This window comes from Salibacterium aidingense DSM 18341, from assembly GCF_000429685.1.
GTDB lineage: Bacteria > Bacillota > Bacilli > Bacillales > Marinococcaceae > Salibacterium > Salibacterium aidingense.
Map to the genome: position 1 here is coordinate 1 of NZ_AUCI01000018.1, position 57,671 is coordinate 57,671.

The window sequence follows — 57,671 nt, forward strand, 5'->3', positions numbered from 1 at the left end:
AAATATCAAAAGGAGGTACATATTATGATTGGATTAATCATCAAAATCTTTATTTGCCCCATCACAGTGTTGATTTCGTCTTTCATTTTTCCAAATGTGAACTTTGAAAATTTATGGCAGCCTATTATTGTAGGGCTAATTCTCGCTGTATGTGCCCACGTCCTGGAGATTTTCATCCTAAAAGAAGGTACATTTTGGTTTAGTAGCATTGTTGATTTTATTGCTGCATCTATTATCGTGTACGTCGTTTCTTTGTTTTTTACAACAGCTACCGTCACCATTTTCGGAGCATTCCTCACTGGTTTACTCCTTTCAATCACAGAACTCGCTCAACACAATTGGCTTATTAAGAGCGGGAAAACAGAGAAGTCCCCTACTTAGGACCACCTCAAAGGTGGTTTTTTTAATGCTTCTTTGCACAATATCCAACCATACCTAGGCAATCGCTCACACAAAACAGGACTGCTTAGTCATAAATTGTGACTAGCGACAATAAGGAGGTGAAGATATGAGTGCAGGTTATGGATATGGGTCTGGATTTGCATTGATCGTTGTCCTGTTTATCCTATTAATCATTGTTGGTTCATCTGGTTTCTTCGGTGGATACGGTGGTGGTTACGGATATTAGGAGCATATCCCTATTCTCCTTTTCTAAAGGGCGGACCTAATGTCCGTCCTTTTTGAACATATGAACATAGGTCTTCTTTTTCACATAATCCGTCCTATTTGTCTCAGTCGGACTCTCTTGTAGAGGAACAACTTATTAAACACCGGGCATTTAGGCAATGCTGGTTGTTGAGAGATTTGCTTTCAGGTCGTATTATATTCAGAAACTGCCCTCATTTTCCATTACCACCATCTGCAGTCCAATAACGGTAAACAACGTTCCTTGCACCAGATTCATCCGCCGCGAAACTTTGGGGTTATTTTGAAGAATACGGCCGGCTTGGTGTGCGAGAAGACTGACTACGGAGAAAATAATAAAAGCCTGCAATAAAAACAGCACACCGAGGAGGAGCATCTGCAACGTGACCGGTCCGCTGGAAGTATTGGTGAACTGCGGCAGCAGCGCCAGGAAAAACAGCGACACTTTGGGATTTAATAGATTCATGAGGATTCCTTTTTTGTACAGGCCTGCATACGGCAGGTCTGTTTTTTCCTGGTTGGTCAACGAAGCGGTCTCGCGGTTTCGAAAAGCCTGCCAGGCCAGGTAAAGCAAATAGAGGGCTCCGGCGTATTTGACGATGGAAAAAGCGAGCGAAGATTGATAGATGACCGCAGAAATGCCGACGGCGGCCGCCGTAATATGTACAAGAAGGCCGGTGCAGAGACCGCAGGCGGTGACGATGCCTGCCTTGGCGCTGCGGGCGATGCTCTGGGCAGTGACAAACAGAATGTCCGGCCCGGGGGCGAGGGTTAATGCAACGGCCGTACCCAAAAAGGCAGTTAAAACAACAAAATCCATATATATCCCTTCTTTTCTTTTACTGGTTTTCCGACTGTTTCTCTTATCGTACCATACCTCCTGTTTGAAAAGCCCGTACCGAGATGCAGTGCGGTTCTCCCTTATCATGTGATTCTCGCTCTTTTCCTTGATCAGATCACGTCCCCGTCCCCATTCTTTCTATATGGATTTCCTATCGAAGACCTACGTTTATCATATGAATAAAAAGAAAACGGTTTCAAAAACACTGGGATGACAGGGTTCTGTGTCCCCGTTCCTGAAGGAGCGGGCATTTCTTTAGTGCTTAAAAGCATTTCAGCTTTAAATGAAATTCTTGTGCGGGCAGAGGAATCCCTCTACCATTACAGGCAGTATCATTCATTTATTTTGCATAGAAGGAGGTTTTATCAGAAATGGTGAAACCGAGGAAACAGATGGCAGAGGTGGCGATGTATTCCCCGGGAAAGCCGGTCGAGGAACTGCAGCGTGAGCTCGGTTTGTCTCATGTCATTAAAATGGCATCAAATGAAAACCCGTACGGTTCTTCGCCAAAGGCTCGGGACGCCATGGTAGAAGAAATGAAGAATATTCATTATTATCCGGAGGTTACAGCACCTGTGCTTGCAGAAAAGTTAAGCCGTCATCTCGGGGCACCGGCGGACACTTTTATTTTTGGAAACGGGTCGGATGAAATTATCCGGATGCTTACCAGAACGTACGTGAATCCCGGGGATGAAGCGGTAATGGCGAAGGTTACTTTCCCGCGGTATAAAACAAATGTCATCATAGAGGGTGGAATCCCGGTGGAGGTGGCAATGAAGGAAGGGACGCATGATCTGACGGCGATGAGAGAGGCCTTGACTCCCCGCACCAAAATGATTTTTGTGTGTAATCCAAATAATCCGACAGGAACAATTATAGGGAAAGAGGAACTGCTTCACTTTTTAGAAAGTGTGCCTTCCGATGTGCTTGTTGTCCTGGATGAGGCGTACTATGAGTACGTCCATACCGATGATTATCTGGAATCATTGGATTATCTCGATCGTTTTGAAAACCTTATTGTGCTGCGTACGTTTTCAAAAGTTTACGGAATGGCTTCGGTGCGTGTGGGCTACGGCATTACACAGCCTGCTGTGGTGCAGGAACTGCTAAAAGGGAAGGAGCCTTTTAATGTAAACCGTCTGGCCCAGGCCGGCGCTGTGGCAGCACTCGATGACGATGATTTTTTGCGGGACACGAAGAGGAAGAATGAACACGGGCGGCTTTATTTAGAATCGGCCTTTCAGAAAATGGGGTTGTCTTCTTTTCCAACCCATACTAACTTCATTATGGTCGATGTAAAACAGGAAGCAGAAAAAATCCACCACCGTCTGCTGGAGCAGGGAATTATTATCCGCCCCGGCCACGTCATGGGGTATCCGACGATGATCCGGGTCACGATTGGAAAGAAAGAAGAAAATGAGAAGTTTATTCAGGCCCTTGAGAACGTATTGAAAAAACAAGGACAATAAGATAGAGAATTTTTCTTCACCACAGTTTTGTATGCGCTTTCAAAAAATAAAGCAGGGGGTTTTTAAATGGAGGCAAAAAAAGCAACGCTAACGGGGTCACTTGTCGTATTGTGTTTAATTATTGCTATTTTAGGGATCAGCATCCTTCATTTTGGGGTAGCTCCGCATATCCCAATTGTTTTAGCCGCTATCGTTGTTTCGCTTTACGGTCTGAAACTGAAACATGACTGGAAAACGCTGGAACAGGCAATGGTCAAAGGTATTTCTTATGGTATACCTGCCATCTTAATTCTGAGTTTAATAGGGGTGTTGATTGGGGTCTGGGCCCTGAATGGAACCGTACCTACCATTACATTTTATGGACTTCACGTCTTGTCGCCGAGTCTCTTCCTAGTTTCGGCCGTTATTATTACAGCCGTCGTGGCCATTATGACGGGAAGCTCTCTGAGTGCGATGGCAACGATTGGTGTTTCCCTGATGGGGGTAGCCTACGGTATGGGGATTTCTCCCGAGATGACAGCCGGGGCGATCGTAAGCGGGGCTATTTTTGGGGATAAATTATCTCCCCTTTCGGATACGACCAACTTAACGGCTGCGACGGCCAAAGTCGATGTGTTTGAACATATTCGTCATATGTTATGGACGACTGTCCCCGCCTTAATTATTACTCTCTTCATTTTTGGAATCATTGGTGTTTCAAATAGTCAGGGCGGGGCTGATACGTCGCAGGTAGATGAGATGATTAACACGCTGCAGTCAGAGTTTATGATTAGCTGGGTTACCCTGCTTTCCCCGCTTTTAATTATTGGCCTGGCCGTTCGGCGTGTAAAACCGCTGCCGTCTCTTGCTATGGGACTGATTGTTGCGGTGCTGACTACCTTTTACACGAACCCGGGAGCAAATTTCGGGGATATTATGAACGCAGCTCACGGCGGCTACACCGCAGAAACCGGGGTGGAATCGATTGACAGCCTGCTGTCTCTTGGTGGTCTGGAAAGCATGCTCTTTGGAGTCTCACTGATTATTGTGGCCCTTGCTTTCGGCGGTGTCTTCCGCGGTGTCGGCATTGCCCACACGTTAATTGACAGCCTGAAAGGCATTCTCCACAAAAGAGGGCACGTTATCAGTTCGACCGTTGTTTCCTGCTTTGGAGTGAACTTTATCATTGGCGAACAGTACCTGTCGATTATTCTGCCGGGCCAGATGCTCGAAGACTCGTACCGAAACACGAACCTTCATCCGAAAAACCTGTCCCGGACCTTGGAAGACGCCGGATCGATCCTGCATCCCCTCATTCCATGGGGCGTAATCGGGGCTTTTGTGATGACGACTCTGGATGTCGGCATGGGTTATATTTTCTTTACCTTCATTAGTTTAGTCACCCCGTTTATTACCCTGTTGTATGCCTACACCGGCTGGACGCTGACGCCGCTGGATCAGGATAAAGAAAGTATCGTGAATGCAGACGAGGCAGACGAAGCAAACTCCGAGTCGAAAGCGTTGTAGATGCTGATGACAATACGTAAAGCAGCGCAGACAGAAGCGCGGGCGATTGCAGAACTTCATGTGGCAGGCTGGAAGCAGACCTATCAAGGTATTTTCCCAGAAAACGTGCTGGCCGCCCTTGATGTAAAAGAACGGGAAACATGGTGGCGGCATATTCTCGAGAGGCCGCGGACACTGACCGATGTAGTCCTTTCGGAATACGGAGAAGTCGTAGGCGTGGTCAGCGGCGGTCCGCTCCGGGGTACCTCCATTGCCGGATACGATGGGGAACTATATGCGATTTACCTGGCGCCGGAAGTTCAGGGGATGGGACTTGGAAGAAAACTCTTTTTGTCCATGGCGAGGCAATTATATGAGCATCATTTTTCGTCAATGGTCATATGGCTGGCGAGGAAAAACAGTGCCCGTTATTTTTATGAGAAATTCGGCCCGGTGGAAGTTGCAAGGACAATAAATCAATACGGTGTGGAAGATGCCGCTTATGGATATAACCTGAAAGACTTATTGGATAGGGACAAACAAGATAAGGGATGGTGAGGACACATGATGCTTGATCAATTTCCAATGCAGCAAATCATAAATGAAGAAGGAAACGTCAACCCGGAGGTCCAGACAGACCTCTCTATCGAACAGATAAAACGCTTTTATTATTTGATGCTGCGGGCACGGATGCTCGATAAAAAATCCGTTAATCTGCAGCGGCAGGGACGAATTGGAACGTATGTCCAGTATGAAGGGCAGGAAGCCGCCCAGGTTGGCAGCGCGGCGGCTCTCGAGGAAGGGGACTGGATGTTTCCAACGTACCGGGATCACGCCGCGACGCTGACATTTGGTCATTCGATGCGCAATCTCCTGCTGAACTGGCGGGGGCGTTTAGAAGGAGGACTTCCGCCGGAAGGGGTGAATATTTTTCCTCCGGCTATTCCAATTGCTTCGCAGCTTCCACACGCAGCAGGGACAGCCTGGGCCGAGAAAAAACGAGGAACAGACCGGGTGTCCCTGGTTTACTTTGGAGACGGGGCGACGTCAGAAGGTGATTTCCACGAAGGATTGAATTTCGCCAGTGTGTTTCAAGTACCGGCTGTATTTTTTAATCAGAATAACGGCTATGCCATCAGCGTGCCGATGAAAAAACAGATGCATGCCAAAACGATCGCCCAGAAAGGACTCGGCTATGATATGGAATGTGCCCGAGTGGACGGCAATGATGTGGCTGCGGTTTACACGGCAGTAAAAGAAGCCGTTCAGCGGGCGCGCAGCGGCGGGGGTCCCACTTTGCTGGAGGCAGTGACCTGGCGGTACGGGGCCCATACGACGGCGGATGACCCGACCAAGTACCGGGATCAATCCGAAAGTGATAAACGAAGGGAAACGACCGATCCCCTGTTACGGCTCGAGCGGTATTTGAAACTAGAAGAAGCCTGGACCGATGCCTGGGCATCTTCTCTGGAGGAGGAAATTAACGACGAGATCGAAAAAGCAATCGAAGAAATGGAGAATTATCCGGAAGCTGATATCAGCCAGCTTTTTGATCACGTATATGACGTACCGACCTGGACCGTACAGGAGCAGATTGAGGAACATTTGGCTGTGAAAGGGAGGAAGGCCTGATGACAACCACCGTGCAGACAAAAAGTATGACGATGATTCAAGGGATCAATGACGCGCTGCGGATCATGCTGGAAGAAGATGAAAATGTTCTTGTGCTGGGCCAGGACGTCGGGGTGAACGGCGGCGTATTTCGTGCCACAGAAGGGTTATATAACCAGTTTGGAAGCGAACGGGTCATTGATACCCCGCTGGCGGAATCGGGAATTATCGGTACCTCCATTGGAATGGCAGCCAATGGTTTCCGCCCCATTGCGGAAATGCAGTTTCTCGGTTTCATTTATCCGGCTTTTAATCAAATCATGACTCATGCCACAAGGATCCGGCAGCGTTCGATGGGGCGATACACGGCTCCGATGGTTATTCGTGCTCCATTTGGAGCAGGAGTCCGGGCGCCGGAGATTCATTCGGACAGCGTCGAAGCTTTATTTACCCATATGCCCGGCCTCAAGGTGGTCGTACCTGCCAACGCTTATGACGCGAAAGGCCTGTTAATCGCGAGCATCGAAGATCCGGATCCGGTTCTTTTTCTCGAGCCGATGCGCTGTTACCGTTCTTCCCGAACCGACGTACCGGAAGAAAAATATACCATAAAACTTGGCAAAGCTGCAGTGCGCAAAGAAGGAGAAGATATTTCTGTTTTTACGTGGGGGGCCATGACGATCGAAACGATGAAAGCAGTCGAAGAAATTGAAAAAGAAGAAAACGCCTCGTGCGAGGTGATCGATTTGCGTACGCTGTACCCGATGGATAAAGAAGCGATAGCGGCCTCGGTACAGAAAACAGGCCGGGCTCTTATCATACATGAAGCCCCGGCTTCCGGGGGAGTGAGCAGTGAAGTAATGGCAGTCATTAATGATACTTCCTTCTTATACCTGCGTTCGCCGGTAGAACGGGTCTGCGGTTTTGACACCCCGGTTCCGGTCTATTCCCTGGAAAATGAGTACATCCCAAGTCCTGAAAAAATTAAACACGCCATCCGACGCTGCATCAATTTTTAACGGAAAGGAGACCTCACTATGTTTGAAGTAAAACTTCATGATATCGGCGAAGGCATGCATGAAGCGGAAATACTGAATTATTTTGTGAAACCGGGCGATACCGTTAAAAATGATGAACCACTGGTGGAAATTCAGACGGATAAAATGAGTGCCGAAATTCCATCGCCCCGCTCGGGAAAGATACAAGAACTGAAAGCAGCGGCTGGCGATGTCGTGGAAGTCGGAGACACGATTCTCGTACTGGAGGACGGGAATTCCAGTACTGTTCCACATGCAGCTTCGGAAAAAGCGGTCCCAGCCAGAACGGCACCTGCCGCGGGGAAATCAAAAACAGAAACAGCTGCCGCTGTGATGTCCCCGCCCCAAAAAAAGCGGGTTATTGCAGCACCTCATACGAGAAGAATTGCCAGGGAACAGAGCGTCGATATCGAACAGATTAAAGGAAGCGGCAAAAACGGACGTGTGCTGGATGAAGACATTTATGCGATGGTCCGCCATGGCGGAAAGGAGAGCGCAAGCCCGGAGAGACCTCAACAAGATGAAATGCCGGTTTCTGAAAGTACTAGCTTTTTTACCCTGCCGTCGGTCAGCTACCGTTGCGAAGTAGATGTAACGGAGGTGCAGAAGCGCCGGCAGGTATTGAAAGATCACGAAACCAATGTATCCGTAACGGCGTTTGTGATCAAAGCGCTGCAGACGGCCTGGTCGCGACGTTCCTTCTACCAGTCGGAAAGTTGTCATATCGGTCTTGTGACAGAAATAGACAGCGGCTTTACTGTGCCGGTGCTGCAAGACGTACAGAACCTTCCGTTATCCGGTATTGACAGTGGACGCAGGAACGCATCCCCTGAGCCGGCGGATATAGAACCGGTATTGGCTGTGACCAATACGGATCCGGAAGAGGATATCCTGGTTCCGATGGGATATACAAAGGTTCCGACCGCTGCCCTGCATCCGATTAACAAAAAAGCCCGGATAGAAGACGGAGAATTGTCGGTGCGCGAGATAATGGAGATTGCTCTGACGATTGATACACGAAAGATATCTCCACAAGCAGCGGGAAGCTTGCTCCGGGACGCGGCCCGCATGATCGAAAATCCGGACTTGATGATGGCGGAAATGGTATGATCCGAAAAAATAGTCTCTGCCCGCGGAAAAATGAGGTGAAACCATGCTAGAATCACTGCCGAAAGGAACAATTCGAATAAAAGAAACCGAGCGGACGTACCGTTATTATGTTCCATCGACGGTCACGCCAGAAACACCGGCTCCGCTGATGATCAGTTATCATGGTGCCGGGAGTGATGCTGCCTATCACAGCAGATTGACAGGATTCGCGGAGCTGGCAGAGGAAGAAGGATTTATCGTCCTGTTTCCGGAAGCACTGGAAGTGACACTGGGGCAGCCTTTATCGAGACAGTGGAATGAAGACCGGAAAGGCAGTTTGGCTGAGGAAGCAGACATTGAAGATATTCGATTTACGGAAGAACTGCTGAAAAAGTGGAAGGGGTACTATACAATAGACACCGAGCAGATCTATGCAACCGGCTTTTCCAATGGAGCCAGCTTCAGCCTCCGGGCCGCCATCGAACTTCCCGGCACGTTTGCCGGAGTCGGTGCTGTCGCAGGGCCGCTCGCGGAACCACTGCAGCGGAAAGAAACAAACGGCCTTCCTCCGCTGGTCTTTATCATGGGAGGGGAAGACCCGGTGGTGCCGTTTTCCGCCGAAGATGCCAATGGCGAAATTTCCTATGATATTACCGGACTGCTCGGGGCCCGTGCAACGGTAGAATGGTGGACCTATCAATCGGCGTCTTCCTGGGAGCGGAAAGAAGAACGGTTCGCCCCGCGCTCGCTGCATGACCCGACCCGGGTGGAACGCCATTTATATGAGACTGACACCGGAAAGACCGCGGCAGCACTCTATATCATCAAAGGAGGCGGGCATACGTGGCCGGGCGGACCGAAAGTGCAGCATCCCGAATTTGGCAGGGTCAGTCAGCAGTTGGAAGGCGCCAGGGAAATATGGCGCATGTTCCAGCTTGGACCGTAACACGCTGGGACAAAAGAAAAACCCGAACATTCCGTAGTTTGTGTTAAAGAAGCAATGAACAAGCGAAGTCAAACTACGAAGACTCCAATGCAGAACAATGCCTGTATCGTTCTCGCGGGAAGCAAAGTTTTTTGAGGCAGTGGTAGTATGGATGCACAAAAAATTCCGAACAAATCGTGGGAGAATCGTTCGGAATTTTTAATTTAAAATATCTTTGGCCAAAAAGGCATTTTGAATAAGAAGCAAGTAAATGACCTGCCTCGGTTAATGGAAGGGAACGACAAACGGACACGCTCCGGACGAATTTGTCCGATTTATACAGGTTAAGGACATTAGAGAGAAAAAACGAAAATAAAATATTTGGAAACGAATGAAATAAGACAAATAGCCAGTGAGTTAAAATGTCTAATAACCTGTATTTATGGAACATTCAGGAGCAATTCTGTCTCCTATGTTCGGTTGGTCAGGAAGAAGAACCGCTTAATAGGAGGGTTTGATTCTAAAATGAAAAACTCAGCCTGTAGTAACTATATCAGGCTGAGTTTTGATGTGTCAGGTCTTTTTGTACCGCGGGTGAATATTGTTTTTTTTGTATGTTCCGCCCTCTCCGAATTCCTGAAGTTCGAAGGAGAGCGCTAAATACCTTTTTTCAAAAAGGCTGGCGAAGTGGGTCTCCATGGTTTCAAATATTTTTTCCGATATCATGGCTTTGTCTTCTTTCGAACGGCCGCCGCCGATTTTCAGCTGGGCGTGAACGAAAGCGTCATCTTCGGTATCATCCGCAATCACATACTCGTTTAATTCGATTGCACGGGAGCGGATGCCTCCGATGGGAAAAAGATCGGGGCGGGAGATCAGTACGTCATTTATTTTTTTTAACAGCCCGCGGAGGTCGCCCTCTTCTTTCAAATTATCGGTATACTCTACAATAAAATGCGGCATCGCCGGCAGTCCTCCTTATACTTTCCGGATGTAGTTGGTCAAGGCGCCAATTCCTTCAATTTCGGTCACGACGGTATCACCAGCATTTACTTGAGCCAGGCCTTCCGGAGTACCTGTCAGGATCACATCATTTTTGTTCAGCGTCATAAAGCCGCTTAGATATTCAATTAAATCCGGGATCGTAAAGATCATATCAGCCGTGGTGCCTTCCTGGGTGATACGTCCATTGATGGAAGTCTTTAACGTCAGATTCATTGGATCTCCAATATCATTCTTGTCAACGAACCAGGGGCCGAGAGGTGTGCAGGTATCCCGGTTTTTAACGCGGAGATTCGGACGGTAATAGTTTTCGAGATAATCCCGGATGGCATAGTCGTTTCCGATCGTGTAGCCGGCTATGTAATCATAGGCCTCTTCTTTTTTTACATTTTTGGCGGTTTTTCCTATGATGACACCAAGCTCACATTCGTAATGCATGTTTGTTGCTTCTTCCGGCCGTTTGGTTTCCCCGCGGTGGCCAATAAAGGTGTTGGGCCCTTTTAAAAAAACTAGTGGTTCTTTTGGCGCTTGAAAGGAAAGTTCCTTAGCGTGGTCTGCGTAATTCAGGCCCAGGGCAAAAGTAGTCTGCGGCTGTACAGGCGGCAGCCATTCTACTTCTTCCTCCTGCAGCAGACGCCCATCTTCCAGTTTCACTTTTCCGTTTTCCTCGACGGCGTCATGGATGGTGCCGCCGGTAACGATGCGTGCTCGTTTCATCGGTTCCTGTTCCTCCTCTATTGAATAGTGTTTTCCAGGGTGCCAATCTGCGCAATCTTAACTTGGACTTTGTCTCCCTTTTGTACGAGGGGGGGACGGGCCGGGGTGCCGGTCAACAGTACGTCCCCTTCATATAACGTCATGTATTCTGTGACATCTGCGAGTAACTGCGGAATCGATCTTACTAAATTTCTCGTAGTAGCCGTTTGTCTGGTTTTCCCATTAACGAAAACTTCTATAGTTACATCGTCGGGATGTGCTACTTCCTCCTTGGCCACTACCCATGGACCGATCGGGCAGAATTTATCACGGGCTTTCTGCTTGACCGGGGGGCGGTGAAAGCTTTCAAATGGGAGGCTGATATCGTTGGCCACTGTAAAACCATCGATGTAGTCCCAGGCTGCGTTAACTTCAATGTTTGTGGCGGATTTGCCAATAACAATGCCGAGGGCCGCCCCTGTTTGGAGTTCTTCTTCCCCTTGCGGAACCGGGACAGAAGACAGATGGGGAGTCAGTGTATTCACCGGCTTGATGTACAGCACGGGAGCTGCGGGAGGGGTGTTATATGGCTTCTCATACAGGGCATTTCCCAGTACGTCAAGTTCCTCCTGATAATTCAAGGCGGCTCCGTAAACAGTTCCGTGAACAGGAACTCTCCAGGACAGTTCTGCTTGAGAGGTGCCTGTGACCTCATTGGTTTCCGGTTGAACCTCCAGTTGCTTCGGATAGAGGTTCTGATTGTATACCGCTTTGGCGATGGCCATCGTTTATCCACTCCTCTATTCATGCACGAAAACGCATTCATTTTATTATATATTTTATTATATATGATTTTAGCCGGAAACTCAATTAAAAAGAAACCTGAATCCCGAAGGCAGGTTTCTTTTTCCCTTATTTTCTATTTTCATAAGCTTCCAGAGTGTTTAATTTATGCTGCCGGGCAAACGCTTCAACGGCTTCTTTTGTGGGCGGGTCTGCCAATAAATCAATTAACTGGTCATGTTCTTCCACGGAATGAGGGGCACGCATCGGAAAATAGGCGAAACCGGCGGTGCGCACTGTATCAAGCTTTTCCCAGGATTGTTTAATATTATTAACGAGCAGCTTGTTCGGACAGTGCGAATAAATCGCAAAATGAAATGTTTTGTTTAATTCACTGAAGGTATTTAGATCATATTGCTGCAGCGCTCGTTTCATATCGTTATTTATGTCCGTGAATTCCTGAATGTGTTTCTCTTTTAAATAATCCAGACTCAGCATCGTAGCGTATCCTTCCAGCAGCGCCAGCATTTCAAGGGTCTGTTTATAGACCTTTTCATCAATTGATAAAACAAGGGCTCCAGCGTTTTGTCTGTATTCTATAAGGTTATCAGCCTCCAGCCGGCGGATGGCCTCTCTAACCGGAATGTGGCTGGATCCAACCTCCTTTGCGATCTGATCTAAGATAATCCGCTGCCCGGGGGCATAGGTGCCGTCTAAAATACGATCCTTAATTACGGTGTACGCATATTTGGTCTTGTTCATCTTATTTTTATCCATACAATTATTATATATTTTTTTGTATATGATATCAATAAAATGATTGGTTTATTTCATTGATTCCCGCCTGCGCATAGGAAGTTTCGAATAAAGTTAAGAACCGCTGGGCAGCTTTTGTCAAATAACGATCTTTATTCCATATGATAACCGGATCGGCGGTAATAGAAAAGTCTTTTATATCCAGTACCCGGATTCTTTCATACGAAAACGCATAGAGGGTGGATTTTGGAATGATGGTAGCGCCTACCCCTGTTGCCGCAAGCGAAAGCAGCATCGAAGCGTCCGGACATTCGCAGATGACATTCGGCTCAAACCCGTGGCTGCGGCATTCGTTGACAATCAGTTCAAACTGCCCGGCCCCGCTGATGCGGTGAAGGAGCATTAACGGCATATTCTGCAGTTCCTTCATTTCCACATTTCTGCGGTTGGGAGAAAACGTGTGCCATTCTTCGGGCACGACCAGCACGTATGGTTCAGACGGAAGACGGAGCATGTTAAATTCCTCCGGGTCAATCGGAAGCCGGACCACAGCCAATTCAATTTCCCTGCTGCGGATACTCTCCGCCAGGAAAAAAGTATCACCTTCTCGTAATTTAAAAATAATATTCGGATGCTTTTCCCGAAGCTGATTCATTTGTTCAGGGAGAAAGGAGAAACATGATTTATTCGAACCGATAGTAAGGGTGCCGCGGATACCTTCCTCTATTTCCTGTACCTCGATAACTGTATCTTCCAGATCGTTCATTATTTTCAACGCTTTGTTGTATAAAATCTTTCCCGCCTCTGTCAGCTCTATATTCCTGCCGTTTTTCCGGAACAGCTGAATATTTAATTCCTCTTCCATATTTTTTAACTGCTGGCTTAGAGGCGGCTGGGCCATATGCAGACGGCGGGCGGCCTTGGTAACCTGTCCTTCCTCCGCTACGGCGCAGAAATACCTTAATTGTCTGATATCCATATGATATCCTCCTTTTATTGACAGCGCTTTCATATAGGTTAATCATATATGAAAAACATATCAATAATCAATATTATTAATATTTTTAATATAAAAAAGGCCGTGATACATTAAATGTACAACGTCGTTGAAAGCGTTAACAAAGGAGGAGGCCGATACACGATGGATGATTCACGTCTTCAGGATGTCAGTGAAGCAGGAAAACGTGCGATTGCATCTATTTCAGACGTTCCCCAGTATATTGACGGAAACTTTGTGGATTCAGAATCGAAAGAAAAATTTGAAAATATTTCCCCTTTTACTAATACGGTGATTAATCAAGTCGCTTCCGGCGAAGAGACGGATATTAACAAGGCAGTCAAAGCTGCCCGGAAAGCGTTTAACGGAGAATGGGGAAACTTGAAGCTGAAAGAACGGCTGAACTATATTTATAGAATTGCTGATCTGATTGATGAGCATATCGATGAAATTGCCCCGCTCGAATCTTATGACACAGGGCTTCCGATCAGCCAGACGAAAAAAATGGTAGCGCGGTCAGCTCATAACTTCCGATTTTATGCGGAAATGGTATCCAGCCGTCTTGTCGGTGATGTTTATCAGGTGGATGATGATTTCATCAACTACACAATTCATAAACCGGTGGGTATAGCAGGACTGATTACTCCATGGAACGCCCCGTTTATGCTGGAAACGTGGAAAATCGCACCGGCCCTGGCTACTGGAAATACGGTCGTACTGAAGCCGGCGGAATGGTCGCCGCTCACGGCCCACCGCCTTGCTGAAATTATTGATAAAGCCGAACTTCCCGACGGCGTGTTTAACGTTGTTCATGGCTACGGAGAAACGGCAGGAGCCTCCCTGGTTGCCCACCCTGATGTAGAGCTGATTTCGTTTACGGGTGAAACCACGACAGGTTCCGAAATTATGAAAAACGGGGCCGATTCCCTAAAACAATTTTCGATGGAACTCGGCGGTAAATCCCCCATCATTGTATTTGATGATGCAGATGTGGAGAGGGCCCTGGATGCGTGCACCTGGGGGATTTTTTCCTTTAATGGGGAACGCTGCACCGCCAACTCGCGTCTGTACGTACATGAAAATATTGCCGAGTTTTTTACAGCGAAGCTGAAGGAGCGGGTAAACAACATTGTTGTTGGAGATCCAATGAAAACCGATACCCAGGTTGGTCCTCTCATTCATACGAATCACTATGAGAACGTGAAAACCTATTTAAAAATTGCTGAAGAGGAAGGCTGTGAAGTAATCAGCGGCAGGGTGCCGGAAGAAATGGCAGCCGGCAACTTCATTGCGCCGACGGTGCTGCTGCAAGCCGATAATTCCATGCGGGTGGTGCAGGAAGAAGTATTCGGGCCGGTCATTGCCGTCATGACGTTTAAAGAGGAAGAAGAGGTCATTGAAAAAGCAAATGACGTCCGCTACGGTCTTGCCGGCTATGTCTGGACGAAGGATATCCAGCGCGGCCACCGGGTAGCCCAGAAGGTGGACTCCGGTATGCTCTGGGTCAACTCTCAGAACGTCCGAGATCTGAGAACACCGTTCGGCGGATCTAAACACAGCGGTATCGGCCGGGAAGGCGGCCACTATGCGTTTGAATTTTACACCGAAGTACAGATTATCCATGTTGCCTTAGGGGACCACCATATCCCGCAGTTTGGAAAATAAACAGCTGATTATAAAAAAGAGGAGGAGTACAGATGCCAGCAAAAACAGGAGCGGAGTATAAAGAAAGATTAAGACAGGCGAAAAATAATGTCTATATTCACGGGGAGCGGGTGGAGGATCCTACTACCCATCCGGCATTCAAGAATGTTATTGATTCGATGGCCCATCTCTATGATCTACAGCATGAGAAGCCGGAAAAAATGCTGTACACGTCTCCGGCTTCCGGAGACAAAGTTGGAATGACGTTTTACCGGCCGCAGACCATTGATGATCTAATGAAACGCCGGGAAGCTATACAGGAATGGGCAAAAACATCCGGCGGTATGCTCGGCCGTTCCCCGGACTACTTGAACGCAGAAGTGATGGCGATGGGAGTCGCAAATGATTTGTTTGGCGAAGATGATCCGATGTTTGCTGAAAACGCGAAAAACTATTACGACTATGCCAGAGAAAATGATGTCAGCCTGACTCACACTTTGATTCACCCTCAGGTGAACCGGCAGAAGGCCCAGCACGAACAAAAAGATGCCAATGTAGCGCTGCATTTAGTAGAAAAGCATGCCGACGGTATTATTGTAGACGGCGCACGGCTGTTAGCTACGCAGGGCGGCATTACCGATGAAATTCTTGTATTCCCCTCCACAGTGAAAAAATCCGGAGAGCATGACGACCCCTATTCCCTCGCCTTCGTCGTGCCGAATAACACACCTGGGTTGAAATATATCAGCCGGGAGTCGTTTGACTACGGCAAGAGTGAATGGGATCACCCACTAAGCAGCCGTTTTGAAGAAGGAGATGCCATCGTTTATTTTGATAACGTTTTCGTTCCGTGGGAAAAAGTTTTCGTATGCGGAAACTCGTCCATATGTAACCGAACGTTCCTGGAAACAAATGCTGTCGTGCATATGTCTCACCAGGTCGTTTCGAAGAATGTGGTGAAAACAGAGTTTCTTCTCGGTGTCGTATTGAAGCTCATGGATGCAATTGGTATCGATCAGTTCCAGCACGTCCAGGATAAAGGCACAGAAATCATGCTTACGCTGGAAACCATGAAATCCCACCTTTTCCGCGCGGAACACAACGCTTCCCTTGATAAATGGGGCACGATGACACCTGACTTTGAAGCGTTAAATGCGGCGAGAAACTGGTATCCAAGAATTTATCCGCGCCTTGTAGAAATTCTGCGGATATTAGGGGCCTCCGGATTGATGGGGATTCCGACAGAGGAGGACTTCCACAATGAAGAAATCGGACATCTTGTCAACCGCGGCCTGCAGGCGAAAAACCTTGAAGGCTATGAAAGAGTGAAATTGTTCCGTCTGGCCTGGGATTTAACCATGAGTGCGTTTGGCAGCCGGCAGATGCATTACGAATACTATTTCTTCGGCGATCCCATCAAAATGGGCATGGCATACTTCGATCAGTTTGATAAAGAGCCTTACAAAAAATACGTGGAAGACTTTTTGGACAGTGTGAAAACGTCCAAACCGGATTTCACAAATATCTAAGGGGTGGACCTTATGAATTTTGATATTATTCGATGCGGTCGTGCTGTCCTTCATGTGACTGATCTGGAAAAGTCGAGAGCGTTTTACGATGCTCTCGGCTTCATTGAAACCGATTCTGATGACGACAATATCTTTTTCCGCGGCCTGGAAGAACACAATCATCACAGCCTCTGGCTGAAAAAGAAAGCAGAACCGGCTCTGGAAGTGATTAGTTATAAAGTCCGGTCTGAAGAAGACCTACAGGCGCTGGCTCATTTTTTTGAAAAGCAGGACAGGAAAGTAAAATGGATGGAAGCCGGCACCCAAAAAGCAGTAGGTCGCTCGCTCCGGGTCATGGATCCAGCCGGGATGCCGGTGGAATATTATGCGGAAATGGAAACCGTGGATCGCATGCTGCAGCGCTATGAGGTCTACAAAGGCGCCAAAGTGCAGCGCATTGACCATTTCAACTGCATGGTAAGCAATGTGGAAGCAGCGCATGATTATTATATTGACCAGCTTGGGTTTGCCTGCTCGGAATACACGGCAGGCGAGGAAGAAAGAATCTGGGCGGCCTGGCTGCACCGGAAGCCGAGCGTGCATGATGTAGCGTTTATGAATGGACCCGGTCCTCGTCTTCACCACATTGGTTTCTGGTTGAAAGACCCGATGAGTCTGATTGACGGGTGTGATTATCTGGCTTCGCTTGGCTACGGGCCCAGCATCGAACGCGGGCCGGGCAGGCACGGGCTCTCCAACGCATTTTTCCTCTATCTGCGCGATCCGGACGGCCACCGCATCGAGTTGTATAACGGTGATTACCTGACGAGCGACCCGGACTTCAAACCGATCCGCTGGGATTTGAATGATCCGATGCGCCAGACGTTCTGGGGCCACGAAGCACCGGACAGCTGGTTTGAGGAAGCGACAGAGGTACTGGATATTCATACAGGAAAAATCCGGCCGCTGCAGGAGCCGTTGTTGAAAAAAAGAAAACCGAATTTTGTGACCTGATCGTCAGGGAGGTTGAATATGCTCAAAAAGGAAATACCTGCTTATCAGTCTTTATTTATAAATGGAGAATGGACAGAAGCGAAGGAATATACACCGCTTTACGCTCCCTTTGATCAAAAAGAATTGACGAAGATCCCATCAGCCGGTGAAGACGAAGCGGAAGCTGCGATTGCTTCAGCGGTTCGAGTAAAAAGCGTAATGCAGCAGATGCCCGCTCACCAACGCAGCCGGATTCTTTCCAATCTTGCGCGCCTGCTTGAGGAAAACATGGAACGAGCGGCGGAACTGATTGCCCTGGAAGCGGCAAAACCAATTACAACGGCGAGAGGCGAAGTGGCCCGCACCATTCAGACGTACACGTTTGCTTCTCAGGCAGCCAATCAGTTATACGGGGAAACCCTCCCAATGGATGCGGCGCCCGGAGGTGAAAACCGCGTGGGATTTACGACACCTGAACCAATCGGAGTGGTCGGGGCCATCACCCCCTTCAATTTCCCTATGAATCTTGTCGCGCATAAAGTAGGGCCGGCCATAGCTGCTGGAAATACAATTGTATTAAAGCCGGCTTCCCAGACACCACTTTCCGCTTATTTTCTTGCTGAATTGCTTGTAGAAGCAGGGCTTCCCGCCGGTGCTCTTCAAGTGATTACCGGAAGCGGACGTCTGATTGGCGATAAAATTGTTAAGGATGATAGAGTCAGCATGATTACGTTTACCGGAAGCCCGGAAGTTGGAAAGCAGATCCGCAGCCGTGCCGGACTAAAGAGAACGACCCTGGAGCTTGGTTCCAACGCAGCAGTTATCATCGACGAAGATATAGAGCTTGACAGGATGGTGCCGCGCTGCGTACAGGGAGCATTTGCCTTCCAGGGCCAGGTCTGCATATCGCTGCAGCGGATTTATGTTCATGAAAACGTATATAAAACATTTGTTGATAAATTTACCGAAGAGACGAAGAAGTTAAAAACAGGCGATCCTCTGCAGGAAGATACGAACGTTTCAGCGATGATTTCACAAGACGATGTGGATCGAGCCCTTTCCTGGATCAAAGAAGCCGAACAGAGCGGAGCCAAGGTTGAAACTGGCGGAACAAATGAAGGAAACATTGTGCTTCCGACTGTGTTAACAGGGGTGAACCGGGAGCAGAAAGTCTCCTGTGAGGAAGTGTTCGCGCCGATTGTGATGATCAACAGGGTATCATCAGTGGAAGAAGCTATCGAAGAAGTGAACGATTCCCGGTATGGATTGCAGGCTGGCATTTACACGAGCGATATTCAGAAAGCGATGAACGCTTCGGAAAAATTGGAGGTTGGAGGCGTGTTGATCAATGACATTCCAACGTTCCGGGTCGATCATATGCCGTACGGTGGTGTGAAAGAAAGCGGAACCGGGCGGGAAGGCATCAAGTACGCGGTGGAAGAAATGACGGAGCTGAAGCTCACCGTGATCAACAATAATTTTTAACGAGGTGATAACATGGATGATCGCATGTTTAAAGCAGCGATGGGGAAATTTGCGACAGGGGTAACGGTCATTACGACGGAAGTAGACGGTCAGGTCCACGGCATGACAGCCAACGCGTTTATGTCGGTCTCCATTGACCCGAAACTGATTTTGATTTCGGTGGCGGACAAAGCAAAAATGCATGATTTAATAAAACAGTCCGGGAAATTTGCGGTAAGTATTCTGGCAGAACATCAACAGGAGATGTCGATGGTATTTGCGGGGCAGATCAAGGATCGAGAAATAGCATTCGCCCGTTTTGAAAATCTTCCAGTTATTGAAGATTCTCTCGTAACCATTGCCTGCGATGTGCATGATACTCACCCCGCCGGCGACCATACACTATTTGTCGGCGCGGTACAGAACCTGCACCTGCAGGAGGACGAACCACTCGCCATTTATGAGGGAAAGTACAAAGATTTGCAGGATAAGGTAACCAGCGAAGTATAAGAAGGAGGGGCACCATGAGAACCATTCATGTCAAGCATCCCATTGGGACAACGCTGCAGAAGAACAGTGAGCCCTGTGTGATGGCGCTCGGGTTCTTCGACGGCGTTCACCTGGGCCACCGGGAAATCATTAAAACAGCCAAATTGATCGCCGGCCAAAAAAACCTGAAACTGGCGGTTATGACCTTTTTTCCTCATCCAAGTACTGTTATCAAAAAAGGAAGCCAGATTACCCGCTATATCACACCGCTGTCCGTGAAGGAAAGGATGTTTGAAAAACTGGGGGTCGATCTATTGTACGTCGTGGAGTTTGACATGAACGTCGCCAAGGTGCCGCATAAAGTCTTTGTTGATGACTACCTGTATGGCCTGCGCTGCCATCATGCTGTCGCCGGCTTTGATTACACGTACGGATTCAAGGGAGAAGGAAACATGGCTCAGCTGAATCTGGATGCTGAAGGCCGTTTTGGGGTAACAACAGTGGAAAAAATGGAAAAACAGAGCCACAAAGTCAGTTCCTCTCTTCTCCGCGGGCTGATCTCCTCTGGGCAGGTGGAGCATGTCCCGTCCTACCTCGGAGGTCGTTATGAAATACAGGGGATTCTCAGACAAGAGAATCATCAGTACCGGATGTATATAGACGTCGATTATTTTCTCCCTTCTCCGGGAACGTACGAGGTGACGCTGAAAAACGGACCTGTTGTCACAAAGGGAATGTGTGAAGTGAGCTCTTCAGACCAACCGGGAGAGTTACGCATCAGCACTTTTTATGATTGTCCCTTTGAAGATCACACTCCCGTCCAGCTGTTGTGGGAAAACTTTATTGCCGATTACGACATGAATGCATTCCATGCCCAGCTTCCCCTGGATGAGATGGAATTACGTATTAGTGAATAATCTTCATACAAAAAGAAGCGGATGCTGCTATCCTCATCCGCTTCTTTTTATATTTGTACATATCTATGCCTGGTTTTAGCAGGGGGGAAACAGGGATAGTCCTGTTGATTTGGACTAGAATAAAACCTTTTTGAAAGGGAGCTGTTTGATTACTTTCCCGGCAGATGTGTCGAAAAGTTATGCCAAGCAGGGGCATCACAACTTTTTAAGCGAAACAAGGCTCATGATAGGAGGAAGAAGGCTGAGTCTGCTGTGAAATAATAAGATATGTCAAATGTCTAATGAAATATGTAATAGATGAGCGGCGGTGATTCTGCTAATATAATATATGAAATCATATAAATTAGAACTTCCAACAGCGGAATTTTTAAGCACGCTTGGGGCAGAAAAAATTCTGAAAAAAATGATTAATCCAAATGTTGAAGGCACTGTCAAAAAATGAGTGAGGTGAACATCAATGAACGCCAAAGAGCTGAAACAAGTAAAGGAACAGTTAAAGGAAGGCCACTTTCCGCAGTGGATGGTAACAGATCCCGATATTTACAAGCTGGAACAGGATAAGATTTTTGCGAAAACATGGCTGTTTATCGGGCATGAATCCGAGGTGAAAGAACCCGGTGATTACGTTACACGCATGATGGCGGAAGACCCAGTATTGATGATGAAAAACAAGCAGGGGGAAATCAACGTTTTTCTTAATTCCTGTTCGCACCGGGGAACGCGCTTATGTACCGAAGATTACGGAAATAAGAAAGCGCATACATGCCCGTATCACGGCTGGACCTATAGTCTGGACGGCGATTTGATCGGCGTTGTCGCGGGCAATAAAGTGTTTGGTGAAAAAATGGATAAAGGCGACTGGGGTCTTCGCCCGATCCCAAGGGTGGAAAGCTATCAGGGAATGATATTCGGAAATCTGGATCCAGAGGCGGAACCGCTGGAGGATTACCTTGGAAACATGAAGTGGTATTTTGATATCATGCTTGGCCGCAGCGACGGCGGTATGGAAGTATGGGGGGTGCCGCACCGCTGGGTGGCAAAGGCGAACTGGAAGATGACAAGTGAAAACTTCGCGGCGGATCCGTACCACGTCCAGACCACCCACCGCTCGGCAGTCGAACTGGAATTGACCCCGAAAGACCCAATGTACGCTTCTTACGGTCATCAGGTCGTGTTGGACAATGGACATGGTATTAACGTTATAACTTCAGAAACTGGACGCTCCCGTCTGAAATATCAGGGGATGCCGGAGGACATGTGGCCAATGTTTGAACGGAACCTGACCGAAAATCAACAAGAGGTGTTTTCAAGAGTAACGAACTTTGTAGGCGGTGTCTTTCCAAACCTCTCTTTTATCAGTACCCAGAGCGGGTCGGAAGGAAACGGGCACAATCACTTGAATTTCCGGGTATGGAGACCGCTTGGTCCGGACAAAATTGAAATCCTTGTGTGGTTCATGATTGACAAAGCCCTGCCATATGAATTTAAGAAAAAATCATATCGAGGGTTTCTCAATACGTTTGGCGCAGCCGGAACCCTGGAACAGGATGATACAGAAAACTGGGCTCGCATCGTAGAAGCAAGTCAGGGCAAAATGGCCCGGGATCGCAGCCTGAATTATAATAATGTAATTAACTACCTTATGGGATTTGACAACTTAGAGCCGGATAAAGAGTTTCCAGGCCCGGGAACGGCGTATCCTTCCTGTTATACGGACCATATCGCAAGAAGTATGCACCGGTACTGGTTAAGTCTGATCACAGCGGACATGGAAGAGGAGGAAAAAGTATGAACGCTCAATTGCAATATGAAGTAGAGCAGTTTTACTATCATGAAGCATATCTGCTGGATCACCGCCGCTATGAAGATTGGCTGAACCTGCTGGCGGATGATATTCAGTATGCGATGCCGCTGCGGGTCACGGTGGATAATAAGGAAGGTTCAAATATTAATGAAAACATGACGTACCTTGATGAAAGGAAACCAGATCTGGAATTGCGGGTCGAACGTTTATTTACGAAGTCCGCGTGGGTGGATAATCCGGCGACCCGTCAGCGTCATTATATCCATAATGTTGTCATTCACGAGGGGGAAGCCCCGGAGGAATACCATGTGCACAGCTGCTTTTTATATAAACGCAGCCGCAGTTCAGAAATAGAAACAGAGGAGTTATTCGGAGAACGGGAAGATGTCCTCCGCAAAACAGAGGGAAAATTTACCATTGTTTCCCGTCGTATTTATCCGGACCAACCCGTGTTAACGGTCAAAAACCTTGCCATGTTTCTCTGACAACAGGTTAAATATGATCTCCGTTGCGCCGGTACTCAGCAGGGCTGACTCCGACCGTCTGGCGGAAAGCTCTGCTTAACTGACTCTGCTCGTCAAAGCCGATTGTTTCAGCAACCTGTTTTAGGGGCATGGTGGTTGATAGCAGCAGTTCTCTCGCTTTTTGCATCCGCACCATTCGTACGTACTCCATAGGTGCCATCTTTAAGTGTTTGCGAAATAAGAGGCTTAAGTGGCTTTCGCTTAAATACACTTCATCGGCGAGTCTTTTTAACGTTAACTTTTCAGCAAGATGATCGTTAATAAAGTAAAACAGTTGTTGGAAACGGGTATCCACGGTTGGAAAAAGTTCCTCCGCGTAAGGCTGCAGCAGAGAAAGTACAGTTTGAAGCCAGTTCAGGGTCAATGCATTAAAAGTTAAAAGGCGGATGGTTTGGTTTAAATCAAACTGAAGCTTCCCATTTTCAGGAGAAAAAGGGTTCCGCTTCTCTGGAGACCATTCCTGCAGCAGCTGCTGCCATAAATCCAGAAGCTGTTTGGTTTCAGGTGTTTCTGCAAGTCTGGTGATAATAGGAAACTGGTATAAAGACATGAGATGAAATGGACCAAGCCGATTTTCCAGGGCAATTTCAAAATGATCGAGGCCTTTTTCTTTGGACTTAAGTATTTCAAACGGCACTTGAGACGGGAAAACAACAAGCTCTCCTTCTTGTACATGATAGGACACATCATTAATTTTGACAGTTTTTTCCCCCGCGTGCACATACCAGAACACAGTATAAGGACGGTCCGTCTTGTCGATGCTCCATTCCGGTGCTCTTTTGTTCCGGTCAATGCGGTGAATGCGGAAATAGGTTTGGTGCAGCTCGTTAAATAATTTTGAATGGGGGTGAAGGTCGGCAGCCATTGGTTCGAAACACTCCTTTAAGAAAAGAATGATAGAAACAGCGGAGGCTGTCAATAAGAGAAAAAGATGGGGAAGGAGGAAAAATAGAATGACTGAGAAAAAGGAGAAGTTTGACGTTGTGGTAATCGGAGGCGGCCCGGCCGGTCTCTTCACAGCGTTTTACGCCGGCATGCGGGGATTGTCCGTGAAAATTATCGAAAGTCTGCCCCACCTGGGCGGTCAGTTAACAGCCCTTTATCCTGAAAAATTCATCTATGATGTGGCTGGCTTTCCTAAAGTTCGGGCTCAGGAATTAGTGAATCATTTGATAGAGCAGATGGAAGAATTTCATCCGGAGGTTTGTCTGGAGCAATCGGTCGAAAAAGTTGAGAAACTGGAGGATGGTACCTTTTTCCTTCAGGCGGCAACCGGTGATATTCATTATACGAAGACAATTATTATTACAGCAGGGAATGGTGCGTTTCAGCCTAAAAAGTTAAAACTGAAGGAAGCGGAACAGTATGAAGGACAAAACCTTCATTATTTCATTAATGATCTGACTCAATTTAATGGGAAACGGGTCGCTGTATTCGGCGGAGGCGATTCCGCCGTGGATTGGTCTTTGATGCTGGAGCCGATTGCAGAAAAAGTGACCGTAGTTCACCGGAGAGAAGCGTTCCGGGCTCACGAACACAGTGTCGAAAATTTAAAAGCGTCCAGCGTAAATATCGAAACACCATACGAGCCTGTACGTCTGGAAGGAAACGATAACATCGAAAAAGTCATGCTGAAGAAAGCAAAAGGGGAGAAACAAAAAACCATCCACGTAGATGAGGTAGTAGTTAACTATGGTTTTGTTTCAAGATTAGGTGCGATTGCGGATTGGGGATTAAACATTGAAAAAAATTCAATTGTAGTGAACAGCAGAATGGAAACGAATATTGAAGGAATATACGCGGCTGGGGATATTACGACCTTTGACGGCAAAGTAAAATTAATTGCCACCGGTTTTGGAGAAGCTCCCACTGCTGTCAGCAGTGCGAAAGTATATATTGAACCAGAGGCAAAACTGCAGCCGGCCCACAGTACGAGTATCATGGACCAGCCGGGTGATAAGAAAACAGCAGGGATAAAATAAAAGGAGGGATTATTACGATGGCTTGTTATACAAAAGTAGAGAAAGAGACTTGTATTGCCTGCGGAACGTGCGGTGCCATAGCCCCGGAAGTATTCGAATACGATGATAGCGGCTTCTCCCAAAGTGTCCTGGACAACAATAAGGGAGTGCAGGCTGTACCGGAAGAAGTGGCTGAAGATGTCGAAGAGGCTTACGAAGGCTGTCCATCCGGCTCCATTAAACTAAATGACACACCGTTTAAACCAAAAACACCAGTCTCCAGTTAATAATAAAATAAGCAATATTATATATGATGAAATATATAATATTGCTGAAATAAAAATAATAAAGGAGTGAAAACATGCCAAGTCAGGTTGAGACAAAAACAAAGTCTATTGAAAAGAATGTGAAAGATATTCGGCACTATATCAATGGTCAATTCGTGGATTCTCATAGTAATGAATGGTTCGATAACTATAATCCCTTTACGAATAAAAAAATTAATCAAGCTGCTTCCGGGGATGAAAAGGAGATTGATGAAGCTGTACAGTCGGCACGCAAGGCTTTTCAGGGAGAGTGGGGCAGTTTAAAGCTGAAAGACCGTCTGGCTTACATTTATCGGATCGCCGATTTGATTGATGAATACATTGATGAAATTGCACCGTTGGAATCGTATGATACAGGTCTTCCGGTCAGTCAGACGAAGAAGATGGTGGCCCGTGCGGCACATAATTTCCGCTTTTATGCAGAAATGGTATCCAGCAGGCTTGTAGGAGATGCTTATCAAGTGGATAATGAATTTCTCAATTATACGATCCATAAGCCGGTTGGAATTGCAGGACTGATAACGCCCTGGAATGCTCCGTTTATGCTGGAAACATGGAAGATCGCCCCGGCTCTTGCGACAGGAAACACGGTTGTATTAAAGCCGGCGGAATGGTCCCCGCTGACAGCGAACCGTCTCGCGGAAATTATCGACAAAGCGGAGCTTCCGGATGGTGTCTTTAATGTTGTACATGGTTACGGTGAAAGGGCAGGAGCATCCCTCGTTGCTCATTCTGACGTGGAGCTTATTTCCTTTACCGGGGAGACAACAACCGGCTCTGAAATTATGAAAAACGGTGCGGATTCTCTAAAGCAGTTTTCGATGGAGCTTGGCGGCAAATCGCCGATCATCGTTTTTGACGATGCAGATGTAGACCGTGCTCTTGATGCATGCACCTGGGGTATTTTTTCCTTCAATGGTGAACGCTGTACGGCGAACTCCCGTTTATATATCCACGAAAACATAGCTGATTCTTTCATTGAAAGATTAAAAGAAAGAGTACAAAACATCGTCGTTGGTGACCCGATGAAGGAAGATACACAGGTAGGGCCGCTCATTCATGCGAACCACTATAATAATGTGAAAAATTACTTGAAAATCGCAGAAAAAGAGGGTTGTCAGGTATTCAGCGGCAATGTTCCGGAAGAAATGAGCAGTGGTAACTTTATCCCGCCTACGATTATCCTGAATGCTGATACGGAAATGACAGTAGTTCAAGAAGAAATCTTCGGTCCTGTGATAACGGTGATGACTTTCAAAGAAGAAGAGGAAGTTATCAAACTGGCAAACAACGTAAGGTATGGTCTTGCCGGTTATGTCTGGACGAAAGATATCCAACGCGGGCACAGGGTGGCGCAGGCAGTAGATTCCGGGATGCTCTGGGTGAATTCACAGAACGTCCGCGATCTAAGGACCCCGTTTGGTGGTTCCAAACACAGTGGTATCGGCCGGGAAGGCGGCCACTATGCCTTTGAATTTTACACGGAAGTGCAGATTATTCATGTCGCTCTGGGAGAGCATCATATCCCGCAGTTCGGCAAGTAAATATATTGAGGAGGAATAAATGTGAATTTTGATATTATCCGCTGTGGACGTGCCGTTCTGCATGTCACCGACCTGGAAAAATCGAGAGCTTTTTACGAAGCTCTCGGTTTTATTGAAACGGAATCTGATAAGGAAAACATCTTTTTCCGTGGGCTTGAAGAGCATAACCACCACAGCCTCTGGCTGAAGAAAAAGGACGAAGCCAATGCGGAAGCTATAGGATATAAAGTAAGATCAGAAGATGATCTTGATATGTTGGAAGCGTTTTATAAAAAACAGGGAATAAAAGTGAAATGGCTGGAAAAAGGCACACAGCATGCTTTAGGACGGGCCTTGCGGGTGCAGGATGTTTCCGGACTGCCGATCGAGTATTATGCCGAGATGGAATCGGTGGAACGGATGCTTCAGCGCTATGATGTGTACAAAGGTGCGAAAGTGCAGCGGATTGACCATTTCAACTGCATGGTGTCAGATGTGGAAAAAGCGTACAACTATTACATCGATGAGTTAGGTTTTGTCTGCTCGGAATATACGGCGGGGGAGGAAGAAAGGATATGGGCTGCCTGGCTGCATCGGAAACCGAGCGTTCATGATGTGGCATTTATGAACGGGGCAGGGCCGCGCCTGCATCATGTCGGGTTTTGGCTGAAAGACCCAATGAGCCTGATTGACGGCTGTGATGTCCTTGCTTCGATGGGATATGCCCCGAATATAGAACGTGGGCCGGGACGACATGGTCTTTCCAACGCTTTTTTCTTGTATCTCCGAGATCCGGACGGCCACCGTATTGAACTGTACAACGGCGATTATCTAACGAGTGATCCGGATTTTAAACCGATCCGCTGGGATTTAAATGATCCGATGCGGCAGACGTTTTGGGCCATGAAGCACCGGATAGCTGGTTTGATGAAGCATCCAGGGTTCTGGATGTACACCACGGTAGAAAATTAGAACTAACGGAACCGACCTTAAAAAAACGGAAACCGACATTTGTGATTTAGAAGAAGTTGGGAGGGGATAAGACTATCCTGGAATTGGGGTCAAATTCAGCCGTTATTATTGACCGAGATGTCGATCTTGAAAAGGCTGCTACCAGGTGTGTGGAGGGAGCATTTGTCTATCAGGGTCAAGTCTGTATCTCCTTACAGCGTATTTATGTACACCATCATGTCTATGAATCGTTTATCGAAAAGTTTGTCGCAAAGACAAGAAAATTAGTAACTGGTGACCCATTAGAAGAAAAGACGGATGTTTCCGCCCTTATTTCTGAAGGCGATGTAGAGCGTGTTTTGTCCTGGATAAACGAAGCTGAAAATGCAGGAGCAGAAAAGAAAACAGGTGGAGTATGTGAAGGAAACATTTTATTGCCGACTGTTTTAACAAACGTCTCTCCAGAATTAAGGGTATCCTGTCAGGAAGTTTTTGGGCCAGTTGTTGTGGTGAACCCGACAGCTTCTGTAGAAAAAGCGATGGAAGAAGTGAACCATTCCCGGTTTGGCTTGCAGGCAGGAATATACACGAATGATATTCAAACAGCAATGGAAGCATCTGAGGCACTTGAAGTTGGGGGAGTCATGATTAATGATATTCCAACGTTTCGTGTGGATCACATGCCATATGGCGGGGTAAAAGAAAGTGGGACAGGAAAAGAAGGCATTAAGTATGCCATCAAAGAAATGACAGAAGAAAAATTAACTATTATTAATCTCAGTTAAGAAAAACGGCCGACAGCGGACGTTTTTCATTTACATGGTTCGTTAGGAAGAGGGCTTTAGATTGTATTGATTTATTTTGCGATAGAGCCTGGTTCTGGTGATATTTAAACGTTCTGCTGCTTTTTTTATGTTTCCCTCCGTATATTCCAGCGTACGTTCTATTGTTTCTTTTTCTATTTCTTCCAACGTTTTGGCTCCCCCATATTCCCGGCCGGCCTCAGGTGCAATACTCAATTGTAGATCCTCTGATTTGATAACGCCGCTCTCCGCTAAAAAGACACCCTGATTTAAAACACTGATTAGTTCACGAATATTCCCTGGCCATTGATAACGTACAATGGCTTCTTTTGCGTTTGAACTAAGCATGGTCAGGGGGTCAATTTCCTCCAAAAAAGCCTCAGCCAAATAAATACAATCGGTTCTTTCCCGTAAAGGAATAAGATCTATAATAATTCCCTTCAGCCGGTAAAATAGATCTGCCCTAAACTGTTTGGAGTTCACTTCCTCTGGAAGCCGGCAGTTGGTTGCAGCAATAATCCGGACATCAATGGTCTTTGTTTGGTTTGAACCCAACGGGGTAATTTCTTTTTCCTGCAGGACACGTAAGAGGGCAACTTGAGCTTGCAGCGGTAATTCTCCAATTTCGTCAAGAAACAAAGTTCCCCCATGAGCAGCTTCAAATTTTCCTTTTTTACCCTGGGGATGAGCTCCTGTAAACGCTCCCTTTTCATACCCAAACAGTTCACTTTCAATTAAATGTTCCGGAATGGCCCCGCAATTCACCGTGATGAAAGGTTTGTGTTTTCGGTCACTGTGTGCATGTATCGATTGTGCAAATACTTCTTTTCCTGTTCCGGTTTCTCCCTGTAATATTAAAGGAAGATCTGTTACAGCTACTTTGGCAGCAAGTTTTATTTGCTTTTCTACATGATGACATTTTCTTTTTATATCAGAAAATGTATAAGAATTTGGCTGATTCCTTTTATATTCGCTGGCAGGGGTTTTTAAAGTATAGGAACGCCACCATTTATTCCATTTATCACCGATTACCTCCACAGGATATTCATTATTATACAGTCTGCCGACGCAGTCTGTCCCAAGTATACTCTTTGCTGATTCATTGGCCCGTATAATATAGGAATCCTGGTCCAGTGAGATAATAGGTTCATGATAATGATCGGATAGATGATTAAGTTCACGGAAAGCCAATATTTTTTCATTTGTTACATTCTGAAACATTAATTTATGTTGAATGGTCTCAGCTGCTAATTTCCCCATAGTTAAAGAAGATTCATTAAAAAGAGAAGCAATGCTGTAAATATTAATCACTCCCACGGCTTCCCCGGTAGGGGCAATGATGGGATTAGCTGCACAGGTCAAGGCAGCATTCTCTTTATAGAAATGCTCTTCGCCAAAAAGTATAATAGGTGTTTGTTCCTTTAAAGCAATACCTGCAGCGTTTGTTCCTTTATAATGTTCATTCCAATTGATACCTTCCCGAAGGTTCCCCTTTTGTTTTAAATCAGCCAATTCTTCTTGCTCTGCCAATTGATCACTGCCTATTGTATATATGACATGTCCATGACGATCCAATAAGGAAGTGACATGGTTATTTTTAACTAAATAAGGTCGAAGTTCATTAAGTATAGGAACAGAATACTCCAGAAGGATTTCATTTTCTTCTTTTATTTCTTTCACTTGATTAAGGGAGGGATTTTGGGCCATAGGTGCTTCCGCACGTTCGAGGTTTCTTTCTAAACAGCGCCCCCATGATTGGTTAATGAGTTCATCTCTTGAAGAAAGTTGTTTCATTTCGATTACCTCCTGAATGAAAGCCTTTTCAACAATTATATCATTAAACTGATAATTAAAAAATATTAAAATAATATATGATATCATGTATGATATATATTTTGTATCAAATTAGGACATCAACTGTTTTAATTTGATACATTATCCTTTTTTTCGACTTACTAATGTTCCCGCGCGATCACTGTCTAAAAGTTGGCATAAAAATTGCATTTTGAAAGGGGAGTATAAGAAGGAGGAATGAAGATGGGAGCAGATTTTCAATTATTTATTGGAGGCAAGTGGGAAGACAGCGTTTCGAAAGAGACAATGGAATCTATCAACCCTGCTACGGGATCGGGGTATGTTACCGTATCGAAAGCAAATGAACAGGATGTGGATAAAGCCGTAAGCGCTGCCAGGGAAGCTTTTGAAATTGGACCATGGGCAGATATGGCTCCGGGAGACAGAGGACGTCTGCTTTATAAAATCGCTCAAAAATTGTGGGAAAACGTGGATTACTTGGCGGAAGTAGAATCCAGAGATAACGGTCTTCCTATTAATGAAACAAAATTTATTGCTATTCCTGCCGCCATCGATGTGCTTGAGTTTTATGCAGGTCTTGCCAACAAAATACAAGGAGAAACATTGGCTTCTCCAAACGACCGATTTAATTATACACTGAAGGAACCGCTTGGTGTAATAGGTGCTATTGTGCCTTGGAATCACCCAATCATGATATCCATGTGGAAGATAGCCCCAGCATTGACAGCCGGGAATACCATTGTCATCAAGCCGCCTGAACAGACACCGGTTAGCGTGCTTGAACTGGCCAGACTATTTAAGGAAGCCGGTCTACCGGACGGGGTCCTGAATGTTGTACCGGGGGATGGAACTCATGCCGGAGCTGCATTATCCTCCCATTCCGGTGTAGATAAAATTGCGTTCACCGGATCAACCAATACGGGACGGCTCATCATGCAGGCAGCCAGTAAAAATTTAAAGCCAGTAAGCTTGGAGCTTGGCGGCAAATCTCCTAATATCGTTTTTGAGGACGCTGATATAGAACAAGCTGTAAATGGATCCATGTTTGGTATTTATTTTGGCCAGGGCCAAGTGTGTGCTGCTGGTTCCCGTTTGTTTGTCCAAGATAGCATTTACGATAAATTCATGGATGAATTCAGAGAGAAAGTCCAGAAAATAAAAATAGGGGATCCACTAGATGGGACGACACAAATGGGACCGCAGGTATCACAAGGTCAGCTGGAACAAGTAGAGTCCTATGTAGCCTCGGGGATTGAGCAGGGAGCCACGGTGACAGTTGGAGGAGAACGTCAGAAGGATAGAAGCGGCTATTACTATACCCCAACCATAGTTGAAAACGTTTCCAATAACATGAAGATAGCACAGGAAGAAATTTTTGGTCCCGTTGTTTCAGTTATTCGTTTTACAGATGAAGCAGATGCCTTGAAAAAAGCGAATAATACAATCTATGGACTTGCTTCAGGAATGTGGACCAACGATGTAAAAAGAGCTCATCGTATGGCTAAAAAGCTCCAGGCTGGGACGGTGTATGTAAATACTTTCAGCATGCTGGACAGCGCAGCTCCATTTGGGGGGACGAAACAGAGTGGATTTGGCAGAGAGTTAGGTACAGAAGCGTTAGATATGTATACAGAAACAAAGCATGTTTGGGTAGATTTAAGTGAAGATGGATTGAACTGGTACGGATTGTAATACGAAAGGAGAGAGAATCAGAGTTGGCAGAGAATAACATGTATAAAGAAGGAGAAAGAAACTTCAGGAAGTTATTTGGAGACGCGAGAGTAGATCCGGTTTTAAATAACGTAAATCAATTTGATGACGAGTTTCATCGTTTCTTATTAGAATATTGTTTTGGTGAACTGTGGGGAAGAGAAGGGCTTCCCTGGAAGCAGCGTAGTCTTAACAATTTATGCCTGTTAATAGGACTGAATCGCCCTAACGAGTATGAAACGCATTTACGTGGAGCTGTCAGAAATGGCTGCACCATGGAAGAAATTAAGGAAACCCTGCTGCAGGTAACGGTTTATGCCGGTATCCCTGCCGGAGCGGAAGCTTTTAAAATAGCAAACAAAGTGTTCGAAGAAGAGGGGGTGAATGTAAATGGGGACGCCTAAAGTAGGTTTTATAGGGTTGGGACACATGGGAGCCCCTATGGCAGCTTGTCTTGTTCAAAGGGGGTTTGAAACCGTTGTCTTTGATGCTGCTGGTACAGAGGAACGAGCGCCAGCCGGTGCCATGGCCGTATCTGGTTTAAAAGAAATGGCCGAGGTCGAAGTAGTATTAATGAGCCTGCCAAATGGAGAAGCCTCTATTTCCGTGTGCCGCCAGTTGGCTGAAACTATGACGGAACATGTAAGGTACGTGGTGGACCTATCGAGCATTGGAGTCCCTGCAGCTGAAAAATGTGCTAAGATTTTAAACCATTCTAATATGAAGTATATTGATAGTCCCGTCAGTGGCGGACAAAGAGGAGCCGCTGCCGGAACGTTAACTCTTATGGCAGCAGCGGAACCACAGGATCTTGATTTTGTAAGACCCGTGTTGTCAGCTTTTAGCACTAATATATTTCATATGGGGAATCATTCTGGCCAGGGGCAAGCTATGAAATTCATCAATAACTATTTAGCCTCCTCCATCTTAGCCGCCACCAGTGAAGCCGCAGCAGCTGGAGTACATGCAGGCCTGGATTTAAAACAAATGATAGAAATTATAAACGTGTCTACCGGGAGCAGTTTTATGAGCAATAATGTTTTTATGGAAAGTGTGATTCCTGAAAAATTTGATGCGGGTTTTTCAAGTTCTCTATTATTAAAAGATTTAAAATTATATGGAGATAGCATAGAACAGGAAACTCCAGCCGACTTATTTCGAGTCGTATTATCTTTGTGGGAAGAATTTGAAGAAACGCAGCCTAACACAGATGTTTCGCAAATGTACAAGTATTTGTTGAATAAACGTGTTCCGGCCAAATAACGAAAAGGGGAAGTCAGCTATGTACCGTTTAAAAGTAATGTACCCGCCGCCAGAGGATCCTAATCATTTTCGTCAGTATTATCAGAATCATCATATTCCGTTGGCAAATACTCTCCCTTATTTGAGGGATATGAGATATGGATTGAATGTTCAAGGAATGGAATCACCAAGCCCTTATTTCTGTATATGGGAAGGGGATTTTGACAGCAAAGAAGATATGGAAAAAGCTCTTCAGTCTGAAGAAGGTCAAAAAGTAGCGAATGACGTTTCAAATTATGCCACTGGCGGAGCTGTTTTAGTTCATTATGAAATTTTACCATAATTATATTTAAAAGAAAGAGAGGTTAGATTTTTATGAATCAAGTTACAGGAAAGGTGCTATTCGTTAGTATATTTTTATTTCTGTTAACCTTTGTTTCTTCCTGCGGCAGTGAGGAGCAGTCGGAAGGAGCTGATTCAAATGGAAGCTCTGAAGATGGAGGGGAAACCAATGCAGAAGAATCGTCAGGAGAATCAATAGAATTCAAATTCGGCCATATGAGTTCGCCGGAGCATGTACAGCACACTGGAGCAATGGTGCCTTTTACAGAAGATGTGGAGGACTTAACAGAGGGGCGGGTTACATTTGAAATGTACCCGGGAGGAGCCCTATCGTCTGAGGAAGAAACCTTCAATAACACTGTGGATGGTATTCAAGATGCGAGCTGGGCCCCAGCCGGGTATTCTCCGGGACAGTTCACCACCCATTCTATCATTAATTTACCATTTGTGGCGCAAGGTTCAGCGGAACATGTGAGTGTAGTGGCGCAAAAAATATATGAAGAGTTTCCATCCATTCAGGAAGAGTATGAAGGGGTAAAACCATTATGGTTTCATGGGACCGATGAATACGTCATTATGACAAACGGGCAGCCTGTTCGAAGTTTTGAAGATGTAAAAGGGCTGCAGTTAAGAGCCCCTAACCCGGAAGGAGCAGATATGATTGAAGCATGGGGAGCAACATCCGTGTCTATTCCAGCTACAGAAGCCTATGAGGCTATGCAGAAGGGAACGGTAGATGGAACCGTTCTTCCCATTGCAGCTTTAAAAGATTTTGATCTCTTTGATGTTGTCGATTATGTTACACATGGCAATTTTACCAATAGTGTTTTTTGGACAGCGATGAACGAGAACAGCTGGAATCGTATTTCGGAAGAAGACCGGGCGGCTATAGAGGATGAACTTATTAAAACGCAGATGACTAAAAGAGCCGGAGCAGCCTTTGACGGTCGTTCCCAGGAAGCCAAACAGGAAGCAGAAGCTGAAGGAATAGAATTTATTACATTACCAGAAGAGGAGTTGCAAAAGTTTGAGGAGAAAGCCTCGCCAATTATTGAAGAATGGATTTCAGACAGAGAAGCGGAAGGTTTGCCGGGACAGGAAATTTATGATAGAACCACGGAATTGATGGAACAGAACGAAATTACAATCGAGGAGGAGAGCGATGAGTGATAAAAGGAAGGAGTCTTTGGATGCGTCGGCATCCAAAGCACTCTCTTTTACTGATAAAGTCCTTCATAAATTTGAGATCATTGTATATTCTATTAACTCTATTATGCACGATGTTTCTAAGGTGCTTCTCTTATTTATGATGTTATTAATATCTGGAGATGTTATAGGAAGGTATTTTTTTAATTTTTCCATTGCTGGCGCTCATGAGATGACTGGACTTGCATTAGCTGTCCTTGTTTTTTTCAGTTTGGGATCAACTCAGCTCGCAAATGATCATATCTCTATCGATTTTCTAATGAGTAAATGTCATTGGCGCCTGAGAGAGATAATAAACGTTATTTTTAATATTATTATATTGATATTACTTTTTTTTACCAGCTTTCAACTTTTTAGATCTTCCATTCGGGCTTTTCAAGGAAATGAACAAACAGGTGATTTAGGCCTGCCTATTTATTTATTTCAAATTTTTGGCGGTACTGGAGTCATTATATTTGCTCTTCCTTTTGCTCTGTTACTTATGAAAACCTTTATAAAGGGGGTTGAAAAAAATGAGTCCTGAACTTACGGGTATCATTGGTATTATCATTTTATTATTTTTAATATTCCTTCAATTTCCAGTAGGGCTTGCTTTGTTCTTAGTAGGATTTCTCGGGGTAATGTTGATTTCCGGCTGGGATGTAGCTGTTTCACAACTCAGCACTTCTACTTTCAGTACAGTTAACGATTACGGCCTTAGTGTAATACCTTTATTTGTTTTGATGGGAATGTTCATGACGAATACGGGCCTTGGAAAAGATTTGTTTGAAGCGGTAGATAAATGGATGGGGCACTTACGGGGGGGACTGGCTATGGCTGCCATAGGTGCCAGTTCAATCTTTGCTGCGATTTCCGGTTCAACCAATGCGACCACAGCTACTCTAGGTAGAGTCGCTATTCCTGAAATGGATCATTACAACTATAATTCTTCTTTCTCTGCCTCTGCAGTAGCTGCAGGCGGCACGTTAGGAATTCTTATCCCGCCCAGTGTCATACTCATATTGTATGGAGCGTTGACATCGGAACCTATTGGGCCTTTGTTAATTGCAGGGTTAATTCCTGGTTTAGCCCTTGCCTTCCTTTTTATGCTGACAATTAATCTACAAGTTAGAATAAATCCGGAAAAAGCACCAAGAAAAGAAGAAAAAGTGTCTCTATCCTCAAAATTCAGCTCCCTGAATAAAGTGTGGCCGTTTCTAGTCATATTTATTATAAGTATCGGCGGTATTTACTTCGGGGTCTTTACTCCAACGGAAGCTGGCAGTATAGGTGCAATGGCAACCTTTGTGTTAACACTGCTTACAGGAAAATTATCATTTTCTAAGTTGAGATCTTCTTTAGATGAGGCGATTCGTCTATCGGTTATGATTTTTTTAATTTTAATAGGGGCCACATTGTTTGGAAGGTTTTTGGCATTGAGTAAAATTCCAATGCAGTTAGCGGCTAACGTCAGTGGGTTAGAAGTGAACGCTTATATTATTATATCTCTTATATTAATCGTGTATGTACTTCTGGGCATGTTTATGGAAGGGCTAGCGATTATGGTATTGACCCTGCCGATTGTGTATCCGATTGTAATAGAATTAGGATTTGATGGAGTCTGGTTCGGTGTGATCATTGTGATGGCATTAAACATTGGACTTCTCACCCCCCCTTTAGGATTAAGTGTTTATATTATCAGCGGGATTCTGAAAGACACTCCTATAGAAAATATTTTCAAGGGAGTTCTTCCTATGGTAATAACCATGCTCATTTTTACTGTTATTTTAATAATATTCCCGGAAATCGTAACGTTTGTCCCTCAATTAATGAACTAAGGGAAGGAAGAACAGGAAAAGGACTGAATAAAAATCAGCCCTTTCAGCGGTCCTGTCATCCGTTTTGATTTGATTTCCAGTAATGGTAATCGTGAACGGCTACTCCACCATAACCCGGATGGCCGGAAAAACGGTTGTCGAGGGAGTTCAATTCATGTTTCATGTAGCTTAGGGAATTATCGTGGAAAGTTGTGTGACTGCCTTCGTCGGTTTCAATGACGTTTACGGCAATAACAACCGATTTGCTGCGGTTGGCTGCCTGTTCCACGAGGGGGGACACAATTCCTTTTATCCCATTCTCCCCATCTGTGTGATCCCGGTAGGCCATCACTGTAATGGAATCCAGCGTGGATATCATCCAGTCTCCCACGTATTTATTTTTCCCCGGGATTTTCACTTGATTAATCCAAAATGGCACATCCCCGCTGATCGTGAGTTCGGAACCAGGCTTCACCTGATTTTTCAAATGTTCCAGGTTATTGATCCACTGCGTTACCACATTTTCTCTGTCGGATTTCCATTCGGGCAGCAGATAAGGCTCTATATCAACATGGATGCCCTGGAATTTTTCTTCAACTTCTGCTTTGCGATTGTAGTCTTTGACGGTAGAAACAAAGGTATCCAGGCTTTCCTGGTTTTTCGTTAAGGCCCAGTTCGGATCCCCGCCAAGCGCGTAGACCTCAATATTTTTATCGGACGCCCTTTTGATAAAAGATTGAAACGTATCGGAGTTAAAATTCTTCAAGTCAATATGCAGATAGACTAGGTTCACCCCTTGATTGTTTAGAAAGGAAACCGCCTCTTCCTGGTTCTCCTCCAGGTTCTCAAGGTCCCATATCCATGTTGCTTTCACTTGGTTTTTCTGCCCCATAAAAATCCCCAGTGCTGTGAAGAGTGCTGCCAGAACACAAAGGAGGATCAACCCTTTTTTGGTGCAAAATAGAGAGATAGCACGCTCTTTGACTACTGATTTTTTCCCTTGATAATTAGTGGACATAAGGTTCCGCATGAGAATTTGAAGAAGAATGATGGACATGAGTATGATCGGCAGCCTTATAGTCTATCAGGTCGACGTCAGGTCCAATTTTACAACCCTCTCCAATTTGAGTGTGTCCTCGTAACCGGGTACGAGGTTCGATGATAGTATGGCGCCCGATGGCGACTCCCGCTTCGATTAAAGTAGAAGAGGGGTCAGTAATAACCACATCACGGCGGCGGTGATGTTCCATGATTCGTCTTTGACAAATTTCTTCGGCCTGGGCAAGCTGTGTTCTATCGTTAATGCCGAAACATTCTTCCGTATCTTCTGCCGGGAATGCCGATATTGTTTCTCCCATACGTTTTAAAATTTCAATCACATCCGGAAGATAATATTCCTGCTGCTTATTATCCGTGGATACCTGCTCCAGAGCTTGAAACAGCAGTGTATTATCAAAACAGAAAATGCCTGAGTTGACTTCCTGGATTTGTAATTGTTCCTCTGCTGCATCTTTATGCTCGACGATCCGTGCGACCTGTCCTCGTTTGTCCCGGACAATCCGCCCGTAGCCTGACGGGTCTTCCGGAACCATCGTTAAAATGGTAGCTGCTGCATTTGCGCGGTGGTGATGGTCCAGGCACTTTCTTAATGTTTGTTCTGTAATGAGGGGAGTATCCCCGGTGAGGATGAGGGTGGAACCTTGCTCCTCCTCCAGCTTTGTTTGGCACATTTTTACCGCGTGAGCTGTGCCCAGCTGCTCTGCCTGGCAGGCATACTCGGAAGAAGAGCCCAGCTGTTTCTCAATCATTTCGGCTTTATGACCGACCACCGTAAGAATTCGTTCTACAGCCATATCCTGGAGCTGTTCAATGACGTGTTGCACCATCGGTTTGCCGCAAACGTGATGAAGAACCTTTGGCAGCTCGGACTGCATTCGTGTTCCCTTACCGGCTGCTAATACAACTGCAAATGTCTGAGTCACTGGTGTTCCTCCTGTTCTTTGGCGTTGGTGATGGAGGAATGGAGCAAGGGTTTCAGTCCATTCCTGACCTCAGCTAATAACTGCTGATCTGTTTCAATAGTTTGGTCTTCTACCTTGTGAAAAATATGAAGCATCAGGTCTTTCAACTCTGTTTCATTCCAAGTCGTTTCCTGTCGCTCTAGTGTCTTCATTACCGAAGGGCCTCCTATTCTACCGTGACACTTTTAGCAAGATTTCTTGGTTTATCCACGTCGTTGCCAAGTGCCAGTGAAGTATAATAAGAAATTAACTGTAACGGAATCACCGTCAATAGCGGGGTTATCAGAGACAAAGAATCAGGAATGCAGCAGCCTTCATCCACGTACTCCAACATTTCCATATTTCCCTTCTTTGACACCCCGAGGACGTGAGCTCCCCGCGCTTTTACTTCTTGTATATTCCCCAGCATTTTTTCGCTTACTTCTTCCTGGGTAAGAAGAGCAATCATGGGTGTTCCTTCTTCAATTAAAGCAAGCGTGCCGTGCTTTAACTCACCGGCAGCATAAGCTTCGGAATGAATATACGAAATTTCCTTGAGTTTCAGCGATCCTTCCAGCACAACGGCATGATCCAGACTTCTTCCGATGAAAAATACGCTCGATGCCTCCTTAATGGATTCACTATACCGGCGGAGTGCTTCGGAATATTCGAGTAATTCTTCCATTTTATTTGGAATATCAAGGACCGTTTCAAGCAAATGCTGGCGGTAGTCTGCTGTTATCTTTTGTTTTAGATCGGCAAGGTAGATTCCCAGTAAATAGAAGACGAGGACCTGGGTCGTATAAGCTTTTGTTGAAGCCACTGCAATCTCAGGGCCGGCCATGGTCAATATGACCTCATCGGCTTCCCGGGCAATGGAGCTTCCTACTACATTCGTAATGGCGAGAACATTGGCTCCAAGATGCTGGCTCTGCCGGAGAGCTGCCAGTGTATCCGCCGTTTCTCCAGATTGACTGATAACAATCACCAGGGTCTTCTCATCCACGATCGGCCGGCGGTAACGAAATTCGGAAGCCACTTCTACATCCACCGGGGTGCGGGTTAGTTCTTCCATCACGTGTTTTCCTATTAAACCGGCGTGATAGGCAGTTCCGCAGGCCACAATTGTAATTTTATCCCACTGTTCCACGCGCTCCCGGGTCCACTGCAGTTCCTCAAATAGGACCGTCTTTGTTTCCTGATTCAACCGGCCTGCCATCGTTTTTTTCAACGCTTCCGGCTGCTCGTGAATCTCTTTCAGCATAAAATGGTCATACCCATTCTTTTCGGCCTGCTCTACGTCCCAATTCACTCGGAAGATTTCTCGGCTTAACGGTTCGCCGGTTTTTGTCTGCAAAAGCGTAATATCGTCTTTCGTCAGGATGGCCATTTCTCCATCCTCTACTATATAAATGTCGCGGGTGTGCTCCAGAACAGCGGGTATATCAGAGCTGATCAATGCTTCTTCGTTTCCGGCTCCGATAATCAGCGGACTGGCTTCGCGTACTGCATAAAGACGGTCTGGTTCATGTTTGGATACAATTCCTAACGCATAGGCTCCTTTTAAACGCTGGACTACCTTTTGAATAGCTGCCGTCATGTTCCCTTCATATAAGTAGTGGAAAAGGTGAGAGATGACCTCGGAATCTGTTTGAGAAGAAAAAGTATACCCTTCTTCTGTAAGTTCCCGTTTGATCTCTAAATAGTTTTCGATAATACCGTTATGAACAATCGCAAATTCTTGACCCGTGTCTGTATGGGGATGAGAATTTTCATCCGAAGGGGGGCCATGGGTGGCCCATCTTGTGTGGCCGATGCCCATCCGTGCTGAGAAGGGAGAGGGTTCAAGCTGCTGATGCAGCTCGTCCAGCCTTCCTTTGGATTTATTTACTTGAACAGAGTCCCCGTGATGCACCGCAATGCCCGCTGAATCGTAGCCGCGATACTCTAATTTACTAAGCCCTGTCGTTAATACCTGCTGAATATCTTTTTCTCCGATATAACCAATAATTCCGCACATTTTAAAACTCCACTCCTTTGTTTTTTGTTTATTTATAATGCAATCGAAGCATGCTGCTTCTTGTGCACTTTTGATGCGGTTCCCAGCTTGTGAATGTGGGAAAGGTCATATTCCTTGAAAGCATTTCGGGTATCTACAATCGGTACCCCGAGGTGGGCCAGCTCGTCATAGTCAAAATCGCTGTGGTTTGTTACCAGCACCATGCAGTCATACTGTTTCAATGTTTCTTTATTGTAGGCTATGGAATGAACAACATTTTCTTCATTATCTAAAAAGCTGTGGGCATGAGGATCATAGTAATCCACATCGGCGCCATGTTCCTTGTAGAGTTCATAAAGGTAAAGGCCGGGAGACTCTCGTAAATCGCTGATATCCGGTTTGTAGGCCATGCCTAAAATAAGAATGTTGGAACTGTTAATAGATTTTCCGTAAATGTTCAGAGCTTGAGATGTTTTGCTGACGACAACATCGGGCATATTATTATTAATAGATTGAGCGAGGTCAATAAACTTGCTGTAGAAGCGGAAGCCTTTTGCTTTCCAGGATAGATACATAGGATCCAGCGGTATGCAGTGGCCGCCGATCCCCGGTCCCGGCTGGAATTTCATGAAGCCGAAGGGTTTTGTTGCAGCCGCATCTATCACTTCCCAGACATCGATATCCATCCGTTCGCTCATCATCGCGATTTCATTGACGAAAGCGATATTGATACTGCGGAATGTATTTTCCAAGAGCTTGGACATCTCCGCAACTTTTGGAGAAGAGACCGGCACGACGTGTTCTATATAATTGCTGTACAGAAGTTCCCCTACAGCATTACATTTTTCTGTCATACCGCCCATCACTTTCGGCATATTATGCGTGTGGAAAGAATCATTGCCGGGATCCACTCTCTCGGGGGAGTAACAAAGGAATATATCCTTTCCTGCCTCGTATCCCATCCGCTTAAATTCTTTTAAAATCAATTCTTCTGTAGTCCCCGGGTACGTTGTGCTCTCTAACGTAACCAGCATTCCTTTCTTAATAAAAGGTTTGATGTTTTCCATTACCCGCGTAATGAAAGAAGTATCCGGATCTTGATTTTCACTAAGAGGAGTTGGGACACAAATACTGATAGCATCTAATTCCTTTACCACGTCATAGTTCGTGGTAGGAAAGAAACGATGTGTATTTAAGCCTTCCTGCAGGTCTTGATCAGAAATGTCATTAATATAGGATTTCCCGTCCCGCAGGGCATTGATTTTTTCTTCGTTTAAATCTATTCCGCAAACAGGGAAGCCTGCTTTTACCATTTCCATCGCAAGCGGCAGCCCGACATATCCTAAACCGATAACACCAATGTGAGCTTCTTTCATTTCAATTCGCTGACTCAATCGTTCAAAATACCCCATCATAACATCCCTCTTTTTTATAGAATTTAATACATTTCTTTATTCTGTTACTTCCACAAGGCGTTTGATCCGTGCCTCCAGTTCAATCAGGGAAAATGGTTTGGTAATATATTCTGCTGCTCCGTATTCAAAAGTTCGTTTAATGTCTTCTTCCAGTTGTTTATTTGTCAGCACCATGATTTCGGAGTGACCTTTCGTTTGTTTATCAATATTCTTAATCTGATTTATAAATTGATATCCCCCGATACCGGATAAATTAATTTCTGTGATAACTAAATCAGGAAGCAGATTTTGATACTGTTCGAGTCCATGCTTTCCATCTGTTGCAGCATGAACGATATAACCCTTGCGCTGTAGATAATTCGTCAAAAGATGAACAATACTGTTATCATGGTCTACAATCAAAACAGATTTCTTATCTGTTTTCTGTATGGTTTCGTTGTCAAATACGCGGATTTCTTGTTTATTCGTTTGTTCAATCATCATTTCATTAATCATACGGGAGAGCATCTGTTCTGCATGATCACTGTTTTCAGGAAAATTCCCTACAACCATTTCTCCCATCAGCCGGTCTTTTTCTTCTAAAAAGTCTTTCACATGTAAGGCGTAAAAGTGGGTATAACCAAGGTCGCAGTCATCCAGCAGCAAACCGAGAATATGATGCTCTGTGTCATAGTTTACTTGGAAGGCCGTAGCAGGTTCTTCTTTTTCCAAATGTGTTATTAACGAGTGGATGCCCTTCTGGTCGAGTGCCGCATGGGCAATAATTAGTCCGCAGGGCAGGTTACTTGCTTGATAGTAATGAAGAAAATGCTTGAAAGATTGAATGATACTAGAATTCATACGTGTTTCTGTCATTTCGGAACCCTCCTTAGTGTTATGCAGCTTCTTCTTTCTCCTCATCCTCATTCCAGCTGGTTCTAGTCATCGTTCCCCATGAATTGTTTTTGCGGAAAAATTGAATGTGTCCCATAAATCTCCATAGGATGCCAAGCTGCCGGTATCCAAAGAACATTAAAATGGTATAGAGTACCATCTTGAAGTAATCCCTGATCCTTGGGAAGCGCCGGAATGCCAATTCTTCGATCAATAAAGAACCCAATCCAAGCAACGTTCCATACAGTACATTAATGAGCATGAAGACGGCTACGATCTTCCATCCAGTCATATCTATCAAACTATAGCCAACAAGAGCTAGAAAACCAGTGATTCTAAAATAGGGGCTTAATGTTTCAAATATGATGTTGTAAGGGATGGTGAGCCAGCCCATTACTTTATATCTGGGACGCATAAACATACGCGTTCCTAATTCCAGCATATTTTTTAAATTGCCTCTGCCCCAGCGTTTTCGCTGACTACCAAGGATCTTGAAAGTGTCAGGTGCCTGCGTCCAGCATACGGCATCCGGGCAGAAGTCGATTTGATAAGGAAGGTTATGATCCAGCATGTATCGGTGCAGTTTGATAATAATATTCATGTCTTCGCCGGGGTACCCACCGCGATAACCCCCGACTTTGATAATGTAGTCTTTTCTGAAAACGCCAAAAGCTCCGGATACGATGATTAACCCATTAATATCACTCCAGCCGATTCTGCCTCCCAGAAAGGCTTTTATATATTCCACGGTTTGAAGCATAGGTAATAATTTTTTGGGAAGTCTGACTTTCTGCACCATCCCGTTGGAAATTCTGCATCCGTTGGCAATTCTGACATTTCCCCCGATGGCTACATATTCCTCCGGGTTCTCCATATACTTTCTCGCAATTCGAATCAAAGCATCGTTTTCCAGCAGCGAATCCGCATCAATAGATGAAACAAGCGAGTAGTGGGAGAAGTTAATCCCAGCGTTCAAGGAATCCGCTTTTCCGCCATTTTCTTTATCAATGAGGTAAAGGTTAGGAAATTCAGGATTATAATAGACTCCTCTCACCTCTGCTGTAGACAGTGTGTTCTGCTCTACGGGGGTAGGCTTATAATAATTTAAGCGGAATTCATCTATTAAAACTTTTGATGTGTTATCTCCGGATCCGTCGTTAACTACAATCACTTCGTGGGCGGGATAATGCAGAGCCAGCAGCGACTGGACGTTTTCTTTAATAGTCAGCTCTTCATTAAATGCCGGTACGAGAATGGAGATAGGCGGCATGTGTTTAGAGCCTGAAAGAAATTCATATTTGGAATAGAATGTTTCCTTCATAATCCGGGTTATTTTTCTGAAGGAAAACATGATAATTCCAAAATAAATGGTATTAATCACAATCACGTAATACATGGCAAATATCCCATAAACTAGCAGAAAATCTCTCACTATCGTTCCTTCTTTCTATAGAGCCTTGGTCAATTCATGATTTTTTCCAAAGTATTTCTGATAAATAAATACATTGTGGTTGTATTCCGTAATATCATTGACTTGAGAAAAGCCATGGATGGTTTGTTTTAACTTCTCATGAATATATTCTTCAGCTGGTTCTTTTCCTTGTTCGCCGTGGAGTCCGGCGGCTATCTCGCAGAGAATTTCAAATCCTTGCTCTCCCAATCGCGCCAGGCTTTTTGCACTGGTACGGGCAACAATCCAATGAGATTCCTGCATTCGTTCTTTTAATAGTTCCGTATATTGGACAAGCCCGGCATAACCAATCCAATCGGCAAACAGATTACGAATCTCCCAATCTGGAGATTGGAGATAGTGGTGGATGTCCTTTTCCGTTAAGTCCATAGCAGCCATACGTAGTTGTAAGGCAAGAATCTTCGTTTCCTTATCCTCCGACTGGACAAAGGATTGAACAATTTCCGGCAGCTCTTGATCTACCTGGTCCTGAAGTCCAATCAGCCCGATTTTATTTAGTTTCGGGTGAGTTTCATAAAGAAAGTCGACGTACACCGGCCTTATATCTAAAGAAGATTCTTTAGAGATGTCTGCAATCAAATGGAGATGCTGTTTTCCATTGTTCACAAGATATTGAATGAGATGTTTTATTTCCTCCGGGTTTTCTGAGGTTTGAGCTATCGAGCGGGCGATGATATAAACGGAAGAATCAAAATTACTGCGATGTAACATAGAGATTAATTGAGATGTCGCCCCATGGTCTCGAAGGATTCCGAGGTGGTACGCAGCATCAAGACGAACCATGGACCATGGGCTTTGCAGCCGCTTTTTGTTATATTGATTCAATCCAATGTCTTCGCATAACGTAAGCAGTTTTTCTCGGTGAACTCCTTTCAACCGCTCGACCCATGGCAATAATGTATTTTGCAGCACCTTCTTTTCAAAAGGGGACAGTGTTTTTACAGGCGGTCTCAAAATGGCCTGATTATCTAATTGAACCTGAAGATAATGAAGATAGCTATGGAAATCAGCCAGGCACTTTTCTTCTTTTTTAGCGCTTATTTTCTTACTCACCTTGATACTTAACGTAAGAAACATAAAGATTATCATTAGGATGAGTAAGATTGCTATCATCCAATAAGCAGCCTGCAAGTTAATAAACAAAGGTGATCCCTCCCTCCTTAATCTTCGATGTTCTTGAAGACGTCTTGCACGATATAGTAGCTTTGTTTCAACTGTTCATCATATTCTACCTGCTGCCAGTCCGCCCAGTCATAAAGCGGATAGTCTTGTACGGAAATAGGGGAGGATTGATTTTCTAATCCGTGCACCGTATCTGAATTATCAACGGTCCATGGAACGAACCGGATCCCTTTAGTATTTTCAGCAGGCATTTGCTGCGCTGTGTCTTTTACAGGGCCGTAACTCACCACCTCCTTGGTACTGGGATCTGTGAAACCAAGCAACGCCCACGGAATTTTCATTTCAACGACTTTGCCTTGATAGGCCCAGGAAGCCCGGGAATTCGGAGAGGAAGAGGCCTGTTCCATGCTGCCCGCCGACACTTCCTTAAAGGGGAGGACTTCATTGGACTCAGGAAGTTCCAGCTCATGACTCACGGCAAGCTGCCAGGGGTTCATGGTATCCTCTTGAACATCGCCGGCCTTGCTGCCGTACAACCTCTGATGAACATCATAGCTTGGGGCGATTAGAATCCCGCTCTCGGTTTCTTCTCCCAGCCGAACCACGGTCTCCAATCCTTCATCCAAACGTCTTCCCTGTAGAAAATCTGGATCTTCGATTCCTCCGGCAATGGTATGGGCACCAAGATAGAAGGTGTCAGTTGACAAATCGGTTGATTCGGGAAGACGGGCAGCAGCATAGATATATCCTTCGTCTTTGGTTACCATCAAATCCGTCAGGGGAGTGGAAAGCCTTTCGATTTCGCTCTCCTCCAAGCTTTCCCAATCTTCCACTGATCCATCTATAGTGAGCTCCTCATGTTTACTTGGATACATTCCCAGCAGACCGTAGGACGTTTCTGCCGATAACGCATTGAACCAGTAAGGCTGCCGTCCTGGATTTTCGAAAGGCATCGTATTCCAGGTTTTTTTGAACCACTCATCCTGCCATGTAAAAACGATAGCGCCGGCATAATCTTCCTGATGGATATGCTGCAGCATATCAGCGTTGTGTTGTCCCTGTTCTGTTTCCGTGTGGCCTCCCTGATCCCTGCCAAGCGGCCCCGGGTGGGCGTTCCCGCGGGAAGAAGGAACCCCGAACTCTGTGATCATTACCGGCATATCCTGATGATAGTTTTTAAGCTCCTGCAGGTAGCCCTTATATGTATCAATTTGCCCCTCCTCATTTTTGACATCATCATACTTATCCGTGATTCTTAAGAAATCCGGGTAATAAGGATAAGCGTGAAAAGAAGCAAAATAACCGGCTTCTCCCCTTTTTCTTTGAATATTCGTCGCATCAACACTCACGGCATCCTCCATCGCGAGCGGCTCCTTTGGATGAGTAAGTGGGTCCGTCGTTATCCAATTAGTAAAGGTGACCGGGTGCTGCCAGCCTGTTTTTTTCTCATTTTCAGCTGTGTAATTCATAAGTTCAGCCAGCCAGCTTTCAAATGCTGAAGCGTCCGGAGAAGTTTGAAAAAAACTGCCGTCGAAATCCGTATTGTTGTGCTGCTTATTTGTATTTTCCACCACCTCAGGATCCCACTCTGTCCCAAGATGCCAGGCTGCCAGGTAAGGGCTGGCATCTGCAGAATATTTTCCGCTGGCTTTTCCATCTTCAGGCGGCAGGACGGCGTCTCCGTTAATGGCATCAATCGCGCGGGATATTTCTTCTTTGAATTGCTTGGTTACTTCATTGGATTTGGCGTCCTTTGTCTCCGCTAGTTTGTTCACCGGTGACCAAACTCCCTGCATAAAGTAGAGTGGGTTGTCCGGATTGTTTTGATTGTGCTCTACTAAAGCTTCGTAAAATTCTGGTTCGTGAATGGTATAAATTCGAATCGTATTAGCACCCAATTGTTGAATGCTATCGAACCAGCGAAGGTAATCTTCTTTTTTGATGGAGAGCTCCCCCGGAAAATGTCCAGGTAACGCTGCTCCTAAATTAACTCCTTTTACAAAAAAGGGATCCCAGCTGTTTTTCTCGTAAATTTCGAGCTGATTTTCATTGGTCCGGAATTTAATTTGAGATCCATCATCCATTTGTTTGCTTTCTGCCTCTTTCAAGGTTTCAGATGATTCACACCCTCCAAGTACTAGAAGCAAAAGGAGTATTCGAAGCGCGAAACCATTTCCATTCATCCTTCCGACCCCCTCCTTACAGCATCTATTTTTGCCTTAATGAAAACTACTTTCCTTGTTGAAAATTGTTGAAAATTTAAGGTCTCCATGATTAAATAGTGTTGTGCTTTGTCCTCCACGTTTTTAACGCTAACATGAGGGGTTTCCTTCTTCATCGAAAACTGTATTTCGGAGGTGCGAATTTTTCTTTCGGGACCCCCGGGTCATGCTTCGACAGAAAGCATTGTTTTTGTTTGGCGAATGATTAGGCCAAGACGCTGAAAGCCGTATGACTGCTGGAGAATATCAATGTCGAAAAATCCGCAGGGAGTATTGCGGAACCCCCTGGAAACCCCCGGGCTATTACCCGGGAAATGTAGTAAAAAAATGGGAGGATTAGAAATGAAGAAAAAGTTATTATTCTTTCTGCTTACTGTCACTGCCTTTTTATTTCTAACAGGATTTTCTGATTCCGAAGAGTCCAAAAAGGCAATGTGGGTAGAGAACACAGATTTAAGTGAAAACAGAGAATCGATTCTGACAAAAGCAGAGGAAAATGATGTCAACGTATTGTATGTGAAGATGGAGGAAGAAACCTCTTCAGCTGCTTATTCCGATCTTATTCGTGGAGCAGATGAAAAGGAAATCGAAGTTCATGCTTTGGGAGGAGAGCCTGCATGGGCTCTGGCGGAAAACGAGCAGCAAATCCTTGATTTTATAGAACGGGTAAATAACTATAATGAAGGGGCGGCAGAAGAAGAGAAATTTCAAGGCATACACTTTAAAATACAGCCCCAGTATCTTCCGGAATGGTATGAAGATAAAAGTACTGTCTTAAAGGAATGGAAAGATAATCTGAGCACGGCGTTGGATACCTTTTCGGAAGATACCCCGCTCGAAATTAGCAGTTCCATCCCTTTCTGGTTAGATGAAATGGACACGCCTGGCGAGACGGACACTCCCTTTAGTACATGGCTGATTCGTCATTTTGATCATACGACGATTCTGGCCTACCGTGATACATTGGAAGGTCCTAACGGCATTGTTAGTCTCACAGAAAATGAATTTGAAGCAGCTGATAGCTTAAATAAACAAATTTTAGTTGGAGTCACCATGGCGGATACGGGCCAGGATCACACCACTTTTTTTGAAGAAGGGACAGCGGACATGGATATGCACCTTAACCTGGTGGATAAACACCTTGGGGCGTATGATTCCTATAAAGGAACGGCGGTAGATGATTTTTCAAGCATGGAACAACAGGAAGACCAGGCTTCTGCGCCGCCGGAAGAAAATAAAAGCTATCGGGGGACCTATATCTGGGAAGCGGAGACACTGATCAACGAAAAAGACAGTATTATTGAATTTGCCAAGGAGAAAAATATTAATCTTCTGTATACACGCTTGGATCTGACCCGTCCTCACAGTGCTTATTCAGACTTCGTGGAAAAGGCAAATGCCGAGGGTATTGAAGTGCACGCCATGGGAGGCCATCCTTCCTGGGCCCTGAAAGAAGAAGAGTCCCGGATGCTCGACCTCGTGGATTATGTGAAAACGTATAATGATTCGGTGGAGGAGGGTCAGAAGTTTTCGGGGATTCATCTCGATATCGAACCGTATACCCAACCATCATGGGCAGAAAACCAACAGGATATTCTTTCTCAATGGATGGATAATATCGAGTTATTTGTGAACGAAACCAAGCGCGAATCCAATTTGGAAGCCAGTATGGATCTTGCTATGTGGTTTGATAATACAGAAACGCCGGGTCAACCTGATACTCCTTTTAACGAATGGGTCATCGACAAAATGGATCATACCTCTGTGATGGCGTTTCGAGATAAGGCGGAAGGATCCGGAGGTATTCTGGATATGGCCCAAAATGAAGTGGACTATGCGGAAAGTATCGACAAAGACGTTATTATTTCGGTGGAGATGAAAGAAAATAAAGCGAATCCCCACATTTCCTTTCATGACGAAGGAGAAGCTGTCATGGAGGAAGAGCTCGACCTTGTAGATGAGGAGTTACAATCCTATTCCTCCTACCAGGGCTATATTGTTCATGCTTACCGATATTGGAAAAACCAATAAACAATATGGAAGGACATGGCGGATCCGTTCTCTCGGCGAATGCCACGCGCAACGCAAAGTATGAGGGGGCAGCCACCGTTATTGCAGATAGTGGAAAGGCTATCCTTCATAGAAACAGGAGGACATTTATTCCGCTATTTCCTCGATTTTTCTCATTTTGGAGGGGGCATCGGACATTTATTCCGTTATGTCCCCTTTTTAGCGTAAAAAAAGCAGCCCAGAGCCCGAATAGCGGAACAAATGTCCGCCAAGGCTGCCATAGACCGCATATTCTGCCATATAACGGAACAAATGTCCGCGAGGCATTCTTAAAACCCAGCGCATCTCCTCCAACGGCAGTTATTTTATTCTGCTTCATCCGGAATAATTCCCCATTGTTTTGATTTCAAGACGGCTTCGGCTCTTGTTTTCACCTGAAGTTTTTTAAAAATATCCGTCAAATTATATTCAATGGTACGGGGGCTGTTGTAAAAAATACTGGCAATTTCTTTGTTGCTTTTCCCTTTTGCGACTTCGGTGAGAATTTCCTGTTCCTTGGAATTAATGGATATCTCATGTCCGGCTTCGATGGGGGAGGGTTCAGTTTCTTCTACCCGCACCTCCATTTTTCGTAATTGCCGGAGTAAGGAAACCGGTACAACGGCTTTCCCATCTACAGCATAGCGGATGGCCTGAATAAGTTCCTCTCTGGTCGATGTTTTACTGATGAAACCAGATATTCCTGCTTCCATGAGGCTGTTAAAATACGGTCCTACCTCATGGCCGGTATAAATTAAAACAGGGGCCTCCCGTTCCATCCCACGAACATGTTTCGTTAACTCAATCCCATTCATTCCTTTCATGCGTAAATCAAATAACATGAGAGAAAAGTCATCCCGATGAAGAATGTCGATGGCTTTTCCTGGACTATCGACAATGGTCACTTCCATATCTTCTTCTTTCTCAATCATTAGTTTTGACCCTTCTCCTACGGCTGGATGATCATCGACTAATAAAATGCTGATCATGGCGGTCCCTCCATTACATTACTTCAAAATAATTTGTGAATTCCTGCTGCGATGGAAATAGAATAACAACTTCCAGCCCCGATCCTTCCGGGGAAAGAATCTCGATGGTTCCATGAATACTGTTGACACGCTGTCGAATACCAGCCATTCCCATCTTTTGGGTGGATTGAGGCTCCCCCTTCGACGAAAGGCCGACGCCGTCGTCCTTGTAGGTCATAATAAACTGGTCTCCTTCATTTCTCACTTCGATATCTACATTCCGGGCTCTGGAATGCTTTGCTGCATTATTTAACAGCTCCTGAACAATTCGATAGAGTGCCAGGCCCTGTTCATCACTAAGAATAGAATTAAAATCACAAGATTTAAAATGAATTTCAAAACGTTCCCTCGTCTGATAATGTTCAATCAAATAGGAAAGGGCTTCTGCTATACCGGTATCCTTTAAAAAGGGGGGACGTAATAATGTGCATGTTTCCCGGACTTGATCCACCACTCCAAGCAGCCCTTCCCGCAGTTCTGATAACTGCCTTTTTAACGAATCAGAAAGCTGCTCCTGGGTAAGCATCTCCTCTACTTTTCGATACCAGATTAACTGTTCTTGCAGCGCGGAATCATGTAAATCATAGGAAAGCCGGGCCCGTTCTTTTTCAGACAGCCTAAACAACAGTCTTAACATCCAGGAAGGCATGGCGTGGCCATTATAAAGGGAGTGATTCAATTCTTCGGTAACGTCTTCGAGCAGCTGGAAATTTTCATAGACAATACTTGTATAGTGAACAAGTACTTTTATCCAATGCTGCTCATCCTGATTAAACGGGGTATGATTCACTTTCTGTTCAATCCATAAAATTTGGATAGAATCATGCTGCACACTAATAACGGAGCATAAACCGTCTTCAATTAAGAATTGGGAACCGATAGTAAGCAGAGACTGGTGATGCATTAAGTACATTTCTATTAAGTATTTAGGATACTCCTCCTCTCCTGAGGATAAGCGTGCCATACCTTCCTGTTTGGAAAATGTGATAATGGAGGTATGGTGAACCGGAAGCACCTCTTTCACCTCTCGGATCAATCTTTCGTTTAACTCGTCTTTCTTCAAGATTTTTGCTATGTCATAGGAGAAGCGGTCCAGACTGATTTCATAGTTATGTTGACTTTTGAACAGGGCCCGGATATTCAGTTTATCTTCTAAATAGAAAAATAAGATAAACGATCCGTAAGTGAGAATGATAAACCTCGCCCATTGAATATACGTTAAATTTGTAAAAAACACAGCCAGCCCGATAACCAACCCTGTCAGGATCAACGATTTAAACGCATAGTAACGCAGCCGGCTGTTGATAAAATCAATATCAAACACTTTATTCGTTAACACGAAATACAGGAAAAATACCGGCAGCACTGTGAGGAAAGCTGCTGTAACCGATGCTGGCAGCAGTTTTATACCAAACAGGGTACCTGGCAGAGCCGTCAGAAAGATAAATGGAAAAAAGGATACAATGATGCTGAATATAGTATTTTGAAATATCGTTTTATGGATCGTTTTACGAAATTTTAAATAATAGTAAATAAGGACGCAAAATCCAAACAACATCTCAGCCGAAAACAGGAGCAGCTGGGCATTACGAATCCATCCATATATACCGCCGAAAAATACAAAGTTGGACAGCCCATCAAGGACAACGACAATTATATTAACAGTATAAACGATCACAAGTACTTTCCATTGGATCAGCTGGATACGATACTTTAAAAAATACTGAAAATGAAAGTGTAAAAATAAAGCAGGGACCATCATGAGTGAAAAGCTGTTCACGATGCGGGCAAACGCGTCCAGCCTTGCAGAAGCTCCTGCACTTAAATAGCCGAACCCTACTGCTGACAGGAAAGCAATGAGAAATAAGGCAATGGGTTCTCCGCGTTTTTTCCAGTAGATATACAGGGAAAAACCTAACAGTATTAAAAACACACCCAGTGGCAGCAGCGTGTGGTACAAAAGGGTATTAAAATTTAGTGGAATCTGCACCTTATATTCGAGTTGATTTCCGTCCCGGAGCACTTTCATTTGTTCTAATCTGCCAATGACTTCATACTGCTGAATGGAAGAAAAAGAAGCGGGATCCTGCCCGTTTACTTCTACGACAATATCTCCCGTCTGAATATTTCGCTGTGCGGCCCAACCTATTGGGTTTACATTTGTAACTTCCCACTGATCCCCGTTCTTTTTCTTGACGTCCAGGCCTACGTAGGTTTCACTGGTGGTTATGTAAACGAGATAAACAGCGGTGAAAGCGGTAAGTATTAAAAAAAAACCAATCGGAAGCGTGTAATATTGAGCATACTTATTCATTCCCCCACGTATTGCTGCTTTCTTTTCAACTTCTAATCCGTGTAAAAAAACCAGAGGAACTCTGGCTTTTTTACACGAACAGGAAAGATACATTTCCAATTTTACAAGAAAAACATCGGCAGCCGCCGGTTGACGGCTTGCCGGGTTTTCCGATTATTTATATTATTTCCAGTAAGATTTATTGACGTTAATTCCCTGAAATTCCTTATCTGTCAAGACATCCACAACGGCAGCTTTTTCTGTTTCCGATATGCCGGCTGCCTTCAGTTTATCCTCTTTTAACTGCTCCAGGAGATGAGGCTTTTCTGCTAATTGTTCCACTACTTTTTTTAACATGATAATCCTCCTTACGTTTTAATGAGCTCACACTTGTTCTATATACTCTTGCATACGGCTTTTCCAACCTTGACTTACCTGAAGTTCATTCATTTTATCGATAGCTTTTCTTTGATAGACACGTTTCAGCACACGCATGTATAAGAGGACGGAAGACTGATGAATCCATTGGAACAGGGATTCCTCCCTCTCTACCATAAACGCTTGATCTACGTTTTTCGCATAATAATCCTGAATCCACTGGGCTTGTTCACTGTTTTCCTTGGAAAGAAGCATGATAGGCAGTGTCCATTGTTTCTGCAGCAAATCATTCTTTGTATCCATACGCAGAAGCCCGTCTATGTCATTGGCTAATTGGGCTGTCACCCCAAGACTTTCCGAATATTCCTGAATAATAGCCAGTTCATCACGCGTGGATTGGCAGAGGATGGCCCCGATAAGAGTGGAACAGGCCATCAAGGATCCGGACTTGTATTTAATCATCCGTAAAAAATCGTCCTCTGTCTGATAGAGATGATTGAGATCTTGATGCTGGCCTTTTACTGCCTGTAAAACTTGTTGATAAAGGTGCTGAAGGGCGGATGACTTCAAATTGTCACCATAAGGAGCTTGTTTTAGGACAAGCGTGCTTAACGTTAAAAAACCTGTGGATAAATTCATGGAAGTAGAAAATGGAAAAGTAGACCAGGGTTTTTCTGTGTCATCTTGATCCTGCAGGTCATCGAGTATGTCCAAAGCTAAAATTAAGAACTCTACTGCCGCAGACACATGGAACATCCCATGACTCTTTTCACATTTGTCGATGTGATAATGCAGCTGTGTTAATTCTGAGAATAAAAAACCTTCCTTCATCTTATACATGATGAACAGGGCGGCCTTTTCTCGGAGATCATGATCATCCAAATGCGTATTCACCATCTCTAGCATCACATCTGTTGTTTGGCGAAAAGAATAATTTGGAATTTTTTCCATAAATCACTTCCCTTTCAATAATATGTGTACTTCATAATTCGGGTTTAGCTTATCATAAGTAGGAAAAGTGGGAAATGGGAAGATAGTATTGCGCAGATAGTTAAATTACTTTGTCTATACAAGTGTTAACATTCTTTTAGGATGAAGTAGAATTTTACAGTTATTTTTGTTTTATTGTAATATTTCATAAAATTATAAATGCAGCTGGATTGCGGGAAAATTTACCAGATAGACAGGCATAGTGCTGCACCATTTATTCAAAAACTTTTCTCATTTTGATTAAACTTTACATCAAATTTTAATTAATTGTAATACTGCATTTTCTTTATATTAATAAAAATAGGGTAACCGGGACGGATTCAAATTTCGTAAAAAGGTAGTAAAACATTATATATTTTTTACCAAAATGTGGGACATAAGTAAGGTTTCTTTCTTGAAACAAAGAAAGAAAAACTATGTGAAATTTTTATAAATTCTTGTTTATTTTTTTGATAAATCGTTCCCTATTTTAGCCCGGGAACGGTCGATTTTAATCGAAAGAATCCCATTCCTACGGTTTTCCAACCTTAATAAAGAATATTTATACTTGTAATAATATATGAAAATATATATAATAAAATATAAATCATATGAAAGCGATTTAAAAATTTTGTAGGAGTAGGAGGAATTGTAATGGCGGTAAAGGTTGAAGAAGTCAAAGCTAGGTTAAGAGGTTCAATGGCCCCGGTGGTTACACCATTTAAAACAGATCATGATGTCGATTATGAAAAGCTTTCTGAACTAATTGAATTTCAGCTGGAAAATGGCAGCCACGCAATCTCCGTAACAGGTACGTCCGGAGAGCCTAGTTCTTTGACTGTAGAGGAACGGGAAAAAGTGATGGAAACGGCCGTTAAAACGGTAAACGGGTGGGTCCCGGTGGCTCCAGGCACCGGTTCCACCAATCATGCTGAAACGATGCGTTTAACGAAAAGCGCTGAAGAACTGGGAGCCGACGCTGCACTTGTTATTGTGCCTTATTATAATAAGCCCAATCAGGAGGCTTTGTATAAGCATTTTAAAACAGTAGCGGATTCGGTGGAGATTCCTATTATTATCTACAATATTCCGGGTCGCACCGCGCAGAATCTGCATGTTTCTACGCTGGCGCGTCTGAACGAAGCCTGTCCGAATATTGTGGGAGTGAAAGAATCCAATAAGGACTTTGAACATGTCAATCGCGTCTTACTTAACTGCGGCAGGGACTTTTTGCTGTTCTCCGGTATTGAACTGCTCTGCTACCCGATGCTTGCGATAGGCGGAGCCGGTTCAATCAGTGCCACCGCCAATGTGCTGCCGGCCAAAGTCGCTGAACTGCATGATGCCTGGTTTGAAGGAGATGTGGAAAAGGCCCAGCGTCTGCATTATGAATTGATGCCATTAAATGATGTGTTATTTAAAGATACTAATCCCGCCCCGGTAAAAGCAGCACTTGGGATGATGGGGAAAATTGAGCCGGAGTTACGGCTCCCGATGGATGTTCCTTCTCAAACTCTTCAGGAAGAAATTCGCAAAACTCTCCAAGAGTATGGTATTGGACTGCAGCATGTGTAATGGACGGGGGCTTTGCTCCCTTTTTCAGAAAAATAGGAAAGCGTTTTAAGGGGGAAAATGAAAGTGAAAAGAAGGAATCTCTGGTTGATATCTTTGTTATTGCTGATAGGTATGACAGTACTCGCTTCCTGTTCGGAGGACACCGGCGGAAGCGAGTCCTCGGCAGAAGAAGGGGAGGCAGACACTGTGGAAGATTCGGGGAATGCAGAAGGTTCCGGAGAATCCCGGGAGCTGGCCTTTTCTCACTTATTTCCAAATAATCATGTAATGGAAACGGATGTTGTTCAAGTTTTTGCAGATGAGGTGCAGGAAGCCACAAATGGAGAAGTTCAAGTGGAATCATATCCTGGTGCCCAGCTGGCGGCTCCGGACGGTCAATACGAAGCAGCAGCCACGGGAGTTGCAGATATGGGCTTTAGTGTTCACAGCTATAATCCGGGCCAATTCCCGCTGACTTCTGTGATGGAACTGCCTTTTATGGAGGAGACGGGAACCGAAGGATCGCAAGTACTGTGGGATTTATATGAGGAATTTCCGGAACTTCAGGATGAATATTCCGATGTGGTGCCATTATGGTTATCTACCTCCGAAGCTGGTCAGATTTTCACTGTCGGCGAACAGGTGAAAAGCGTGGAAGACTTAGAAGGAATGAGAATCCGTTCCCCGTCTCCGGAAGTAAACGCGTGGCTGGAGGAAATGGGAGCTACACCTGTTTCCATGTCTATGAACGAAGTCTATGAAGCGCTGGAACGAGGAGTTGTAGACGGAACGGTTGGTCCGATTCATACTTTATTAGACTATAGTCTTCAAGAAGTAATCGATTATGTCACGGTAGGCGATTTCTATATGACAACATTTTTTGGCGTAATGAATCAGGAAAGTTATGATTCCTTAAGCGAAGAGCAGCGGCAGGCAGTCGATGAAATAAGGGGAGAGCACATGTCACAGGTAGCCGGTGAGGCGATTGACGCTCGTTCCGAGGAAGCTGTCCAGGCCGCTGAAGAAGCAGGAGCGGAATTTTATGAACTAAGTGAGGAAGAATTACAAGAATGGAAAGAAAAGATGCAGCCAACCATTGACGCCTGGATTCAGGACAAAGAGGACAGCGGTCTTCCTGGACAGGACGTGTATGATAAAGCAGTAGAATTAAGCTCAAAGTAATGGGGTTACAAAGATGAAACCATTTCTGAGAAAAATAGATGAAGGCATAGACATCCTAAGTACAATTCTGCACCATATTGCAAATGCAGTCTTATGTTTCATCATGGTATTAATAAGCTTTGACGTAATCGGCCGGTATTTTTTCAACCAGCCGATTACAGGTTCTTTTGAGTTAACAGAGCTGGGTTCGGCCATATTAGTATTTTTTACGTTTGCGATTGCTCATAAATATAAAGAACATATTGCCATAGGATTTCTGGTGGATAAATTCCCGGATAAAATGAAAAGTGTTATAGAGGGCGCCATCGAACTCCTGGTTTTCGTAGTTATCTTTCTCATGAGCTGGCAGATTTATAATGATGCCGTCCGGATGATGGGACGGGGGACGACCACAAGTGATTTGGGCCTTCCTGTTTATCCTTTCATTATGTTGATAGGAGCAGGCTCCTTCTTATTTGGGTTAATGGCTCTAGCAAGCAGTGTTAAACATTTTGCCAGGGTGGTGCATAAGCAATGAGTCCAGAGTTAATAGGAATTCTTGGTGTTCTCGCCCTGCTGTTATTATTTTTAGTAAAAGTACCTGTCAGTATTGCTCTGATTATTGTGGGGACGGCTGGCTTTAGTCTGGTGAGGAGCTTAGATACCGGCCTTGTACAACTAGGCAGTACTCCGTTTGGAACGGCCTCTTCCTACTCACTGAGTGTTATCCCATTATTTATTTTTATGGGAATGGTCCTTTCCTACAGCGGGTTTGGTCAGGAT

General features: G+C 45.0%; 54 protein-coding genes and 1 pseudogene (1 of these 55 running past the window's edge). 34 read left to right on the forward strand and 21 right to left on the reverse strand.

Annotated elements, in window-relative coordinates; genetic code table 11:
- Positions 1–24: 24 nt before the first annotated feature.
- Positions 25–381 (forward strand): DUF2512 family protein, encoded by a 357-nt coding sequence (locus G475_RS0116040; protein WP_026701485.1) that lies wholly within the window; start codon positions 25–27, stop codon positions 379–381.
- 127 nt (positions 382–508) lie between these two features.
- Positions 509–628, forward strand: coding sequence for a YjcZ family sporulation protein (locus G475_RS26890; protein WP_084414097.1), 120 nt, complete (start codon positions 509–511; stop codon positions 626–628).
- Between the two features lie 198 nt (positions 629–826).
- On the opposite strand, the gene G475_RS0116050 is transcribed toward G475_RS26890, so the two are convergent.
- A complete protein-coding gene (locus tag G475_RS0116050; RefSeq protein WP_026702149.1) occupies positions 827–1,465 on the reverse strand; it encodes a LysE family translocator in 639 nt (212 codons plus the stop codon).
- Between the two features lie 392 nt (positions 1,466–1,857).
- Here G475_RS0116050 and hisC point away from each other — a divergent pair, with 392 nt between their 5' ends.
- The 7 genes from hisC to G475_RS0116085 all read left to right on the forward strand — a co-directional run bounded on the left by hisC (position 1,858) and on the right by G475_RS0116085 (position 9,123).
- Positions 1,858–2,955 (forward strand): histidinol-phosphate transaminase, encoded by a 1,098-nt coding sequence (gene hisC, locus G475_RS0116055; protein WP_211233932.1) that lies wholly within the window; start codon positions 1,858–1,860, stop codon positions 2,953–2,955.
- 66 nt (positions 2,956–3,021) lie between these two features.
- Entirely contained in the window at positions 3,022–4,461 is a 1,440-nt protein-coding gene (nhaC, locus tag G475_RS0116060; protein WP_026702151.1) for a Na+/H+ antiporter NhaC, read from the forward strand.
- Entirely contained in the window at positions 4,462–4,998 is a 537-nt protein-coding gene (locus G475_RS0116065) for a GNAT family N-acetyltransferase (protein WP_051302596.1), read from the forward strand.
- A 9-nt stretch (positions 4,999–5,007) separates the two neighbouring features.
- The gene (gene pdhA / locus G475_RS0116070) at positions 5,008–6,072 is read left to right on the forward strand and encodes a pyruvate dehydrogenase (acetyl-transferring) E1 component subunit alpha (protein ID WP_026702153.1); all 1,065 of its coding nucleotides are present in this window, start codon (positions 5,008–5,010) and stop codon (positions 6,070–6,072) included.
- Complete coding sequence (locus tag G475_RS0116075; protein WP_026702154.1) at positions 6,072–7,070, forward strand: alpha-ketoacid dehydrogenase subunit beta; 999 nt, start codon at positions 6,072–6,074, stop codon at positions 7,068–7,070. The genes pdhA and G475_RS0116075 overlap by 1 nt, the downstream gene beginning before the upstream one ends.
- Positions 7,071–7,088: 18 nt before the next feature.
- Complete coding sequence (locus G475_RS0116080; protein ID WP_026702155.1) at positions 7,089–8,198, forward strand: biotin/lipoyl-containing protein; 1,110 nt, start codon at positions 7,089–7,091, stop codon at positions 8,196–8,198.
- Positions 8,199–8,241: 43 nt separating this feature from the next.
- Entirely contained in the window at positions 8,242–9,123 is an 882-nt protein-coding gene (locus G475_RS0116085) for an alpha/beta hydrolase family esterase (protein WP_026702156.1), read from the forward strand.
- A gap of 552 nt (positions 9,124–9,675) precedes the next feature.
- Here G475_RS0116085 and G475_RS0116090 read toward each other — a convergent pair.
- The 5 genes from G475_RS0116090 to G475_RS0116110 form a co-directional block, all read right to left on the reverse strand.
- Complete coding sequence (locus tag G475_RS0116090; protein ID WP_026702157.1) at positions 9,676–10,065, reverse strand: 5-carboxymethyl-2-hydroxymuconate Delta-isomerase; 390 nt, start codon at positions 10,063–10,065, stop codon at positions 9,676–9,678.
- Between the two features lie 15 nt (positions 10,066–10,080).
- Positions 10,081–10,821, reverse strand: a complete 741-nt coding sequence (locus G475_RS0116095) for a fumarylacetoacetate hydrolase family protein (protein WP_026702158.1) — start codon at positions 10,819–10,821, stop codon at positions 10,081–10,083.
- A 17-nt stretch (positions 10,822–10,838) separates the two neighbouring features.
- Entirely contained in the window at positions 10,839–11,585 is a 747-nt protein-coding gene (locus G475_RS0116100; RefSeq protein ID WP_026702159.1) for a fumarylacetoacetate hydrolase family protein, read from the reverse strand.
- Between the two features lie 127 nt (positions 11,586–11,712).
- The gene (locus tag G475_RS0116105; RefSeq protein WP_233275800.1) at positions 11,713–12,345 is read right to left on the reverse strand and encodes a GntR family transcriptional regulator; all 633 of its coding nucleotides are present in this window, start codon (positions 12,343–12,345) and stop codon (positions 11,713–11,715) included.
- Between the two features lie 46 nt (positions 12,346–12,391).
- Entirely contained in the window at positions 12,392–13,318 is a 927-nt protein-coding gene (locus tag G475_RS0116110) for a LysR family transcriptional regulator (RefSeq protein ID WP_026702161.1), read from the reverse strand.
- Positions 13,319–13,480: 162 nt separating this feature from the next.
- On the opposite strand from G475_RS0116110, the gene hpaE (G475_RS0116115) reads away from it, so the two are divergent.
- The 8 genes from hpaE (G475_RS0116115) (at position 13,481) to G475_RS0116155 (ending at position 22,640) form a co-directional block, all read left to right on the forward strand.
- The gene (gene hpaE, locus G475_RS0116115) at positions 13,481–15,001 is read left to right on the forward strand and encodes a 5-carboxymethyl-2-hydroxymuconate semialdehyde dehydrogenase (RefSeq protein ID WP_026702162.1); all 1,521 of its coding nucleotides are present in this window, start codon (positions 13,481–13,483) and stop codon (positions 14,999–15,001) included.
- Between the two features lie 32 nt (positions 15,002–15,033).
- Positions 15,034–16,509 carry a 4-hydroxyphenylacetate 3-monooxygenase, oxygenase component gene (gene hpaB / locus G475_RS0116120; protein ID WP_026702163.1) on the forward strand — a complete coding sequence of 492 codons (1,476 nt, stop codon included), beginning with the start codon at positions 15,034–15,036 and terminating at the stop codon, positions 16,507–16,509.
- Positions 16,510–16,521: 12 nt separating this feature from the next.
- Entirely contained in the window at positions 16,522–17,502 is a 981-nt protein-coding gene (gene hpaD / locus G475_RS0116125; RefSeq protein ID WP_026702164.1) for a 3,4-dihydroxyphenylacetate 2,3-dioxygenase, read from the forward strand.
- Between the two features lie 18 nt (positions 17,503–17,520).
- A complete protein-coding gene (locus tag G475_RS0116130; protein ID WP_026702165.1) occupies positions 17,521–18,966 on the forward strand; it encodes an aldehyde dehydrogenase family protein in 1,446 nt (481 codons plus the stop codon).
- Between the two features lie 12 nt (positions 18,967–18,978).
- A complete protein-coding gene (locus G475_RS0116135; RefSeq protein ID WP_026702166.1) occupies positions 18,979–19,455 on the forward strand; it encodes a flavin reductase family protein in 477 nt (158 codons plus the stop codon).
- Between the two features lie 14 nt (positions 19,456–19,469).
- Positions 19,470–20,351, forward strand: a complete 882-nt coding sequence (locus G475_RS25360) for an FAD synthetase family protein (protein ID WP_035711522.1) — start codon at positions 19,470–19,472, stop codon at positions 20,349–20,351.
- A 457-nt stretch (positions 20,352–20,808) separates the two neighbouring features.
- Positions 20,809–22,143: an aromatic ring-hydroxylating oxygenase subunit alpha gene (locus tag G475_RS0116150; RefSeq protein ID WP_026702167.1), complete on the forward strand. Its 1,335-nt coding sequence runs from the start codon at positions 20,809–20,811 to the stop codon at positions 22,141–22,143.
- Positions 22,140–22,640: a 3-phenylpropionate/cinnamic acid dioxygenase subunit beta gene (locus G475_RS0116155; RefSeq protein WP_026702168.1), complete on the forward strand. Its 501-nt coding sequence runs from the start codon at positions 22,140–22,142 to the stop codon at positions 22,638–22,640. Before G475_RS0116150 ends, G475_RS0116155 begins: the two co-directional genes overlap by 4 nt.
- Positions 22,641–22,647: 7 nt before the next feature.
- Here the strand turns inward: G475_RS0116155 and G475_RS26465 are convergent, their stop codons facing one another.
- Entirely contained in the window at positions 22,648–23,544 is an 897-nt protein-coding gene (locus tag G475_RS26465; protein ID WP_051302598.1) for an AraC family transcriptional regulator, read from the reverse strand.
- A gap of 88 nt (positions 23,545–23,632) precedes the next feature.
- Between G475_RS26465 and G475_RS0116165 the strand changes: the two genes are divergently transcribed.
- From G475_RS0116165 to G475_RS25370, 5 genes and pseudogenes are all read left to right on the forward strand, one after another.
- Entirely contained in the window at positions 23,633–24,661 is a 1,029-nt protein-coding gene (locus G475_RS0116165; protein WP_026702170.1) for an NAD(P)/FAD-dependent oxidoreductase, read from the forward strand.
- Positions 24,662–24,678: 17 nt separating this feature from the next.
- Positions 24,679–24,927, forward strand: coding sequence for a ferredoxin (locus G475_RS0116170; RefSeq protein WP_026702171.1), 249 nt, complete (start codon positions 24,679–24,681; stop codon positions 24,925–24,927).
- Between the two features lie 74 nt (positions 24,928–25,001).
- On the forward strand, positions 25,002–26,510 hold the full coding sequence (hpaE, locus tag G475_RS0116175) for a 5-carboxymethyl-2-hydroxymuconate semialdehyde dehydrogenase (protein ID WP_051302600.1): 1,509 nt from the start codon (positions 25,002–25,004) through the stop codon (positions 26,508–26,510).
- A 21-nt stretch (positions 26,511–26,531) separates the two neighbouring features.
- A pseudogene (gene hpaD / locus G475_RS25365) lies at positions 26,532–27,511 on the forward strand (3,4-dihydroxyphenylacetate 2,3-dioxygenase).
- A gap of 6 nt (positions 27,512–27,517) precedes the next feature.
- The gene (locus G475_RS25370; RefSeq protein ID WP_084414164.1) at positions 27,518–28,225 is read left to right on the forward strand and encodes an aldehyde dehydrogenase family protein; all 708 of its coding nucleotides are present in this window, start codon (positions 27,518–27,520) and stop codon (positions 28,223–28,225) included.
- A gap of 42 nt (positions 28,226–28,267) precedes the next feature.
- On the opposite strand, the gene G475_RS0116190 is transcribed toward G475_RS25370, so the two are convergent.
- On the reverse strand, positions 28,268–30,037 hold the full coding sequence (locus G475_RS0116190; protein ID WP_026702173.1) for a sigma-54-dependent Fis family transcriptional regulator: 1,770 nt from the start codon (positions 30,035–30,037) through the stop codon (positions 28,268–28,270).
- A gap of 243 nt (positions 30,038–30,280) precedes the next feature.
- Between G475_RS0116190 and G475_RS0116195 the strand changes: the two genes are divergently transcribed.
- Genes G475_RS0116195 through G475_RS0116225 form a run of 7 tightly spaced genes read left to right on the forward strand, consistent with a single transcriptional unit; the run spans position 30,281 to position 36,375 of the window.
- The gene (locus G475_RS0116195) at positions 30,281–31,750 is read left to right on the forward strand and encodes an aldehyde dehydrogenase family protein (RefSeq protein WP_407636208.1); all 1,470 of its coding nucleotides are present in this window, start codon (positions 30,281–30,283) and stop codon (positions 31,748–31,750) included.
- Between the two features lie 23 nt (positions 31,751–31,773).
- Positions 31,774–32,172: a carboxymuconolactone decarboxylase family protein gene (locus G475_RS0116200; protein ID WP_026702175.1), complete on the forward strand. Its 399-nt coding sequence runs from the start codon at positions 31,774–31,776 to the stop codon at positions 32,170–32,172.
- Positions 32,159–33,031, forward strand: a complete 873-nt coding sequence (locus tag G475_RS0116205; protein ID WP_026702176.1) for an NAD(P)-dependent oxidoreductase — start codon at positions 32,159–32,161, stop codon at positions 33,029–33,031. Before G475_RS0116200 ends, G475_RS0116205 begins: the two co-directional genes overlap by 14 nt.
- A gap of 19 nt (positions 33,032–33,050) precedes the next feature.
- A complete protein-coding gene (locus G475_RS0116210; RefSeq protein ID WP_026702177.1) occupies positions 33,051–33,353 on the forward strand; it encodes an EthD family reductase in 303 nt (100 codons plus the stop codon).
- A 32-nt stretch (positions 33,354–33,385) separates the two neighbouring features.
- A complete protein-coding gene (locus G475_RS25375; RefSeq protein WP_051302604.1) occupies positions 33,386–34,522 on the forward strand; it encodes a TRAP transporter substrate-binding protein in 1,137 nt (378 codons plus the stop codon).
- Positions 34,515–35,081: a TRAP transporter small permease gene (locus G475_RS0116220; RefSeq protein WP_026702178.1), complete on the forward strand. Its 567-nt coding sequence runs from the start codon at positions 34,515–34,517 to the stop codon at positions 35,079–35,081. Before G475_RS25375 ends, G475_RS0116220 begins: the two co-directional genes overlap by 8 nt.
- On the forward strand, positions 35,071–36,375 hold the full coding sequence (locus G475_RS0116225) for a TRAP transporter large permease (protein WP_026702179.1): 1,305 nt from the start codon (positions 35,071–35,073) through the stop codon (positions 36,373–36,375). The genes G475_RS0116220 and G475_RS0116225 overlap by 11 nt, the downstream gene beginning before the upstream one ends.
- A 55-nt stretch (positions 36,376–36,430) precedes the next feature.
- On the opposite strand, the gene G475_RS25380 is transcribed toward G475_RS0116225, so the two are convergent.
- The 9 genes from G475_RS25380 to G475_RS25395 are packed head-to-tail and all read right to left on the reverse strand — an operon-like array spanning position 36,431 to position 47,417.
- Positions 36,431–37,372, reverse strand: a complete 942-nt coding sequence (locus tag G475_RS25380) for a hypothetical protein (protein ID WP_156911751.1) — start codon at positions 37,370–37,372, stop codon at positions 36,431–36,433.
- A complete protein-coding gene (locus G475_RS25385; RefSeq protein ID WP_051302608.1) occupies positions 37,362–38,336 on the reverse strand; it encodes a sugar phosphate nucleotidyltransferase in 975 nt (324 codons plus the stop codon). The genes G475_RS25380 and G475_RS25385 overlap by 11 nt, the downstream gene beginning before the upstream one ends.
- Positions 38,333–38,527, reverse strand: coding sequence for a hypothetical protein (locus G475_RS0116240; protein WP_026702180.1), 195 nt, complete (start codon positions 38,525–38,527; stop codon positions 38,333–38,335). Before G475_RS0116240 ends, G475_RS25385 begins: the two co-directional genes overlap by 4 nt.
- Positions 38,528–38,541: 14 nt before the next feature.
- Positions 38,542–40,374, reverse strand: coding sequence for a glutamine--fructose-6-phosphate transaminase (isomerizing) (gene glmS, locus G475_RS0116245; RefSeq protein WP_026702181.1), 1,833 nt, complete (start codon positions 40,372–40,374; stop codon positions 38,542–38,544).
- A gap of 32 nt (positions 40,375–40,406) precedes the next feature.
- On the reverse strand, positions 40,407–41,765 hold the full coding sequence (locus G475_RS0116250) for a nucleotide sugar dehydrogenase (RefSeq protein ID WP_026702182.1): 1,359 nt from the start codon (positions 41,763–41,765) through the stop codon (positions 40,407–40,409).
- Positions 41,766–41,804: 39 nt separating this feature from the next.
- Entirely contained in the window at positions 41,805–42,623 is an 819-nt protein-coding gene (locus G475_RS25390) for a response regulator transcription factor (protein WP_051302610.1), read from the reverse strand.
- Positions 42,624–42,642: 19 nt separating this feature from the next.
- Positions 42,643–44,073, reverse strand: coding sequence for a glycosyltransferase family 2 protein (locus G475_RS0116260; RefSeq protein WP_026702183.1), 1,431 nt, complete (start codon positions 44,071–44,073; stop codon positions 42,643–42,645).
- Positions 44,074–44,088: 15 nt separating this feature from the next.
- A complete protein-coding gene (locus G475_RS0116265) occupies positions 44,089–45,255 on the reverse strand; it encodes a HEAT repeat domain-containing protein (protein WP_026702184.1) in 1,167 nt (388 codons plus the stop codon).
- A 17-nt stretch (positions 45,256–45,272) separates the two neighbouring features.
- A complete protein-coding gene (locus tag G475_RS25395; protein ID WP_051302611.1) occupies positions 45,273–47,417 on the reverse strand; it encodes a hypothetical protein in 2,145 nt (714 codons plus the stop codon).
- 381 nt (positions 47,418–47,798) lie between these two features.
- On the opposite strand from G475_RS25395, the gene G475_RS0116280 reads away from it, so the two are divergent.
- Positions 47,799–49,487 (forward strand): hypothetical protein, encoded by a 1,689-nt coding sequence (locus tag G475_RS0116280; protein ID WP_026702185.1) that lies wholly within the window; start codon positions 47,799–47,801, stop codon positions 49,485–49,487.
- A 344-nt stretch (positions 49,488–49,831) separates the two neighbouring features.
- Here the strand turns inward: G475_RS0116280 and G475_RS0116290 are convergent, their stop codons facing one another.
- The 4 genes from G475_RS0116290 to G475_RS0116305 form a co-directional block, all read right to left on the reverse strand.
- The gene (locus tag G475_RS0116290) at positions 49,832–50,494 is read right to left on the reverse strand and encodes a response regulator transcription factor (RefSeq protein ID WP_026702187.1); all 663 of its coding nucleotides are present in this window, start codon (positions 50,492–50,494) and stop codon (positions 49,832–49,834) included.
- A gap of 13 nt (positions 50,495–50,507) precedes the next feature.
- Complete coding sequence (locus G475_RS0116295; RefSeq protein ID WP_169728532.1) at positions 50,508–52,847, reverse strand: ATP-binding protein; 2,340 nt, start codon at positions 52,845–52,847, stop codon at positions 50,508–50,510.
- Positions 52,848–53,009: 162 nt separating this feature from the next.
- Positions 53,010–53,183 carry a competence pheromone ComX gene (gene comX, locus G475_RS27320; protein WP_156911753.1) on the reverse strand — a complete coding sequence of 58 codons (174 nt, stop codon included), beginning with the start codon at positions 53,181–53,183 and terminating at the stop codon, positions 53,010–53,012.
- Positions 53,184–53,210: 27 nt separating this feature from the next.
- Positions 53,211–54,155 (reverse strand): polyprenyl synthetase family protein, encoded by a 945-nt coding sequence (locus G475_RS0116305; protein ID WP_026702189.1) that lies wholly within the window; start codon positions 54,153–54,155, stop codon positions 53,211–53,213.
- Between the two features lie 672 nt (positions 54,156–54,827).
- Here G475_RS0116305 and hpaI point away from each other — a divergent pair.
- From hpaI to G475_RS0116325, 4 genes are all read left to right on the forward strand, one after another.
- Positions 54,828–55,748: a 2,4-dihydroxyhept-2-ene-1,7-dioic acid aldolase gene (gene hpaI, locus G475_RS0116310; protein WP_026702190.1), complete on the forward strand. Its 921-nt coding sequence runs from the start codon at positions 54,828–54,830 to the stop codon at positions 55,746–55,748.
- A 63-nt stretch (positions 55,749–55,811) separates the two neighbouring features.
- Entirely contained in the window at positions 55,812–56,909 is a 1,098-nt protein-coding gene (locus tag G475_RS0116315) for a TRAP transporter substrate-binding protein (protein ID WP_233275801.1), read from the forward strand.
- A 13-nt stretch (positions 56,910–56,922) separates the two neighbouring features.
- Positions 56,923–57,426 carry a TRAP transporter small permease gene (locus G475_RS25400; RefSeq protein ID WP_051302614.1) on the forward strand — a complete coding sequence of 168 codons (504 nt, stop codon included), beginning with the start codon at positions 56,923–56,925 and terminating at the stop codon, positions 57,424–57,426.
- Positions 57,423–57,671 carry the beginning of a TRAP transporter large permease gene (locus G475_RS0116325; protein WP_026702192.1) on the forward strand. Its footprint extends 1,062 nt past the window's final position, so 249 of the gene's 1,311 nt are visible here — the first part of the coding sequence; it begins with the start codon at positions 57,423–57,425; its stop codon lies beyond the right edge, outside the window. Before G475_RS25400 ends, G475_RS0116325 begins: the two co-directional genes overlap by 4 nt.

What these genes read in the sequence shown, in the direction of transcription:
- G475_RS0116295 (WP_169728532.1), bottom strand. Translation starts at nt 52,847, where the DNA reads ATGAATAAGTATGCTCAATATTACACGCTTCCGATTGGTTTTTTTTTA.
- G475_RS0116290 (WP_026702187.1), bottom strand. Translation starts at nt 50,494, where the DNA reads ATGATCAGCATTTTATTAGTCGATGATCATCCAGCCGTAGGAGAAGGG.
- G475_RS0116150 (WP_026702167.1), top strand. Translation starts at nt 20,809, where the DNA reads ATGAACGCCAAAGAGCTGAAACAAGTAAAGGAACAGTTAAAGGAAGGC.
- hisC (WP_211233932.1), top strand. Translation starts at nt 1,858, where the DNA reads ATGGTGAAACCGAGGAAACAGATGGCAGAGGTGGCGATGTATTCCCCG.
- G475_RS0116305 (WP_026702189.1), bottom strand. Translation starts at nt 54,155, where the DNA reads ATGGAAAAAATTCCAAATTATTCTTTTCGCCAAACAACAGATGTGATG.
- G475_RS0116075 (WP_026702154.1), top strand. Translation starts at nt 6,072, where the DNA reads ATGACAACCACCGTGCAGACAAAAAGTATGACGATGATTCAAGGGATC.
- G475_RS0116190 (WP_026702173.1), bottom strand. Translation starts at nt 30,037, where the DNA reads ATGAAACAACTTTCTTCAAGAGATGAACTCATTAACCAATCATGGGGG.
- G475_RS0116155 (WP_026702168.1), top strand. Translation starts at nt 22,140, where the DNA reads ATGAACGCTCAATTGCAATATGAAGTAGAGCAGTTTTACTATCATGAA.
- G475_RS0116105 (WP_233275800.1), bottom strand. Translation starts at nt 12,345, where the DNA reads ATGAACAAGACCAAATATGCGTACACCGTAATTAAGGATCGTATTTTA.
- G475_RS0116040 (WP_026701485.1), top strand. Translation starts at nt 25, where the DNA reads ATGATTGGATTAATCATCAAAATCTTTATTTGCCCCATCACAGTGTTG.
- G475_RS0116135 (WP_026702166.1), top strand. Translation starts at nt 18,979, where the DNA reads ATGGATGATCGCATGTTTAAAGCAGCGATGGGGAAATTTGCGACAGGG.
- nhaC (WP_026702151.1), top strand. Translation starts at nt 3,022, where the DNA reads ATGGAGGCAAAAAAAGCAACGCTAACGGGGTCACTTGTCGTATTGTGT.
- G475_RS0116165 (WP_026702170.1), top strand. Translation starts at nt 23,633, where the DNA reads ATGACTGAGAAAAAGGAGAAGTTTGACGTTGTGGTAATCGGAGGCGGC.
- hpaE (WP_026702162.1), top strand. Translation starts at nt 13,481, where the DNA reads ATGGATGATTCACGTCTTCAGGATGTCAGTGAAGCAGGAAAACGTGCG.
- G475_RS0116090 (WP_026702157.1), bottom strand. Translation starts at nt 10,065, where the DNA reads ATGCCGCATTTTATTGTAGAGTATACCGATAATTTGAAAGAAGAGGGC.
- G475_RS0116110 (WP_026702161.1), bottom strand. Translation starts at nt 13,318, where the DNA reads ATGGATATCAGACAATTAAGGTATTTCTGCGCCGTAGCGGAGGAAGGA.
- G475_RS25380 (WP_156911751.1), bottom strand. Translation starts at nt 37,372, where the DNA reads ATGTCCACTAATTATCAAGGGAAAAAATCAGTAGTCAAAGAGCGTGCT.
- G475_RS0116225 (WP_026702179.1), top strand. Translation starts at nt 35,071, where the DNA reads ATGAGTCCTGAACTTACGGGTATCATTGGTATTATCATTTTATTATTT.
- G475_RS0116250 (WP_026702182.1), bottom strand. Translation starts at nt 41,765, where the DNA reads ATGGGGTATTTTGAACGATTGAGTCAGCGAATTGAAATGAAAGAAGCT.
- pdhA (WP_026702153.1), top strand. Translation starts at nt 5,008, where the DNA reads ATGCTTGATCAATTTCCAATGCAGCAAATCATAAATGAAGAAGGAAAC.
- hpaI (WP_026702190.1), top strand. Translation starts at nt 54,828, where the DNA reads ATGGCGGTAAAGGTTGAAGAAGTCAAAGCTAGGTTAAGAGGTTCAATG.
- G475_RS25375 (WP_051302604.1), top strand. Translation starts at nt 33,386, where the DNA reads ATGAATCAAGTTACAGGAAAGGTGCTATTCGTTAGTATATTTTTATTT.
- comX (WP_156911753.1), bottom strand. Translation starts at nt 53,183, where the DNA reads ATGTTAAAAAAAGTAGTGGAACAATTAGCAGAAAAGCCTCATCTCCTG.
- G475_RS0116095 (WP_026702158.1), bottom strand. Translation starts at nt 10,821, where the DNA reads ATGAAACGAGCACGCATCGTTACCGGCGGCACCATCCATGACGCCGTC.
- G475_RS26465 (WP_051302598.1), bottom strand. Translation starts at nt 23,544, where the DNA reads ATGGCTGCCGACCTTCACCCCCATTCAAAATTATTTAACGAGCTGCAC.
- G475_RS0116220 (WP_026702178.1), top strand. Translation starts at nt 34,515, where the DNA reads ATGAGTGATAAAAGGAAGGAGTCTTTGGATGCGTCGGCATCCAAAGCA.
- G475_RS0116085 (WP_026702156.1), top strand. Translation starts at nt 8,242, where the DNA reads ATGCTAGAATCACTGCCGAAAGGAACAATTCGAATAAAAGAAACCGAG.
- G475_RS0116170 (WP_026702171.1), top strand. Translation starts at nt 24,679, where the DNA reads ATGGCTTGTTATACAAAAGTAGAGAAAGAGACTTGTATTGCCTGCGGA.
- G475_RS0116065 (WP_051302596.1), top strand. Translation starts at nt 4,462, where the DNA reads ATGCTGATGACAATACGTAAAGCAGCGCAGACAGAAGCGCGGGCGATT.
- G475_RS25390 (WP_051302610.1), bottom strand. Translation starts at nt 42,623, where the DNA reads ATGACAGAAACACGTATGAATTCTAGTATCATTCAATCTTTCAAGCAT.
- hpaB (WP_026702163.1), top strand. Translation starts at nt 15,034, where the DNA reads ATGCCAGCAAAAACAGGAGCGGAGTATAAAGAAAGATTAAGACAGGCG.
- G475_RS0116205 (WP_026702176.1), top strand. Translation starts at nt 32,159, where the DNA reads ATGGGGACGCCTAAAGTAGGTTTTATAGGGTTGGGACACATGGGAGCC.
- G475_RS0116130 (WP_026702165.1), top strand. Translation starts at nt 17,521, where the DNA reads ATGCTCAAAAAGGAAATACCTGCTTATCAGTCTTTATTTATAAATGGA.
- G475_RS25400 (WP_051302614.1), top strand. Translation starts at nt 56,923, where the DNA reads ATGAAACCATTTCTGAGAAAAATAGATGAAGGCATAGACATCCTAAGT.
- G475_RS0116210 (WP_026702177.1), top strand. Translation starts at nt 33,051, where the DNA reads ATGTACCGTTTAAAAGTAATGTACCCGCCGCCAGAGGATCCTAATCAT.
- glmS (WP_026702181.1), bottom strand. Translation starts at nt 40,374, where the DNA reads ATGTGCGGAATTATTGGTTATATCGGAGAAAAAGATATTCAGCAGGTA.
- hpaE (WP_051302600.1), top strand. Translation starts at nt 25,002, where the DNA reads ATGCCAAGTCAGGTTGAGACAAAAACAAAGTCTATTGAAAAGAATGTG.
- G475_RS25360 (WP_035711522.1), top strand. Translation starts at nt 19,470, where the DNA reads ATGAGAACCATTCATGTCAAGCATCCCATTGGGACAACGCTGCAGAAG.
- G475_RS0116050 (WP_026702149.1), bottom strand. Translation starts at nt 1,465, where the DNA reads ATGGATTTTGTTGTTTTAACTGCCTTTTTGGGTACGGCCGTTGCATTA.
- G475_RS0116195 (WP_407636208.1), top strand. Translation starts at nt 30,281, where the DNA reads ATGGGAGCAGATTTTCAATTATTTATTGGAGGCAAGTGGGAAGACAGC.
- G475_RS0116280 (WP_026702185.1), top strand. Translation starts at nt 47,799, where the DNA reads ATGAAGAAAAAGTTATTATTCTTTCTGCTTACTGTCACTGCCTTTTTA.
- G475_RS0116240 (WP_026702180.1), bottom strand. Translation starts at nt 38,527, where the DNA reads ATGAAGACACTAGAGCGACAGGAAACGACTTGGAATGAAACAGAGTTG.
- G475_RS0116080 (WP_026702155.1), top strand. Translation starts at nt 7,089, where the DNA reads ATGTTTGAAGTAAAACTTCATGATATCGGCGAAGGCATGCATGAAGCG.
- G475_RS26890 (WP_084414097.1), top strand. Translation starts at nt 509, where the DNA reads ATGAGTGCAGGTTATGGATATGGGTCTGGATTTGCATTGATCGTTGTC.
- G475_RS0116100 (WP_026702159.1), bottom strand. Translation starts at nt 11,585, where the DNA reads ATGGCCATCGCCAAAGCGGTATACAATCAGAACCTCTATCCGAAGCAA.
- hpaD (WP_026702164.1), top strand. Translation starts at nt 16,522, where the DNA reads ATGAATTTTGATATTATTCGATGCGGTCGTGCTGTCCTTCATGTGACT.
- G475_RS25395 (WP_051302611.1), bottom strand. Translation starts at nt 47,417, where the DNA reads ATGAATGGAAATGGTTTCGCGCTTCGAATACTCCTTTTGCTTCTAGTA.